Here is a 57,671-nt window from a genome sequence, read left to right as displayed (position 1 = left end):
ATTTACCAGAGTTATAAATTATTTGGATTTTTTCTTTAAAAGGACCATTTACAATTTGAGTTTTTCCATCAGCCCACCTCACAGAGATAGAGTCTACTATGCTTTTACCTAGACCGAAATGTAATCTGTGTGTGGTTGAAGACTGGAAGCCTCGTGTCGTTATTGCTTCTTTAACATCAACTTTGTTGTTGCTTTTAAATACGGTAACCCTGGAACCTTTTATTGCTTTTTTGTTTTTCAATTCTATTGTTAAACTTTTATTTTCTTTACTTGTTTTATTTTCAAGTATACTTGCAATGGAATTAATATTATTAACTATTAAATCTAGGTCACCATCATTGTCTAAATCACTGTAGGCAGATCCATTAGAATAAGAAGGATCTCCAAAAAAAGATTCTTTAATGTTTCCAAAATCAAGCATTCCTTTGTTTTTGAATAAAATATTTGGAATTTTAAGTTCTGGCATTTGATTAATTAGTTCTTCTTTCATCTCATTTTGTTTTGTTAAAACAAAACTGCTATAATTAGAAGTGCTCAAATAATTAATATAGTCTAAATCATTGGGTCTTTTGGCTATTCCATTAGAAATAAAAATATCATTATTACCGTCGTTATCATAGTCCTGTAAAAGAACTGACCAGCTCCAGTCAGTTGCATATGTTTTTGTTAAAAGACCAATTTCAGCGTAATCTCCATATGGTTTTTTTAAATGAAAATGATTTCGAGAATACTGTGGTTCAAATCCATAATCGCTCTTTATTTTTGTTAATTTATCAGTGTCTTCTCCTCCAGATTTTAATGCAATTTTTGAGTCAAAAGGCATCATATCGGTTGTAAAAATATCTAATTTACCATCTTCATTTAAATCAGCTACATCAACTCCCATTGTAAACCTTGAACTATGTTTAAAGTATTTCTTGAAAGATTCTGTGAAAGTTTTATCGCCATTATTGATGTATAAATAATCATTTTCATGAAAATCATTTCCAACATATATGTCTAACCAACCATCATCATTTATATCTGTTGTAGTTAGAGCTAACCCATACCCTAGTGGACTACTTAGTATACCAGATTTATCAGTAACCTCTATAAATTTATTTTTTCCTTCGTCCAGTAAGTTTTCATAAAATCTATCCCCTGAAATAGAATCCTTTTCCTTTCTTTTTTTAGTGGTTCCATAACTTCTTACTGAATGCGTAGCATGATTCATCAAATACATGTCTAAATCACCATCTCTATCATAATCAAAAAATGTTGATTGTGTCGAAAAACCTAAAAAATCAAGGCCATAGTCGCTTGATGATTCAGTAAATGTTAAGTCACCGTTATTTATATATAATAAATTATGGGTGCTTTGATTTTTAAAAAGACCTTCCATTGGAAGTTTGCTGACATAAATATCAATAAAACCATCATTATTAACATCATCCATAGTAACTCCATTAGACCAAGAAGGAAATAAATCTAACTTTGCTTGTTTAGTTATATCTCTAAATTGAAGATTTCCCATATTTAAATACAAACGGTCTATTTCCTGATTAGCTGTGAAAAAAATATCTTCTAATCCGTCATTATTAATATCTCCAACCGCAACTCCACCTCCATTATAATAATATAAATATTCAATAATATTTAAATATGGCTTATAAGTTAATTGATTTATAAAATCAATCCCGGAGTAATTACTGTCTAAACTTTCAAATAAAATATCATGTATCTGAGTTTTATTTGAATTTTTACAATTTATAAAAATCAGACAAAAAAATAATATTAGTATTTTCTTCATTATTTGTTTTTAAAGATAAAACGACTTAATGTATCTCTATTTCTTCCAACCCATAATTGATTCTTATCCACAACTAAAGACCTGATTTCACCTGTGATATTAAATCCTTTTCCATTAGGGTGAAAGACCAATCCTTCCGGAGTGTTTTCGATAAACAAACCATAACTAGCATCATAAGATCCTACTTCAGGTTTTACATTATATAGATTACCTCCCATCAAAATATCTAAATCTCCATCTTTATCAATATCAGAATGAGCAATTGAATACACGGGACTGAACTGAACTTGTTTTGGAAGCGGTATTTTAGTAAAACTAAAATTACCATTATTTTTTAATGCTATTGTCGAAAGTGTATTTATTGAGCAGACGTATGAGTCATTTAATAATTGCTTAGAGAAAATTGAAATTAAATCTGCATTTTTAAATGTAGCATAGTTAGGAAACTTCTTTTTCAGGCTTTTCATTTGATCAATCAGATTATGCCTTAATGCATAAGGATATTCTTTACCATTATTCGAAGTAAAAGCTAAAACTCCTTCACCGCGACCATTTCCATCAAAATCATTGTAATAGCATAAGATTGGATTGTTTTCCGATGCTTTGAATCGACTATTCGTACCATGATTTCCAATTATTATATCCTCTATACCATCTCCGTCTATATCAAAAATATCTATAGTGTTCCACCAGCCTGTTTTTTGCTTCCAAATATTTTCTGCAGGTTTAAAAAACCCCTCAATATTTTCAAAAAAATTAATTCCCATAAACTCACCAACAACTATAAGGTCTTGATCGCCGTCATTATCAAAGTCATAAAATGCTGCATCAGTAATCATGCCAATATTAATGAGTTTTGGTGCTAAGTTTTTTGTTTGATTTTGAAAATTTCCTGTTCCATCATTAACTAAAATATAACCGCTTCCAGGTAGTCCATATTTTCCAATTTTAGACCTTTCTCCAACAAAAAGATCTAAATCTCCATCAGAATCAATGTCAGCATAAGTAACGGATTCAGAACTGATTTTTGATTCATCATCAGGTAAGTTTTGAATACTTTTTGTAAATATTCCAGATCCATCATTTAAAAGTAGTATGTCAAAGAGAGAGGTGGAATATATTGAAGTTTCAACTCCTCCAGAAGTCATATATATATCCAAATCTCCATCGTTATCTACATCTAGTACTGCACTTTCAATATGCTCAGTCTCTTTGTTTTGTTCTAATAAATTTTTATTTTTTTCTTTATGAATCCATTCATCTTCATTTGCAAATAAAATTTGTGTTGGATATCCTTTGGCTCCAGGAAACACTATATCATTTTTTGAGTCTCCATTAAGGTCTGCAATACTAATTTTTGGCCCTTGCGTGCTTAACATATGGTAACTAAGTCTCTCTGAATCAAAATCTACATATAAATTCTCTTTATGAACCGGAAAATAATTCTGAATATTTTTTTCAAAAATCAAGTTATCCAACATAGGTGATTTAACCTCACTTATAGATGCATTTAATACGTCAAATTCATGTAAAGTATTTACATTTAAATTTTTTGCCATGGTTACTTTTCCCGATGGCCAAGTTATTTTTATATCTACAATTTTTGATTTACCTACACCAATTGTTGCTACTAAGTCCATACTAGACTGAAACCCTCTAACGGGCTGAACCTCTTGATATATATTAGTTAGCTGTGTCTTAACTTTAATTTTAGCGCCTAAAGAGTTTGGGTTGCGATCAGATCCAATAAGTTTTATTTTAATAAAATTATTATTTAAAGTTTCTGCTTTGTTTTTAAAAACAAAAGGCAACATATTTACATTGTTAACGACCAGGTCAAGGTCACCATCATTATCAAGATCACCATATGCTGATCCATTTGAAAAACTTGGAATATTTAATCCTGAATTTTCAAAGTTTTCAAAACCTAAATCGCCCGTATTTTTATATGAATGATTAGGAACTTTATTAGAAGGAATGATATCTACTAGCCTTTTATAATCAACTTGATTATTAGTAATAACAGATTTTATAACCTCTTCACTTGATACATATTGCAAATAATCTTGATCCGTTAAATCTTGATAAATCCCGTTAGCAATAAATAGATCTTTAAAACCATCATTATCCATATCAAAAAATAAAGCTCCCCAACTCCAATCAGAAGCTTCAACTCCAGTCCATCTTCCAATTTCACTAAATGTATTATTCCCATTATTTAAATGAAGCATATTTCTAGTAAACTGATGGTGATATCCATTTTTAACTACGTACTGATATTTATTCCAGCCTTCAAAAGTAGTTACAGTTTTTAATCGCTGATAATCAGATGGAAGCATTTCTGTAACAAATATGTCGTTTAAACCATCGTTATTTAGGTCTGCCATATCAGCCCCCATTGAAGCTCCACTTATTGATCTCATTTGATCTGTTAAAGACTCTTTAAATGTTCCATTTTTTTGATTAATGTATAAGTAATCCCGTTCAAAAAAATCATTTGAGACAAATATATCATCCCAATTATCTCCATTTACATCTCCTACACTCACTCCTAATCCAAAACCAATAACGCTTCCATATATTCCGGCTTTATCACTTACATCAAAAAAATGACCATTAATATTTTCCATTAATTTATCTCCTCCCAATGAGTCTCTTTTTGTACGTTCATTTCTTCTTAGATCAAAGCTTCCAATAGCTTGGTAGGAGTTATTTAAAATATAGGCATCTAAATCTCCATCCTTATCATAATCAAAAAAAGTGGCGTGTGTTGAAAATCCTCTGTCTGCTAGTCCATATTTTTTTGCACTTTCAGTAAAAGTAAGATCTCCATTATTGATAAATAACTCGTTTTGCTTATTGTCTCCTTTTACATCTCCTGAATTACAAACATAAATATCCATAAATCCATCAGAATTTAAATCTACCATTGTAACTCCTGTTGACCAAGCCTTATCTCCTTTAACTCCAGCAAGATCAGTAATGTCTTTAAAAGTAAAGTCACCTTGATTTAAAAATAGTTTGTTTGATTTTTGATTGGCTGTTAAGTACACATCTATTAATCCATCATTATTTATATCTCCTAATGAGACTCCACCACCATTATAATAGTTACGATACTTGTAAACATTAAAATCATTACTGAAGCCTAGATCATTGGAGAAATTAATCCCAATAGAGTTTAGGTCTTGAAGTTCAAAAAGTTTTGGTTTTTGATTGTTACAAGAATACAAAAAAGTGATAAAAATTAAATACAAAAAAAATCTATTTAATAGCCTCATCTTATTTTAACTTAATGTTTAAATCCTCAATAGTTAACTGAACAAATCTATTATCAAAAACATATGCAGTTATAAGTCTATTTCCATCTACTTTAGTCATGATTGGTGATCCATTAATTTCTTTATTTAACTTAAAAAAAGAATTTCCAGGATATATATGCTTCATCATTTTCAATCCTTCGGTTAATAAATGTTCATTTTGTAAATTCTTAATAGTTGGATCCCATCCCAAAAAAGAAATACGCATTTTCAAACCTGATAATATTTTATTTTCATCAAAAATCCCATAAAACAAAAGCTCCATGTTATTGTCAGGGTTATAAATTGGAGAAACAGAGTCAAGCACATGTCTTACAAATTTATTGCTGGGACCCTGATTAATTAGTTTTTTCTTGTTCAATTCCCAACAGTCAGTAAAAAACTTTTTTTGAGTTTGTCCTGTTTTTAAATCAAAGATCAGGTCTGTATAGTTTTTTCCTAAAGCAATTTCTTGCTTAACTACTCTATCATACTCAGACTGACATGAAATGAATAAAATAATTGTAACAGAATAAATAAAAAGTTTAGTGTGGTTCATGAAATTTAATTGATTCATTATTAATAGCAAAAACTATGTATTCTTTTTGACCGGATTGTAAAGCCCTAATTGCTCTAATTTGTCCTTTAATGCCAATACTCTTTGGTGGATCTTTAAAATAATTTTCTAAATCTGAATTTATGGGTAAAACCCAACCTCTAGAAGCGTCATAACTTCCAAATTGTGGTTTTACCAAGTATTGATTTCCTCCCAAATATAAAGAGTTTTTATTAGTGTTTGGATCAGTTTTTATTAATATACTGTAAATTGGGCTATACTGTATTTCCTCAGGTAAACCATATTGTTTAAATCCATTTTTTTTACTTACAAATAAACTTGTTTCTAGTATGTCTATTTTTAAAACTAGAGATTCTAAAACCTTAGATTTACCTACAATTTCCTCTATTGATTTTTTAGCGTAATCTTTATAAAAAACTATATTTTTTTTAAAAGCCGGCAACTGATTCATCAACTCATCTTTATCTAAAATTGGATAATACTTACCATCTCTTTTTAAACATATTATTTGCTCAAAACTTCCATTAACATCAAAATCATTTATATACATTTTCATTTTTTTTTCTAAAAATGAATTCGTTCCATGGTTTCCGGCAATAAAATCCATTTGACCATCATTATTAATATCAATTAATTCTATTGTATTCCATAAACCTGAAGTTTGGTCCAATTCGTATAGATCAGTTTCGTTTTCAAAAAATCCATTTTTATTTATTAAAATTGTAATTGGCATCCATTCTCCTACAATTATTAAATCAGGCCAATCATCATTGTTAAAATCATGAAATTTGGCATCAGTAATCATCCCTAAATCTGAAAATACTTTTTGATTACTTTGTTTGAAATTATTTTGACCATCATTGATCATGAGTACACCATTTCCTTTTTTTCCATATGTTGTAAGGTCATATCGTTCTCCAAAAAAAAGATCAATTAATCCATCTTTATTCACATCTGCTGATGCCAAAGCTTTAGTAGATATCTTTTTTTTAAAATCCAATGCATCTTCTTTCTTTTCAAAAGTGCCATCCCCTTCATTTATATAGTATCTGTCATTCAGCGATAAACTGTATTGAGAAAATGATTTACCTCCACTGGCCACAATCAAGTCTAAATCCCCATCATTATCTCCATCAAAAAACAGAGCATTCGTATCCTCTGACTCTGTATCTTTCAAAAAAGGTTCTGTTATGTGTTTATATCCATCCTGTTCATTTGAAATAAATAAAGATGAAGTTTGATTTTTCCCTCCCCCAACATAAACATCATCAATCCCATCATTATTAATGTCAGCAACCGCAAGAGCTGGTCCTTCATTATGTCTCATCTGAGTTAGAAGACGCTCTCTGTTAAATTCTATAAATTGATTTTCAACATGATTATACTCAAAAAGTTGAATATTTTTTTTAATATTTTTTATCTGTGTTTTTGTGTCAATTGTTTCACCTGATTTATACTTTATAATATTGATACTATTTGATTCTAAACCTTTGTAAATTTTTTTCACTCCATTAGGCCAAGTAACCTCAAGACTATCCACATTATTATCTGAGCCTATTCCAAAATGAATACGATGACTCACTGATGATTGAAATCCCCTTGATGGAAATAATTCAGCCATATATGTATTTACATTACTATATAAAATAAGTTTTGAACCTATTCCTTTTGAATTTTTTTTATTTCCAACTAGCTGAAATTGTATACTTCTTCTCTTAAGAGTATCTGTTTTGTTTTGGTAAACAAAAGCTTTCATATTGACATTATTAACAACTATATCTAAATCTCCATCATTGTCCAAATCAGCATATGAATTTCCATTACTAAAGCTAGGTTGATCTAGACCCCATTTTTCACCAACCTCTTCAAATAGAAAATTTCCTTTATTTCTATACGCAAAATTAGGAACAGCCTTAGAAGGCATAATATCAATTAGTTTTTTAATAACCTCCTCTTTTTTTCTCATTAGCATTCTGACTTGTTCATCATTTGCCATGTAAGCTAAATAGTCTCTATCCAGTAAATCTTTGTTAATTCCATTTGCAATAAATATATCTCTTAACCCATCATTATCCATGTCAAATAGAAGTGATGCCCAACTCCATTCTGTAGCAGCTACCCCACTTTTTCTTCCAATCTCTAAAAACCCATTATCACCCATATTTCTTTGTAAGACATTTCTTGGGTATTGCTTAGCATATCCCATAGACTCCATTAACTTAAACTTGTCCCAGGAATCATACATCGCTTTAGTTTTTTTTCTCTTTAGTGATGATGGAAGCATTTCAGTTACTAGAAGGTCTGAGTTTAAGTCATTATCTAAATCTGCAGTATCTGCACCCATAGACCCCATAGATAAGGCATCAAAATACATGTCTGAAGATTCAACAAAACTTCCGTTTTTTAAATTGATGTATAAATAATCTTTTTCAAAAAAATCATTAGATATAAATAGATCAGGCCAAGTGTCATTATTAAAATCACTAACGGTAATTCCTAGCCCAAATCCAATAGCGCTATTAAACATTCCAACTTTTTCAGTAACATCAATAAAATATCCATTTTTATTTTCAAGAAATTTATTTCCATTATTATTAGGGTCAGGAATATTCCGTTGATCCTTAATCAAGTCATATCCACCTACCGAACGAATTGAATTATTTAGAATGTATACATCTAAATCACCGTCTTTATCATAATCTAAAAAAGCAGCATGAACAGAAAGTCCTGTAATATCTAATCCATATTCTTTAGAACTTTCTTTAAAAGTTAAATCTCCTTGATTAATAAATAATTCATTATGTCGATTAACTCCTCCTGGTTTTCCAGATTTACAAACATATATATCCAATAAACCATCACCGTTAATATCAACAAAAGTTGATCCAGTAGACCAAATTTGAGAACAAGATACTCCGGCTGAATCAGTAATATCGTCAAACTTCCAGTTTCCTTTATTAAGAAATAATTTATTGTCAACTATATTTCCAGTAAAATAAATATCAATTAACCCATCATTATTTATATCACCAAGAGAAACTCCGGCACCATTATAAAAATTTCTATATGTATAAGGATTGAATTCTTCAGTATAAGATAAAGTGTTCTGAAATGTAATTCCAGTAGAATCATCCATCAATACAAATAATGAAGAACTACTACTATTTGAGCAACTCAACAACAGGAAAGATAACACAACGAAAAATAAATGTTTCATAACAGTGTAAAGATAAAAAGGCTGCTCAAAAATTGAACAGCCTTAAAATCTTATTTAAGAATATTAACTAAAAATTAATACCCTGCATTTTGACTAAGTCCAGTTGATGATTGAATTGCATCAAATGGAATTGGAAATAATGCTTTATGTGCTGGAGAAGCAGCTTTTTCCCACCATGTTCCAGAACTATATTTTCCAAATCTAATTAAGTCCGTGCGACGAGATGTTTCTTGGAACATCTCACGTCCTCTTTCATCTAAAAATGAATCAGCAGTCATCGAAGAGAAAGCAGAAACTCCTGCTCTGGCTCGAACAGCATTCACTAAAGCTAATGCTGGAGCATGACTCCAACTACCGGCAGCTCTCATTTGAGCCTCAGCAGACATTAGCATAATATCTCCTAATCTTACAATTGGAAAATCATTACTTTGATCAGGTCTTCCAAATTGTTGGAAACTAAACTTACCTAAACGAGCACCTGACTGACGAAGAGCGTTTGGCTCCAATTCATTAATAGCGGGAGTATAATCTAAGACAATTCCACCTGGATCATCAGCGGCAAAATCATTTAAAGCACTTCCACCGTAATCTTTTTGTGGGCCAACAATGAAGTTGTTTGCTTTACGAACATCACCATCATCATAAAGGTTATAAAACTCTTCCAAAGCAGCATAACCATTCCATGGTTGATCTTGAAAATTCCAAGTCAACTGACTAGAATAGTGTAAAGTCATTTTTGCAAAGTTCATCCCTCCTGCAGTAGCCTCATCATAATTTACTGAAAAAATATGCTCAACATTGTTCTCGTTGTTAGGAGCAAATACAGCAGCATATCCTTCTAAATTATCTGGATCCGTTGCAACAGCTGGACGTTTTGCAAGATTAGCTACAGTACATCCTGATGCGCACAATTGATAAGCATTAGAATCCATAATTATCTGGGAAGCAAGAGCTGCTTTTGTGTAAGTTGCTGTACTTTCAGTGCCAAGGTAAACCGCATGATTCAAGTAAAGTTTAGTTAAGAACCCTAGGGCTGCATAACGATTTACTCTATAAACGCTTCCTGAAGCAGGAAGACCTGTATCTGAGAACGTAGTGTTTGCGGTGATTTCTGTAGTACCCAAAGCAGCTAACAACTCAGACTCAACAAAAGCATATAATTCTGCACGTGTTGATTGAGGAGCATCACCTCCAGGGGTAGTTACAATTTTTACTCTTCCATAAAGGTCAAGCATTCTCCAATAGAAATAAGCTCTTAAAGCTCTCATTTGCATGATGTCTCCAGCAGATAGTCCTAGATTAGCAATTGCATCGTTAATAGCTCCAATTGCTCCATACTGACCACCCCATGTATTACCAATAATTCCATTGGTTGGATCAAATGTATGTCGGTGCATTTGAACTAATACTCCACCGTCATACCAGTCACCACCTTTGGCAGCAATTGCCATTTCATCAGAGGGTAGCCCCTGTATGCTAAAATAACTAAAGTGGTTGGCAGTACCTGACCACTGTAATTGTGCATATGCACCAGCAAGTGCATCGTTACCTCCTCCTGCAGCTCCTCCAATATTTGGAGCTGAAACTGTTACCGCTTTGGTAATATCTCCGATTAATTCTTCTTCTAAATCAGTACAAGAAAAAATCAAAGTTGAAACCGAAGTTGCAAGGAATAAATTTTTGAAAATATTTTTCATAATTTCTTTGTTTTTATATTAAAATTTGATGTTTAAACCTAAAGTCATAGACTGAGAGGCAAAATAGCTTCTACGACGATCAACCCCAGGGGATAATACATCATAATTACCACCTGCATCTTCTCCTATGTCAACCAATGAAGGCTCAGGATCTAGACCTGTATAATTTGTAAGAACAAAAGGATTTTGAGCATTCAATGAAATTTGCATTGAATCAATACCATTTAATGAACTTACATCCATGTCACGAGTTATTGTAAGGTTGTCTAATTTGAAAAAATCAGCTTTTTCAACATACAATGAACTAAAACGTGCTTGAGTTAATCCCTCAGGAGCCAACTCAGTATTCACAAAATTATATGAACTCTGCGTAGAAATTCTAGGCTCATAAAAAGCACGGAACGTGTTAACTAAACTGTGTCCGAATGCCCCTCTAAAGAATGCATTTACTGACCATGATCCAAAAGTTAATTGGTTTGTCCAACCTAATTCAAGATCTGGAGTACCATTACCTAGTACTGCAAAATCAACATCTTCATTTAATGCCTGGTCTTGACCAACATTTATTGTTCCATCTCCATTAACATCAGCAAATACGTTATTTCCTCCTGCAACACCTTCATGAATAGGGCCCCATATCGTACCAATTTCTTCTCCTACTTTAACTCGAATTACTGCTGTAGAGTTTTGTCCAGGCGCACCTAAATTAGCTCTCATCTCAGCATTGTTAACGTATTCTTCTAGCATTGTTTTATAGCTAGATAGTATTAAACCAGTATTATAGTTATCAGTTAATTGATAATTAAGAGCTACTTCAACACCTTTTGTGTTTAACTTACCAGCATTCTCATATCGATATCCTGTTGGATATATTGCCTGATCAACTTGACGGTTTAATATAAAGTCTGATATATCTCTAGTGTACACATCTATAGTAGCATCAAGCTTACCATTTCGATATTCCAATCCTAAGTTAGTTTCTGCTTTTTCTTCCCATTTTAAATCTGGATTAGCATCACGTAATGGTGAAGATGATCCACCTCCCGTTGCACTAGCATATGTAAATCCTCGAATTTGTCTAGATAAACCATTTGGACCTGGAAGCGCTCCAGTTATACCATAACCTAAACGAACTTTAAATTTGTCTACTCCAAGATTTAAGTAATTGTTTAAATCAACACCTAAACCAGCTGAAGGGAAAAGACCCCACTGATTATCTGCTCCAAGCTTAGTCGAACCTTCTCGACGAAGCGAAGCGTTAATAAAAATAACATCGTCTAAAGTGTAATTAACTCTACCAAAAAATGCAATGATTTTTTCGTCTGGAGAACCATTTGAATCAGCTCCTATAAAACCAGCTCCTAATAAATCCTGAGAATACTCAACAGCATTAATAAAGCTAATTCCAGCATCTGTTTCATTTGGAAAATCTCCAAGCGTAACAGAATGATCATTAAAATTTTGTTGTTGATATGAGTAACCAGCTGTCACAACAAGAGCATTTCCTAATAATTGAGTGTTATATCGAGCATAGAGCTCTGATAGCTTAAAACTATATGTTTGATCATAAAAAGTTGCACTACCCTTTCTAATAGGAGAAGCTGCATTTCCACCTCGAAGTAAAGTAGTAGGATTATAAAGTTGATTAGAATATTTGCTAACCTGACTTGCAGCATTTACATTAAGAGATAAGTTATCATTAAAACTATATTCAGCGTTAACACTGTAGTTTAATTCAGTTTTATCACCCTGATTAAGTTGTTGTTTAGCAATAGAAACAGGATTGTAACTATCAAATAAACCAAGAGTTTCAAAGTAACCTCCATACTGATCGCCATTAAACACACCCGTGTAGTTAGCGGCTAAAATTGGAGCAGTTGGATTATATAAAACCGCATACTTTAATGACTCCATGTCTCCATTATTTTGCTTTCTACTAGTAAAAGCAGTATTTACTGTTAAGCGTAACTTATCGTTTAAAGCTCTAGTAGTTAAATTTAGACGAGTGTTAAATTGATTAAAGTCTGAGCTTATCAAGATACCTTGTACATCTCTAAAGTTAGCAGCAATTCGATACGAAGTATCTCCTGATCCACCAGATGCAGATATATTATGAATTTTTGTGATTGCTTGACGTGTTACTGCACCAGTCCAGTCTGTATCAGCACCAAGATCAGTACCTCCAGCTGCAATGAATTCATCACGTCTCATGGTTTGAACTGTATTCATGGCAGTAGATACTCCAAGTTGCCCGGAGTAATTAAGTGAAATTTTTCCTTCTTTACCTGTTTTAGTTGTTACTAAAATAACACCTGAAGAACCTCTAGATCCATAAATTGCAGATGCAGAACCATCTTTTAAAACGTTAATAGTCTGAATGTCGGCAGGATCGACATTGGCTAAAGAAGCTCCTACAACACCATCTATAACAACCAATGGTTGCACGTTGGCTCCGACTGTAGAAATCCCTCTTAATCTAATTACTGCTGCTGCATTTGGGTCTCCACCACGGTTATAAACCTGTAGACCCGCAACTTTACCTTGTAATAGTTGAGATGCATCTGAAATATTTCCTTTATTGAAATCTTCAGCATCTACTTTTACAACGGCTGCAGTTACTTCTTTTGAACGTTGAGAACCATAACCAGTAACGACAACTTCCTCTAATTCACTATTTAGAGTAAGGTTTACATTGATTTGGTCTTGATTTCCAACGGTTACTTCTACGGTTGAAAATCCAACAAACGAAACGATTAATACATCACCAGATGATGCTTCGATAGAGTAATTACCATCAAAATCTGTACTCGTTCCATTGTCAGTACCTTTTACTTGAACCGTTGCTCCTGGCAGCGGACCATCTTCACTCGCAACAGTACCGTTGACTGTTTGAGCATACATACCCACACTTAATAAAAAAGTAAAAAGTGAAAGTATTGAAGTCTTGAAATTGTTTTTCATTCTTTCGTGTTTAAGTTAATTGTTTGATTTGATTAAATCCACTATAACAATAGTACATTAATTCTTTAACATTTATTTCACATTTCGATACATATAATTATATTTAAGACGAAATCGATTTCGAATTGTGAAATTAGCAGATTATTATTTGAAAATTTCAAGATTTCGAATTGTAAAAAGCAAGTATGCTATGAAATAAATAACCCTAAAGATATCAGAGTCAATCACCAAATTTTAATTATTTCCAATCTATCATTGGTGATTCATAAAAAACTATTGATAAATTTTTTAAAAGTTTTCCGTGATGAGCCAAACGCTCCCTGTAATCAATCCATTTTCTTTGTGAAGTTTGAGACCATCCAATTTCAGAATATCCTATAATTCTGGGAAAGGCTAAAAAAGTCAATTCTTCAAAATTTTCAGCAGTCTCAGTCCAAAGTGGTGCCTCAATCCCTAAAATTCGATTTTTATTTCTAGGAATTAAATTTTCTGGCAGCCAGTCATACGCCTTTTTTGTATTTATAATACCTGCCCATGTTAAACCAAGCTTAGTAGAGTCATTATATTTCATGTCCATATAAGATAAACTAGCAGGAGACATTACTATGTTGGCTCCTTTGTCTACGCCCATTAAAACTTCTTGAATTCCCTTTTTATTTCTTATTGAATCTTTGTCTGTCCTACTCCAATATTGAATTAAAGTACTTTTTGGAATCTGAGCTTTAGCTATATCAGCCCAGCCCATACCTGTTTTCCCATATTTTTTTACAATTTCCAAAGTTGATTTTATAAAAATCAAATAGTCTTGCTCAGATGTTGCATGAGTTTCATCACCTCCAATATGGAAATAAGGACCTGGTGTTAAATTCGTTATTTCACGAATTACATCATCTAAAAATTTAAATGTTTCTTCCCTCTCAAGACATAAACTGCTAAATCCAACCTCGGTACCAGTATATAGTTTTGTAGCTTTATTATTGCAATTAAGCTCTGAATATGAGGCTAAAGCCGAATTAGTATGACCTGGGATATCAATTTCCGGAACAATTGTAATGTAATTTTCTTCAGCATAATTTATAATCTCAACATATTCAGATTGAGTATAGAATCCTCCAGGCTTTCCTCCCACCTGTGTACTTCCTCCATATTCAGTCAGTTTTGGCCATGATTTAATTTCAATTCTCCATCCTTGGTCGTCAGATAAATGAAGGTGCAAATAATTGAACTTGTAGAGTGCTAATAAATCAATATAGTTTTTTACATCATCAACACTAAAAAAATGTCTCGCAACATCAAGCATTGATCCTCTATAACTATATTTTGGTTTATCAGAAATTTTACCAGTAGGAATTATAATTGGCTTATCAATTAATTTTATTGAGTGTTGTAATCTTAATAATTGTTCCAAAGTTTTAATACCTCTAAAAACAGCTTCAGCAGATGATCCGATTAGTTTAATGTTGTTTTTACTTATATCTAAAACATAAGCTTCTTTGTCTGTTAGTTTAGAGTTGTCTATTTCAATTAAAATCTCTGAACGAGTTTGATCTAATGATAAATCATAAGACGTAATAGACCTCCATACCTCTCTAAAGTTTTGTGAAATAAGCTTTAAATCCTTGTTAGATTTATCAAAACTCAACTTAGTTTTCTCTTTTATAACAAAAGATGTCCCTCTAGAAGTTGAACTATTTGGTATTGGAATTAAAGGGACTAAATCTAAATTGGTTTTTATCTTTGGAGAACAAGAAGTAAAAATAAAAAATAGAATAAATAAGATCCTTAAATTACTCATAGAGTTTTATCAATTTTTCGAAATAAAATGTAATGATTTATTGTTATTTTGAGTAACAAAAATTGAGTTTTTGTTATTTATTTTTATTAACTCAATAGTGCGTCCATAAAAAGGAACATCAAATCCACTAGTTTTTTTAGGTATAACTTTAAATTTAAAATCTTTATCAAAACTTATTACTACACCTTGAAAAGAATTTCTTGGACCAGTAAAAACTTCATGGGCATTATCATTCCCAACAAAATAGATTTCTTTAATTCCATCATCATTCATGTCGGCTACTTTAGAATCAAAAACAGGAGAAAACTGAACTTCTATTGGAAGTTCATGAGCAATAAAACTGCCATCTTTGTTTTCAAATATAGTAGAATTGTAATTAAAAATTTTTAAAGTTTTAGCAATTGATTGCTCCTCTTCACTAAGAATCTGACTCATTGACGCTTTTGAATACAACTCGTAGTTTTTGAAATCACTTTTCTTTTTTGGGATTTGATTTAAAAAATTATTTCTTAGGTGAATTGGGAAATAATCTCCTTCACAATAATGAAAAACTAATGGTTCAGGTCTTCCATTACCGTTAAAATCTCCATATTTCATTAATAAAGGTTTTTCATCTGAAATATTATATGGCGTATTTTTTCCATGATTTCCAGCTATTAAATCTAAATCACCATCCTTATCTAAATCATTTATTTCCAGGCTATTCCACAATCCATTATTGTTTTTAGGAAAATATGAATCGTCATACTTATAACTGTTTTGATTTTTAATCAAAACATCTATTCCCATCCATTCGCCGCTTAAAATTATATCTTTTTTTTGATCATTATTTAAATCAATAACTTCAGCATCGGTAATCATTCCCAAGCGCCCTTTTTCTGGCAAAAGACTTTCAGTTACATCATAAAATTTACCTTGTTTGTTTTCTAATAAATGTGTTATTGGTGATTCCGGATAATTATTAGGTATTACTCTAGCTGTAATTAACAAATCAATATCTTGATCATTATCAAAATCAAATGGAACAACTTTAGATGTAACCTCAAAAAATAATGGAAGCAAATTACTGGTCTTAAAATTTCCAGTTCCATCATTAATTGCAACTACATCCATTAGTGATAAAGAATCTGAAGTTCCATTATGTCCGTATCCTAAATAAAGGTCTAAATCTTGATCTTGATCAATATCAAATAAACCAAGAGCCGTTAACTCTTTATCTTTTGAGTCAATAGATAATTCTTTTCTAACAAATCCATCTATAGTTTGAAAAAATATTTCTCCTTTTTGTCCCATTGCTCCACCAACAATAATATCTTGAAGAGAATCTCCATTCAAATCCCCTACAATACTTGCTGGTCCTTCATTAGTATAAACCCGCTGTTGTAATTCATAATTGAAGAAATCATAACTTTTATTTTCTTTATGAATAAATTCAAGTAATGTATCCCTTGATAACTCTAAAAAAGCATTTTGCTTAACAAATAAACTAGATGTAGGTAGTTTTTTTAATGACGCATAATCTAAGTTTAATTCCTGATTTATTTCTACATTTTTAATAATAGAATATTCTTTAGAATCCCATTTAATAATCATTGAATCTATATTTTGAATCCCATTGAGACCAAAATGAATTTTAGGACTGATACTTGATAAATAACCTCTATGAGGATTAATTTTTCCCTTTTGGATAAGAGAATCATAGTGAATAGTTACTTCGGTATGTAAAGATTGAATGTTATTCTTTGGCCCTTTTATCAATATTGATAAATAAGATGGGGTTTCATTCAATTCATTCTTATAAAGAAATGCATTATCATTTAAATTATTTACAACTATGTCAAGATCTCCATCGTTATCAAGGTCTCCTGTTGCTTGCCCATATGAATATGATGGTATTTCCATACCCCACAATTCAGTAGTTTCTTTAAAGTCGTAATTTCCTGAATTTAAAAACATAACATTAGGAATCTTTACTCTAGGAATAAGATCAAGAAAGCCTTTAGTTGTTGCTAATATACTTTCATAACTTCCTCTATAATTAATGAAGTCCATATCAGTCAAGTCTCTAGGAAAACCATTTGTTACATAAAGGTCTTTTCTTCCATCGTTATCGAAATCTGCAAAAATAGGAGACCAGCTCCAGTCGGTATTATGTACTTTGCTTAGTTGACTAATTTCATTAAAATCACTAAAGTCATTTACATATAAACAATTTCTCATGTACTGAGGTTTTTCTTTATATAATTCTAATAAATCATAGAAAAGAAAATTGCTTTTGGAAAACATTTTCTTTGTTCTGCTAAGTGTTCTCGGAAGCATATCAAGAGTGATTAAATCGTCCGTTCCGTTATTATCAAAGTCTGCCACATCAACACCCATTGAGCTAAAACTTTGATGCTTAAAATAGGATATTATGTCTTCTTTAAAGGTGCCATCTTTCTGATTAATAAAAGCGGAGCTACTAGTTGCAAAGTCATTCGATACAAAAATATCTTGCCAACCATCATCATTTATATCAAAAATATTAGCTGAAAGTGAATATCCATCATTTAAAACTCCTGAAGAAACTGTCACGTCTTTGAAGAAATTCCCGTTAATATTCTCGTATAACACATTTATATTATCTGTGATCATATTTTTAGATGTGTTTCTTTTACTCAACACATCGCCTCTATTTGTGAAGAAATTGTTGATTAAATAAACATCATTATCTCCATCATGATCGTAATCAAAAAAATAACTATTAATAGTGTATCCTTCATAATCTAATCCATATTCACTCGCCTTATTTATAAAAACTGGAATACTATCATTATTTACTCCTTGATTAACTAAAAGTATGTTTTTTCTATTTTTCGCAGGTCCTTTACCAGAAACTGAAATGTACATATCGGGCCATTGATCATTATTAATATCAATAACAGAAACCCCCATACTCCAAGCACTTGAACAGTCAGCTTTTGAAATAGAGGATACATCTTTAAAAATAAAATTTCCTTGATTTAAATAAAGTTGATTTTTAACTACATTTCCTGTAAAATAAATGTCTTCCTTTCCATCCCTATTAAAATCTGCAATTGCAACCCCTCCACCATTATACATATATTCAAAGTTTAAAATATTTAAACTGTCGGATTCAATAACCTCGTTATTGAATAAAATATTAGAATGAGATTCAGAAATTAAAACCATTCCTGATTTTTTATGACAGGAAAAAATAAAAAACAATATTACAAGTATGTTTATTCTAGACATTAAAAAAATTTAATATAAAACAAGTGAAAGTAAAAAAATACTATATAAAAATAGTAAAAGCTCTTATATAAGAGCTTTTACTATTTTTAAGAATTTAAACTTAAATTAACCCGTATAAATTAGTGTCCTGGGTTTTGAACTAATTTGCCACCACTTAAATCAATTGCACTTAATGGAATTGGATAATATGTATGCTTATCTTGGAAACTTTGACCTTTGCCAAACGTTGTAATTGTTTCAGACTCGTTAGCTATATAAGCAGCCATATGAGAAGACATATTACCCCATCTTACTAGATCAAAGTAACGATGACCTTCCATTGCCAATTCTAATCTTCTTTCAAAACGAACTGCTTTACGAGCATCAGTCGCAGAAGACCAAGCAGCATTATACAATTCTATATCAGCATTTGTATCAGCTATCCAAGACATAGTTTTAGCTCTATTTCTAACTTGATTAACAAGAGTTCTACCTCTTTCAAGATTACCACTTTCAACAGCTGCTTCAGCTGCCATAAGAAGAACATCAGCATAACGCATTATGTGATAATTAATTCCAGACAGGTTTTGACCCCAACCTCCTTGCATAAAGTTATTTGCGTCACTTGCTTGAAAAATATTTTTCTTAGGAAGATATGGTCCAGAAATATCAGAAAAGTTAGCACGAATCCAAGACTTACCAGCGTGCAGTCCATAACCATTATAATCAACACCTCTTCTTCCGACTGTAAAGTCTAGACGAGGATCAACATTAGCAGATGGAACTGTAAAAGCAGCATCCGAGTCAATGTTATAATCATGATTCAAAGCACTACTTGCTTGAAAAGTATCTACCATAGGTAAACCATTTTCGGTCTGATATGCATCAACTAAATCTTGAGTTGGTTGATAAAAACCACAACACCATCCAAATGCAGCAGGATAATTTAATGCACCTGTAGCATTACCTTGAAAACCTTGGCCATCATCAGCTGAATATTGTATAGCAAACATAGCTTCTTGTCCATTTTCAGTCTCTGATCTAAAGTTGTCGACTATACTTGGGTGTAGACCATAGATACCTGTACTTATTACAGCTTCAAGATTAGCTGAAGCTTCACCCCACTTACTTTGAAATAACTGAGCTTTTCCTAAGAATGCCTGTGCTGTAGAAGAAAGAGGTCTTCCAGCTTGAGAATATGCTGCTGTTCTAACAGACGGGAGGTTACCCATTGCATGACTAAAATCAGCCTCAATATCTGCCCAAGTAAGAAGTGTTTCTCCTGCATTAGCCACGTTATAATCAAGGTTTTTAGCATTTTCTTCTGTTATATTAGGAACACTTCCAAAAAGCTTCTTCAATTCAAAATTATAATGACCTCTTAAAAATCTAGCTTGAGCATTTTCAACAACAAAAGCTGAAGGGTCTTCACTATTTGCGATTAGGTTAATAACTGCATTTGCACGATTAACTCCTGCATACAAAACTTCCCAGCGAGCCATAAAATAGCCATTACCAGTTTGCCAGTTAAATAACTCTAACTCGTATAGATCAGGTTGGTCACCATCAGTACTTCCTTTATGAGCATCATCAGAAGCAACATCTGCTACCCAGTTATCAGCACTACGGCCCCATCCATTTCCAATTCCACCATTTCTACCAGCATCTAAAACAGAATATGCTCCAGTCAATAATAAATCAATACCTGTTGGGTTTGCCAACTGAGTATCACTCAAAGATCCAATTGGATCAACATCAGTAAACTCTTCCGAGCAACTAATCATTATACCTATTAAGGCTATTAAAATTAAATATATTTTTTTCATTTTTTAAAAATTTAAATTAAGTCCAATTGAAACAATTCTTGCGGCGGGATAAGTCCCACCATCAACACCAAGAGTTAATGCGTCTGAGGCTGCAATCTCAGGATCCATACCAGTATAATCTGTTATGGTAAATAAATTGGTTGCAGAAACATAAACTCTCATACTATCGACCGAGCCAAGTCCTCTAGAGGATAAATCCGCCGAAGAGAAATTGTATCCCAATTGTAAAGATTTTAGCCTAATAAATGACCCGTCTTCAACAAAAAATGAGTTAGGAGCAGTTTCTCCGTTTTTAACCCCCATTGATAATGCAGGTTGACCAGTATTTGTGTTTTGAGGTGTCCAAGAATTAAGAACTGCATCAGTTCTTCCTCCATGAACAAATGTTGGAAATTCACTAAATATCTTAGCCCAATTGTAAACGTCATTACCTTGAGAACCATTAAAGAATACTGACATGTCCCAATTACCATAAGCCAAATTAGTATTAAAACCAAAAGTAAAATCTGGATGAGGATTACCAATGATAGTTCTGTCAGAGTCATTAACAATACCATCTCCATTTGAATCAGTAAAGTTAAGTCGTCCATTACTATCTAAACCATCGTGAGGTTTTCCATAAAAGTGAGAGATTGGATAGCCAACAGCTGTTCTTGTCATAGCACCTTCTCTATAGTTAGATCCAAAAGCAGGTGTGTCATTAACTAACGAGACTACCTCATTTTTGTATGAACTAACGTTAAAGTCAAAATTATATTTTAACCCAGAACTAGTTTCACTACCATAATTTAATTGAAGATCTACTCCAGTATTTTCTACTTCACCTTTATTTACAAAAGGAGCACCTGCATCAATTGCGGTAGTACTAATTACAGAGTTATCTCTAACGATTAGATCCGTAGTAGAGTTTTTGAATAAATCTATACTACCTGCTAATTTAGAATCCATCATAGAGAAATCTAAACCTATATTTCTTGAAACAGCTGTTTCCCATGTTAAATTAGGATTTCCTACACTAGTAAGAGCAGCACCAGTAGTAACATTACCTCTTTCACCTGTAAATGAATAAAACGCTGAACCTTCACTTAAAGCAGAAATATTAACATCAGGATTAGCAGCAGGTAAACTTTGGTTACCTATTTCACCATAAGACACTCTTAATTTTAAAGAGTTTATCAAACTACTGTTAAAAAAACTTTCTTTGTCAATAACCCATCCTAAACTTGCTGATGGAAATAAGTCATCTTGTTGATCTTTTGAAAATCTAGAAGTTTTATCAGTCCGTACACTCCCAGTAAATAGGTATTTACGCTTGTAAGAATAACTAGCATTAACGAAAGAACCTACTAAAGTGTTCCAGTTTTCATAAGCATAATCAACGTTAGGAGTTCCTGTTCCAGTAGATAAAAGAACAAAAGAAGTAGTGTCAAATAAGAATTGATTTCTAGTCATTTGATGACCCTTACCATAATTTTTTACAGCCTCATATCCTAATAATGCATCAACGGCATGATCTCCAATTGTTTTATTCCAGTTAACCGTAGTCGACCAGTTCCATTCATATTGATTAAACACCTGTTCATGTAAGGCTCCTCCTGAATTAGTTTCACCTTCTGGAGTATAATCATCAAAAACTCTATTCATGAATGTTCTTGTTGAACCATTAATTGAAGTTCTAGCACTTAAATTATCAGTAATATCTATTTCAGCATAAACGCTCCCAATAATTCTAGTTGATTTACCATAATCGTCAGCTGCTCTATTATGAGTAGCAAATGGGCTTGTTGCATTACCTAAATTGTTAGATGTTACATAAATTCCTCCATATGTACCATCAGTTGCAGTTAAAGGAATTAATGGAGACATTCTCATTGCTTCTTGAGTATACGAACCATGACTTCTTTCTTTTTCAGTACTAACATTTAATGTCTGACCTATTCTTAGGTTATCAGTAACATTGAAATCAGAATTAAGTCTAATTCCAAATCTTTCAAATCCAGACTCTATTATAATACCATCTCTCTTTAAATGATTAATTGAAAAGTAGACATTTCCATCTTCAGAACCGTTTGATAAAGATACATTAATATTTGAAACGGGTGCTGGATCAAAAATCGCATCAAACCAATCTGTTCCGTTAGGATTAACATTCAAAGTTTTACCTTTAGTGTTTCCTTGAATAGTGTTAGGAACAACTGGTGTCGAACCACTTCCATACTGAATATGACTTGGAGGTGTCCCGTCATTAGCATAACTTTGCCAAAGCATGTCTCCATGCTGTTGAGCGGTTAATAAAGTAGGAAGATTAGCTGCTGACTGGATACCATAAGATAAATCAACAGAAAGTTTAGTTCCTTTAGTGCCTTTTCCAGTTTTAGTGGATATAAGAATTACACCATTTGATGCTCTAGCTCCGTATATTGCAGCAGCTCCATCTTTAAGGACACTAATGTCCTTAATGTCGTTTGGATTTATACTGTTTAAAACAAATGCATCAGTAGTTTGTACACCATCTATAACAAATAAAGGGTCATTATTGTTTGGAGTACCATAACCTCTAATACGCACAATTGGCGCACCTCCTGGTTGACCGTTATTAACAACAGTGACACCAGCTACTCTTCCTTGGAGTATCTCAGCGGCGTTTGTAACAGGTACTTTTATTGCATCAGCAACTTCAACCGTTGCGACAGAACCGGTTATACTTCCTCTCGCTTGAGATCGGTAACCTGTTACAATAATTTCCTCTAGCTCTGAGTCCATCTCTAAAGTAACGTTAATTTGGTCTTGATTTCCAACGGTTACTTCTACTGTTGCAAATCCAACAAACGAAACGATTAATACATCACCAGATGATGCTTCGATAGAGTAATTACCATCAAAATCTGTACTCGTTCCATTGTCAGTACCTTTTACTTGAACCGTTGCTCCTGGCAGCGGACCATCTTCACTCGCAACAGTACCGTTGACTGTTTGAGCATACATACCCACACTTAATAAAAAAGTAAAAAGTGAAAGTATTGAAGTCTTGAAATTGTTTTTCATTCTTTCGTGTTTAAGTTAATTGGTTTGATTTTGTTAAGTTGTTAAAGCTTATGAATATAATTGTAAAAAACAAGTTAATCTAGTTTAATTAATTTTTAAGCAATATTTTATAGATTATAAACAACAATTTAAAAATCGACTACAACAATATTACATTAATTCTTTAACATTTATTTCACATTTCAATACATATAATTATATTTGTAACGAAATCGATTTCGAATTGTGAATTTAATAAATTATTGTTTAAAAATTTGAGATATTGTAAAAGTTTAAGTGTGTTATGAAAAAAATAACTCTAAAATATATTGCTAAAGAATTAAATATTGCTCCATCTACAGTCTCTAAAGCTTTAAATGGATATTCTGATGTTAGTGCAAATACTAAAAAAAAAGTGGTAGATCTTGCTAAATCTTTAAATTTTAGTCCAAATACTCAAGCAGCATTTCTTAGAACTAGAGAATCTAAAATTATTGGAGTTGTTATACCTCATATTAGTCATCCTTTTTTTGTTAATGTTGTAAAAGGAATTCTAGATTCTGCTGAAAAAAAAGGCTACCTGATCATTGTTTTAAAATCAAATGAATCCTATGATCTTGAAAAAAAATTAATAGAAAAATTATTAAAACAAAATGTTGATGGAGTTTTTATTTCGTTAGCTCAAGACACCTACGACCTAAAACATCTTGAAGCTGTTAAAAAAGCTGGAGTAGTCTTAATCCAATATGATAAAATTTCTAAAATCCTTGAATCATCAAAAGTGGTAGTAGATGATAGGAATTCAGGGTATTTAGCTACTGAACATTTAATTAAAAATGGATGTAGAAATATAGTCCATTTTAGAGGTCCATTACTTCCTCAAGTTTCTATTGATAGATTTTTGGGCTATAAAAACGCATTGGAGGATTACAACCTTATTTTTGATCCAAAAAAAGTTATAACATCTAATAAAATGACCGACAAGGAGGGGTTTAGATTAATGAATGATTTTATTTCAAAAAAAATTGATTTTGATGGTATATTTTCAATGTCTGATTATACAGCAATAGGAGCCCTTGAAAGCCTCAAAAAACATAATTTACTTGTACCTGACGATATTAAAGTTGTTGGCTTTAGCAACTGGCTCTTAACCGACAAGCTAACCCCCTCTTTATCTACTGTAAATCAGCCTGGAGTTTTAATGGGCAACAAGTGTTTTGAATTATTTTTAAAAGAAGTTAATTCAAAAAAGAAAAAAATTAAATTTAAATATGAAAAAAAAATATTTAAAACAAATCTAATAATTAGAGAATCCTCTTCACTAAAATAATCCTTCTTGATTATTTTTAATTCTTCCCAAATGCCTGTAAGCCTTTTCTGTAACTTCTCTTCCCCTAGGAGTTCTTATTATGAATCCTTGTTGAATTAAAAAGGGTTCGTAAACTTCTTCTATAGTTTCACCATTTTCAGCTACTGCAGTTGCCAAAGTTGAAATTCCTACTGGACCTCCCTTAAAGTTATCTATTAGTGTAGTTAAAATTTTATTGTCCATTTGGTCTAGACCATAATCATCAACATTAAGAGACTTCAAAGCAAATTTCGTGATCTTAATATCAATGTTTCCATCTCCTTTTATTTGAGCAAAATCTCTGACTCTTCTTAGCAGACCGTTTGCTATTCTTGGGGTACCTCTACTGCGTCCAGCAATTTCAATAGCAGCTTTTTGATCAATTTCAACTTTTAAAATTTCAGCACTTCTTTCAATAATTGTAGAAATAAGCTCTGTTGAATAATATTCAAGTCTGCTACTAATACCAAATCGTGCCCTCATTGGAGAAGTTAAAAGACCTGAACGAGTCGTGGCACCAACCAAAGTAAATGGATTTAAATTAATTTGAACAGTCCTTGCATTTGGACCAGATTCAATCATAATGTCAATTTTATAATCCTCCATTGCTGAGTACAAGTACTCCTCTACAACAGAACTTAAGCGATGTATTTCATCAATAAAAAGTATGTCTCTTGGCTGAAGGTTTGTTAGAAGTCCTGCTAAATCACCCGGCTTATCTAATACTGGCCCAGAAGTTGTTTTTACACCTGCATTTAGTTCATTAGCTAATATATACGCCAGTGTGGTTTTACCTAGACCAGGTGGGCCGTGAAACAATGTGTGATCTAAAGCATCACCTCTTTCATTTGAAGCCGCAACAAATATTCTAAGGTTTTTTAAAATAGATTCTTGTCCGACAAAATCATCAAAACTTAACGGCCTTAATGCTCTATCGAAATCTTGTTCTTCGGGGTTAAATTGTTCATTTGTCGGGTCTAAACTTTCATTCATTAAACAAAGATATCAATTTTCACTAGCCAAGTACAATCTGAACAACAAGCAAAAAAAAATTAATGCTGAAGTTCTTCTTCTCCTTCTTTTAATGGTATGTTTTGGGGAATAAAATCTTCATCGTGGCCAGGTTTAGAATAATCATATGCCCATCTGTGAACATGTGGAATTTTTCCATGCCAATTACCATGAAAATGTTCTATTGGAGCAGTCCACTCTAAAGTATTTGATTGCCATGGGTTTTGTTCTGTTTCTTTACCATAAAACATACTATGAATAAAATTATAAAGAAAAACAATTTGTGCGGCTCCAGCAATAAGAGCAAAAACAGTTATAACAACATTTATATTTGCTAAATCATCAAAATATGGAAAATTCGTATTAGTGTAATACCTCCTAGGAAGTCCTGCCATTCCGATAAAATGCATTGGAAAAAAGACACCATAAGCACAAATAGCAGTAACCCAAAAATGAATATATCCTAAATTTTTATTCATCATACGCCCAAACATTTTTGGGAACCAATGATAAACTCCCGCAAAAAGACCATAAAGAGCCGAAATACCCATTACTAAATGAAAGTGAGCTACTACAAAATAAGTGTCATGAACATTTATATCTAATGTGCTATCTCCAAGTATTATACCAGTCAATCCACCTGAAATAAAAGTAGATACTAATCCAATTGAAAAAAGCATAGCTGGGTTTAATTGTAAATTTCCTTTCCAAAGTGTTGTTATATAATTAAATGCTTTAACAGCTGAAGGTATGGCTATTAAAAGTGTTGTAAATGTAAATACAGACCCTAAAAATGGATTCATTCCAGAAATGAACATATGATGACCCCATACTATTGTAGACAAAAATGCAATTGCGAGAATAGAGGCAATCATAGCTCTATAACCAAAGATTGGCTTACGAGCATTTGTAGCTAAAACTTCAGAAGTTATTCCAAGCGCTGGTAATAGAACTATGTAAACTTCAGGGTGCCCTAAAAACCAAAAAAGGTGCTCATATAAAACTGGTGAACCTCCCTGATAGTGAAGTACTTCGCCTTGAATAAATATATCTGAAAGAAAAAAAGATGTACCAAAACTTCTATCCATAATTAAAAGAAGTGCTGCTGAAAGTAATACTGGAAATGAAACTATCCCTATTATAGCAGTAACAAAAAAGGCCCATATCGTTAATGGTAAACGAGTCATAGTCATTCCTTTAGTTCTAAGATTAATAACGGTTACAACATAGTTTAAAGATCCTAGAAGGGAAGATGCAATAAAAATAGCCATTGACACTAACCATAGTGTCATTCCAGTTCCAGAACCCGGCTGAGCTTGAGGTAGGGCAGATAAAGGTGGATAAACAGTCCAACCTGCTGCTGCAGGACCTGCTTCAACAAATAAAGAAGAAAGCATCAAGGTGCAAGAGACAAAAAATAACCAAAATGATACCATATTTAAAAATCCCGAAGCCATATCTCTTGCTCCTATTTGAAGAGGTATAAGAAGGTTAGAAAAGGTTCCACTTAGGCCTGCTGTCAAAACAAAAAATACCATTATTGTTCCATGAATCGTAACCAATGCTAGATAAACGTTTGGATCCATTACGCCATCCGGAGCCCATTTACCTAGTAAAATTTCAAAAATTCCAAAAGGTTTTTCAGGCCAAGCCAATTGAAGACGGAATAATAAAGACATTGCTATTCCAATAAAACCCATAAACAAACCTGTTATTAAATATTGCTTAGCAATCATTTTATGATCCTGGCTGAAAACGTACTTAGTGATAAAGGTTTCTTTATGGTGATGAGCGTGTTCTTCTTCTTTAGCGTTTATTGATCCTGTTGACATTTCTATATAAATTTATTGTACAAATTGAGCAAAAGTCTGTTGATTTTTTATCCATTTATTAAATTCTTGTTCTGTTTCCACTATAATTTTCATCTGCATATTATAGTGTGAAGCTCCACATACTTTATTACAAAGTAAAAGATAATCAAAGATATATGGCTCCAAAGCTTCCTCTCCATTTGCAATTAATTCTACACTATTAACTTTTCTAATTTCATTTATTTTTCTAACCTTAGAGATAATGTCAGGATCCATTCTCATTTGCTCAGTTGTCCTTATTGGAGTAAAAGCAAATTCAGTAATCATTCCAGGAACACAATTCATTTGTGCCCTAAAATGTGGCATATATGCTGAGTGAAGAACATCCTGTGATCGCATTTTAAATATTATTTCTTTACCTACTGGCAAATGTAACTCTTGAACAATTATATCATCAAGCCCATTTGGATCTGTAGCATCAATTCCTACGAGATTTTTTCCGTCAAAATCTTGAAGAAATCTCACATTAGCATCACCCAACACATTGTCTTCCCCTCCATACCTGGCCTTCCAGTTAAATTGTTGGGCGTAAAGCTCAACCATTAGGGCGTCTTCATTTTCTTCAACAAACATAACATCATTCCAAGTATATAATCCAAACAATATCAATACAGCTAAAACAATTGTGGGTATGATAGTCCATATTGCTTCAAGCACATCATTGTCGGCATAAAAAAATGCTTTTCTACTTTTTTCTCCTCTATACTTATAGCTGAAATAATGAAGTAAAGCCTGAGTTATAGTTTGGACAAAAAAGATTACAGAAAAAGTTGCCCACATTAAATTATCATACTCTGATCCGTGTTCAGAAGCAGCATTTGGCAGGAGAACATCTCCCCACATCCAAAAAGAAAATATAGTTAAACCATATACAAAAATTAAAAAAGCAAACATTAATTTTCCTTGAGTTTGGTTGTCACTGTCGTCTGCAATTTGACTAGACTGAACTTTTGGCTGAGAAAGTTCCAAAATTTTTGTCACCTGCCAAATTGATACAGTAACAAGTATAAGTAGTATTAATGTTAAAAATATAGTCATCCTATCTATTACTTATTTAATAATGAAAATGTTTGCTCTCGCCTAAAAATGGGTCTCCTGAAGCAAGCAAAGGTGCTTTTTCTAATGATTTAAAGGTGAATAGTATAAACAGTCCCATGAAGAACATAAAACCACCAATCTCTGGAATACCAAAATACCACTGATCTCCAACTGCTGAGGGCATAATCATATTATAAACATCAATATAATGCCCTAGCACAATAATAATTCCTGCCATTACAATCAAAAAATTATTTCTTTTATAGTCCCTATTCATCAAAACTAAAAATGGAAAGACAAGGTTCATTGCTAACATGCCGAAAAATGGCAAATTATAGTCTTCTATTCTTGTTATAAAATAGGTAACCTCTTCTGGAATATTTGAATACCAAATCAACATAAATTGAGAGAACCATAAATAGGCCCAAAATACTGAGCCTCCAAACATGAATAATCCCAGATTATGAATATGGCTAGCATTAACAAAATCTAGATGTCCTTCAGCTTTAAGATAAATAGTTACCAATGCAATTACGGTTATGCCAGTTACAAACATGCTTGCAAAAACATACCAGCCAAATAATGTACTAAACCAATGAGGGTCTATAGACATGATCCAATCCCATGACATCATAGATTCTGAATAAATATAAAAAACTAAAAAACCTGCAGCTAAACGAAAATTTTTCTTGTGATTTTTAAGGTAATCTCCTTTGTCTTGAGATATAGAAATTTTACGAGAAATATATCTATAAATATTCCATCCAAACATGTAAAATAAAGCTCTGACTAAGAACCATGTGGTGTTAAGATATGCTGATTTTCCTTGAATTAATTCGTCATGGGCAACAACTTCAGGGTCCATCCATATAAACAAATGATTTAAATGCATAACTGAAAGGACTAATATTATAAAAATAGTAATACTCCCAGGTAATAAGTACCCTGTAATACCTTCCATAACTCTGAATAAAACAATTGACCACCCTGCTTGAGCTGCTCTATTTATAGCATAAAATGCTAAAACTCCCAAGGGAATCATAAAAAAGAATAAAGCCGCCACATATAAAGCAGCCCATGGTCTATTTTGAAGTTGATGAAGTAAGTGCTCGCCATGATCAACCTCGTGTTCTTGTGAGTCAACTTTATCATTATGTTGGGAAGTTAGTGAGGTGGTATCCTCCTGATGAATTTCTGTACTACCCTCACTGTTGTGCCCAGAAGTTTTTATAGCGTGATCATCCTGATGAGTTTCTATAACATCTTGGTCATGATCGTCAGAAGAAGGTGATTCATGGCCTTCTTTGTGGTCTGAAACTGAAACCATGTCTTGAGCCTCGGAAACTGATGAAGGAGTGGATAAAAAACCGTAAGCAAGACCTAAAGCCCCAATTATAATTAGGGTTAATGAAGTATTTCTAATATTTTTTGTAAAAATATAATTCACTTTTTCTATTATTTTTTAATCAAATTTGATCTTAACATCATAACATGTTGAGCTATTTGCCATCTTTCTTTTGCATTTACCTGTCCTGCATGAGAGCCCATTGCGTTTTTACCATACATTAAAACATGATAAATACTTCCAGGTGTAATTTCACGATCTTTATAGCTTGGTATTCCCAAAAACTTTTCACGAGTCATTAAAATTCCTTGACCATCCCCCTTTTTTCCGTGACATACCGCACAATATATACCATATAATTCTTTTCCATTAAATAAATTTTCTTCATCTATTTCGATTGGAGATTTTAAATTAATCTTTGCCATTTCATAACCCTCATTTGTGTTAGGGAAATCATATGGGTCCCATCCTCTAGCGATAGTGTTTTTAACAGGGACCTGAGCTTCTATACCATTAAAAAAAGCTTCACTTTCAGCGTAAGTTTCATAACCAATAGGCTCATACATATTAGGGAAATACTGGTAGTTTGGTTTAGAAGGATGTGAACATGATTCTAAAAAAATCATGATTCCAAAAATCAAAACAAGAAATATTTTTTTCATGCTATGCTTTTTTTTGAATTACTTTAACTTCAATTGCACCAGTTGTTTTAACAAAATTAATAAGATCTTTCTTATTATTATCGATCAATATCTCAATTAAAAATTTATCATCAGTAGTCAGTGGATTTGGATTTTCTGCTTTTTTAAATGGCCATAATTTACTCCTCATATAAAAGGTAACAACCATTAAATGCGCCGCAAAGTAAACCGTTAACTCAAACATAATTGGAACAAAGGCTGGCATATTTTGTAAATAAGAAAAACTCGGCTTACCTCCAATATCCTGCGGCCAATCTTGAATCATAATATAATTCATCATAACTATTGAAACAATAAGGCCTATAAATCCATATATAAATGCAGTTATTGCAAGCTTAGTTCCTTCAAGACCTAATGCTTTATCAAGTCCATGAACAGGAAAAGGAGTATATACTTCTTCTATATGATGTTTTTTTTCACGAATATCCTTAACTGCTTTCATTAGCACGTCATCATCGTCATATAAAACATGTAAAACCTCGTTACCCATTAGCTTCTCTTATTTTTTTATAATTTTCACCAGATGATTTTAAAATTGATTTCACCTCTGCTTGAGCAATTACTGGAAAAGTTCTTGCATACAATAGAAATAAAACAAAGAAAAAACCAATTGTTCCTATAAATATTCCAATATCTACAAAAGTTGGAGAAAACATTGTCCATGAGGATGGTAAATAGTCTCTATGTAAAGATGTTACAATGATCACAAATCTCTCAAACCACATTCCAATATTAACCACAATTGATATAATAAACGAAAACATTATACTTGTTCTTAATTTTTTAAACCACATGAACTGAGGTGAAAAAACATTACAGGTCATCATAGACCAATATGCCCACCAGTATGGGCCAGTAGCTCTATTTAAAAATGCATACTGCTCATATTCAACCCCTGAATACCATGCTATAAATAATTCAGTTATATAAGCAACACCAACAATTGAACCAGTAATCATTATTACAATATTCATTAATTCAATATGCTGAATGGTAATATAATCTTCAAGGTTAGAAACTTTCCTCATTATTATTAATAAAGTATTAACCATAGCAAATCCTGAAAATACAGCTCCTGCTACAAAATAAGGTGGAAAAATTGTTGTGTGCCAACCCGGAATGACCGAAGTAGCAAAGTCAAAAGAAACTATCGTATGAACGGATAAAACAAGTGGAGTTGCTAGACCTGCTAATACAAGAGAGACTTCTTCAAATCGCTGCCAATCTTTAGCTCTGCCTGACCAACCAAAACTTAATAATGAATATATTTTTTTCTGAAATGGGCGCGTAGCTCTATCACGAATCATAGCAAAATCAGGTAAAAGACCTGTCCACCAAAAAACTAAAGAAACTGATAAGTATGTTGAGATTGCAAAAACATCCCATAATAATGGTGAATTAAAATTTACCCAAAGTGATCCAAACTGATTAGGAATAGGTAATGTCCAATAGGCTAACCATGGTCTGCCCATATGAATTATTGGAAATAATCCTGCTTGAATTACAGAAAAAATAGTCATTGCTTCAGCTGAGCGATTTATGGCCATTCTCCATTTTTGTCTAAACAATAGTAGAACTGCTGAAATCAAAGTTCCTGCATGGCCTATTCCAACCCACCAAACAAAATTTGTAATATCCCATGCCCAGCCAACAGTTTTATTAAGTCCCCAAACACCTATTCCAGTTGAAATAGTATAAATTATACAACCAACTCCCCATGCAAGTGCTGATAATGAAATACCAAAAACAATCCACCACAATCTATTAGCCTTACCTTCAACAGTAGAGGCAATATCTATGGTAACATCATGATAAGACTTATCTCCAAGTACTAGAGGTTTTCTTATTGGCGCTTCATAATGAGATGACATATATTTTTTCTTTTTTCTAAAATTATGTTTTATCTATATTTCTTACTTTAGTTTGGTACATAACGTTTGGCTTAGTACCCACACTCTCAAGCAAGTGATACATTCTTTCATTTTCTTTTAATTTGGAAATTTCACTTTCTTTATCATTTATGTCTCCAAAAACCATTGATCCATTTCCGCAGGCTTTTGAACATGCTGTTTGAAATTCTCCGTCTTTAACTTCACGCCCTTCCAATTTGGCATCTAAAATTGTTTTTTGAGTTTTTTGAATACAGAAAGAGCATTTTTCCATAACCCCTCTTGATCTAACAACAACATCAGGATTTAAAACCATACGACCTAAATCATTATTCATATGATAATCAAACTCATCATTTTTATTATATAAAAACCAATTAAACCTTCTCACCTTATACGGGCAATTATTTGCGCAGTATCTTGTCCCTATGCATCTATTGTAAGCCATGTGGTTTTGGCCTTGCCTCCCGTGAGATGTAGCTGCAACAGGGCACACTGTTTCACAAGGGGCATGATTACAATGCTGACACATAACCGGTTGAAAAACTACCTGAGGGTTTTCAGAGGCATTTTCCATTCCTTTAAAAGTTGATAACGCGCCTAGTCCAGAAATATTTTCTTTGGTATCATTATCAGAATCAAACGATTCTTCCGAGGAATAATATCGATCTATTCTTAGCCAGTGCATATCTCGAGATCTTCTGACTTCAACTTTTCCTACAACTGGTACATTATTCTCAGCATGACATGCAATAACGCATGCTCCACAACCTGTACATGAATTTAAATCTATTGATAAGTTGAAATGGTGGCCTATAGACCTATCAAAACCTTGCCACATGTCAACTTCAGGAGATGTAATTTTAGTTTCAATATGATTTTTGGAAACTCTAGGTACAGGGTTCCAATATTCTTTGTCTTTAGTATTAAAAATCTCAAGAGTAGTTTCTTTAACAATATCTCCTCTGCCCATTAGAGTGTTGTGTAGCTGAACACATGCAAACTCATGGTATCCTTCTGCTGGAGAAATTGAAACCTGCTGAACTTTATTTTGATTTTGGTAAAGCAGATAAGCATTAACACCACTTTGCATTTCATTTTTGAGGCCTATTTTTTTCCCATAGCCAAATGCTAAACCAACAGTTCCTTTAGCTTGTCCTGGCTGGACTAACACAGGAGTAGTAAGTTTTGTGTCTCCCATAGTAATAGTTGCATAACTTCCATTAAGAGCTCCGTTTGCAACATTAATGTTCTTGAGTCCAATTAATTCTGCATCTGATTTTGATACAGTTAAATAATTGTCCCAAGAAACTCTAGTAATTGGGTCAGGAAATTCTTGAAGCCAAGGATTATTGGCTTGCTGCCCGTCACCCATTCCTGTTTTAGAATACAAAATTAATGACATCCCCTTTTCTTTGTCGACACATAAAAAATTTGCCTTATTAATCATGTCTTGAAAGTTAACCATCTCTGCACTTTTAGTTGAACGGGATTTTGTAAAATATCCGTCATGTAGAGTTTTACTGAATGAAGTACCCGATAAAATATTGTCTGTCCAATACTTTTTTATAAAGGAATAGTAGTCCTCTTCTAAATCTAATATATCGATTAAAACACTTTGAAATTGTCGAGTATCAAATAATGGATGAATCGTTGGTTGAGCCAAAAGAAATTGATCTGTTTTAAACTCATAATCACCCCATGATTCAAGATAGTGTGGTAATGCTCCTACGAATTGAGAAACTGATGCTGTTTCGTCCATTTTTAAAGAAAAAACAGCTGAAAAATCTAATTTTTTTATTGCCTCTCCTAATTTGACTCCCTCAGATAAGTTGTATACAGGATTAACACCAACAGTAATTAAGCCCGAAATATCACCTTTGATCAAGTCTTTTACTAGCTGATTAACCTCACTTGAATTTCCTTGACGAATAAGTTTTGGGTGAGTGATGTCAAATGCGTCACTTTTAATTAAAGAGTTGATTGCCAAAACTAATTCTTGAGCATTAGTTTCTTGAATACCAGAAACTAATACTGCTTTATGCCCGGACTTCTTAATTTTTTTAATAGCTAATAATGCAGCTTTTTTATCATTTGGCTCTAATTTGCAATTAACTGGTTGATTGCTTAGTTTACCATAAATAAAAGCTAGAATATTTTTAAGACTTACAGGAGTAACAGGAATTCTCTTATCTGCATTTGCCCCAGAAAGACTCATGTTAGATTCAAACTGCATATGGTATGACATTTTAAACTTACCATTATTCTTTTTTGGAATTCTTCCATTTGAATATTCAACATCATAACCACCTCCCTGCCAATCTCCAAGAATATCTGCATCTATAGAAATAATTGTATCTGCTTTTGAAAAATCATAATCCGCAAGGCCTCTTGTTCCATAAATATTTTCATAAGCATCCAATGCGTAAGATTCAGATATGGTGTCATAAACTACATGCTTAATGTTTGAATACTTAGCTATTAATTTGTTTATTAGCTCCTGAGTTGTTGGACTAGCAAAAGTTTGGGTTAACAAAACTAAAGGTTTTTTACTGCTATTAAATAATCTTAACTTTTCTTTAAACTGAAGCATAAAACTGCCCCACTTAATGTCAGATTGATTAAATTTTGGACTCTTAAGACGAAGGGAATCATACATCGATAAAACTGAAGCATGAACTCTTGCATTTGCACTACCTAAAATTGGTGAATCTGGGTTGCTTTCAATTTTAATTGGTCTTCCTTCTCTTGTCTTAACTAATACTGAAGCAAAATCATATCCATCGGCTATTGCTGTTGCGTAAAAATTAGCAACTCCCGGTATAATTTGCTCAGGCTGAACAACGTATGGCACAGATTTTATGACTGGACCTTCACAAGCAGCAACAGTAGCAGCTGCAGTTGAAAATCCGATATATTTTAAGAAATCACGTCTTGAAGATGAACTATCCTCAATTTTTGAGTCATCCTTTTTAAAATCTTGAGGAAGTTTTTCAGGAAATTCATTTTGCTCAAGTTTTGCAACTATTGAATTATCTTGATCAAGTTGATCAATGCTTTTCCAATAAGTTTTATTTGTAGCCATAAGCTGAATTTATATTTCTTTGTTTAATAATGACATTTTCCACATTCTAAACCTCCCATTTGAGCAACAGTGAGTTTTTCAACTCCATATTTTTTTGATAATTCTTCATGAATTTTTGTGTAATACTCATTATTCTCAACTTTAACATTTGTTTTTCTGTGACAATTTATACACCACCCCATTGTCAATGGTGAATATTGATACATTATTTCCATTTCTTCGACAGGACCATGACATGTTTGACATTTCACCTCACCTACCATGACATGCTGTGCATGATTGAAGTATACGAAGTCTGGTAAATTATGAATTCTAACCCATTTTACTGGCTCAGTGTTTCCTGTATAAACTTGATTTTCTTCATCCCAACCTACAGCTGCATAAAGTTTTTTAATTTCTTTTGTGTAGAACTCTTTTGTATATCCATTATCAAGATCTTCTTCTCCATTATATTCAGCAATATTTTGATGGCAATTCATACAAACATTTAATGATGGAATACCAGAATGTTTGGATACTCTAGCGGATGAGTGACAGTATTTACATTCAATTTGATTAACTCCTGCGTGGATTTTATGAGAATAATGAATTGGCTGAACTGGCATATATCCCTGATCAACTCCGACTTGCATTAAAAACCCATAAGCATAATAAGCACTACTCAATAAAAGCAGAATCACGCTTACAAAAACAATAAATTGATTTTGCGCAAATGCTTTCCAAATTGGAACTCGTTTGGGTTTAGATGGAGGGGTTATATCAACACCACTAGCTATAGCTATTCTTAGTAAAGTTCGACGAACTGAGATTAGCATAAATATTAACATTATAAAAACAAAACCTAAAGCTCCAAGAATGATTTCATTTGCTATGCCCGAACTTAAATTTGAATTTGTAGTTTGATTCGAATCGCTTGCAACTACTGCTGGTGCGGGAGGGATGTAATCAGTATATGCAATTATATTATCTATGTCATCTGTGCTAAGCTGAGGAAATGCAGTCATTGCACTTTTATTATATTCTTCCCAGATTGCTACAGCCTGATCATCACCAGATTTTATCATAGCTGAACTATTTTTAATCCAACTATAGAGCCACTCTTTTTCATATTTTGTGGAAGCACCTCTTAAAGCAGGCCCAACTGCCTTTTTGTTTACTTTATGACAGGCAGCACAATTGGAGTTAAAAAGTTTTTTTCCTAAAACAGGATCGGGTTCCTGAGCAAATAGAAACTGCGAAAACATCGCAAAAACAAGTATAGAAGCTTTTAGAGGTAAAGCCAAGGTAATTAGGCTTAACTTTGACACAAAGAATGTATGATACGTTTTTTGCAAAATATAGTTCAAAATCTTGTGCAAAAGTAAGGCAGTTAGACCTTTTGCTAAAAGGTTTTTGGAGGTTTATAATACCAAATATATAATTTATATTGATTCTAAATTATATAGATGATTTATATATTTTTCTTGCGATGAAAATCATTTTTTCGTTCATTTGCTAAACACTCAAAAAAAATGAAATCTTTATTATTAACAGTTTTATTATCAATGACTTACTTTTTTTCTTGGTCTCAAGAAAGTTTTTTTAAAGTTGAACAAGATAGCTTGATTTCAAAATTGATATCATTAAAAACAAAAATAAATAAAGATATTTACGCTACTCAGTTTTACAATATTCAACTATTTAATGGAGAATATGAAAAATCATTGGAAATTAAAAAAAGTATACTTTTAAAATTTCCAGAGGAAATGACAAATCTTTCTTTTGAGACTCCAAACTATAAAGTTCAAATGGGCCCCTTTAGAGACTATAGGAAAGCCATCGATCTTTTGAAGTTGATAAAAAAAGTATATCCTGCAGCTTTCCTAATCGAACCAAAAAAACCTTTATAGTTTCTTTTTAACTGCTACTTCTTGGTAGAACTCAATCACATCTTCTGTTTTAATGTCATTATAGCCTTTTATTTGAAGTCCACAATCATATCCTTTTGCAACTTCTTTGACATCCTCTTTAAATCTTTTTAGTGAAGTTAACTCTCCAACATGAACAACAACTCCCTCTCTTATTATACGAACTCCAGATTTTTTAAGAATTTTTCCAGAGGTAACCATGCAGCCTGCAATTGTTCCAATTTTTGATATTTTAAAGGTTTCTCTAACCTCAGCATTTCCTAAAATTTCTTCTCTCATTTCAGGAGACAGCATCCCTTCCATCGCATCCTTAACATCGTTTATCGCGTCATAGATGATAGAATATGAACGAATATCAATCTCTTCTTTATCTGCAATCACTCTAGCGTTACCCATGGGTCTAACATTAAACCCTATAACGATAGCGTCAGAAGCAGAAGCAAGCAAAACATCCGACTCAGTAATAGCTCCAACTCCTTTGTGTATAATATTAACCTGTATTTCTTCAGTAGATAATTTTTGTAAAGAATCCGTTAAAGCTTCAACTGAACCATCAACATCTCCCTTCAAAATCATATTCAACTCTTTGAAATCTCCAAGAGCTATACGTCGTCCAATTTCATCAAGAGTTATATGTCTTTGGGTACGAACGTTTTGCTCTCTTAACAATTGAGTTCTTTTGGCAGCAATTTGTTTTGCTTCCCGCTCATCTTCTAAGACAGTAAAACTGTCTCCTGCTTGAGGAGCTCCATCAAGACCTAAAATTGAAACAGGGGTTGAAGGCAAGGCGCTAGTTAAATCATTCCCTCTTTCATTGAACATAGCTTTAACTTTACCACTTTGTTTACCCGCTAGAATATAATCTCCTATATTTAAAGTTCCATTTTGTACAAGAACAGTAGAAACATACCCTCTTCCTTTATCTAAAAAAGCTTCAACAACCGCTCCTTTAGAGCGACGATTCTTATTTGCTTTGAGCTCAAGTAATTCAGCCTCAAGAAGAACCTTTTCTAACAATTCAGAAACTCCTGTTCCTTTTAAAGCAGACACATCTTGTGATTGAACTTTTCCTCCCCAATCTTCGACCATCAAATTCATTCCAGCTAACGCTTCTTTAATTTTATCTGGATTTGAATTTTCTTTATCAATTTTATTAATAGCAAAAACTATAGGAACAGATGCTGCTTGAGCGTGACTTATTGCCTCCTTGGTCTGAGGCATAATGTCGTCGTCTGCAGCAATTACTATTACAGCAATGTCAGTTATCTGAGCTCCCCTGGCTCGCATAGCAGTAAAAGCTTCGTGACCTGGTGTGTCTAAAAAAGTGATTTTTTGACCATCCTTGAGCTCAACTGAATAAGCTCCAATGTGTTGAGTTATTCCTCCAGATTCTCCAGCTATGACGTTTTCTTCACGTATATAGTCTAATAAAGATGTTTTTCCATGATCAACATGCCCCATAACAGTTACAATAGGAGCTCTTGGTGAAAGATTCTCTTCTAACTCTTCTTCTTCTTCTTCAAGATTTTCTTCTAAATCTGTTTTAACAAATTCTACTTTATATCCGAATTCATCAGCAACTATACTTAAAGTTTCCGCATCTAATCTTTGATTCATAGTCACCATTATTCCTAGAGACATACAGGCAGAAATAATATCAGTTGAACTGAGCTCCATCAATGTAGCAACGTCTCCAACTGTTATAAATTCAGTAACCTTAATTGTTTTACTTTCAGCTTCAAGCTGAGCTATTTCATCTTCAGATTTTTCACGATGCTGAGAACGTTTATCTCTTCTATATTTTGCTCCCTTAGATTTATTTGATCTTCCTTGGAGCTTAGCAAGAGTTTCTCTAATCTGTTTTTGAACTTCTTCTTCTGTTGGCTCAACTTTAGCAACTTGAGGCTGACGATTGTTTTTTTGAAATCTTTTACCTGAGTTGGAAGTTTGATTTTTATTTGTTGGAGATGGAGATTCTTTACTTATTCTTTTTCGCTTCTTTTTTCTAGCATCCTCAACATTTTTTTCTTTTTGATTTACTTTATCTAAATTAATGGTTTGACCTGTTTTTTTGGGACCACTTAATTTTCGGTATTGAGTTTCTATTTTTTTATTGAGCTGAGCCTCTTCTGTTACAACATCCTGATCCTTTTTTTTGTCATTATTAATGTCAGGAATTGGTTTAACTGATTTTAAAACCTCTTCTTTGATTTTAGATTCTTTATTTTTATCTAACCCTGAAACATTATTTATTTTGGGTTGTGAAATTGATGGTTTATTAATTTTAGTTTTGTCTTTAGACTGTAAACCTGGATTTAAAGATTTTTTAACTTTTTGATCTTTCAAGTCAATTTTACCAACTGTTTTAGGTTTTTCTAGCTCAACTTTTTTTGCTTTGATTATCTCTTGATTTTTTATTTCAAGCTCTAACCTTTCTTTTTCTTTTCTTTCTTGAACTAATCTTTGCTGCTCTTTTTCTTTTCTTTTTTCTTCAGTAATTTCAGCCGAAGCGTCTTTTTTAGATTTATCAGTCTCAAACTCATCCAATAGACTTTGATAAGTCTCATTAGAAATTTTAGTTGTTGGACGTGCTTCAATCTGAATATCTTTAGAAGATAAATGTTCAACAGCTCTGTCTAGGGAAATGTTTAGCTCCCTCAGAACTTTATTTAATCGAATGCTTGCTTTTTCAGCCATAGATTTATTTGCTTGTCAAAGTTAAAAAAAAATAATAGCGTTTATTATCTAATATTATTCTTCAAATTCTTCTTTTAAAATTTTAAGTACTTCATTAATAGTCTCCTCTTCTAAATCGGTTCTTTTTAATAAATCTACTTGAGATAATTCAAGGATACTTTTAGCAGTATCCAGACCTGCTTTTTTAAATTCTTCAATCACCCAGCTTTCTATCTCATCAGTAAATTCTTTTAGCTCTACGTCTTCCTCCATACCTTCTCTATATACATCTATTTCATATCCAGTGAGTTTTCCAGCTAATCTAATATTAAACCCTCCTTTACCAATGGCTTTTGAAACTTCTTCAGGGTTTAAAAAAACTTGAACTCGTTTAGATTCTTCATCTATTTTTAAAGAGTTTATCTTGGCTGGACTTAATGAACGAGTTATGAAAAGTTGCAAATTATTCGTGTAATTAATAACGTCTATATTTTCATTACCAAGTTCTCTAACAATACCATGAATTCTTGAACCTTTCATGCCAACACATGCTCCAACAGGATCTATTCTGTCATCATAAGAATCTACAGCTACTTTAGCTTTTTCACCTGGAATACGAACAGCTTTTTTGATTGTAATCAAGCCATCGAAAACTTCAGGTATTTCTTGTTCAAATAATTTTTCTAAAAACATAGGAGACGTTCGAGAAAGAATTATTCTTGGCTTATTACCTCGAAGCTCAACAGAATCTATTACCCCTCTTATATTATCTCCTTTTCTGAAAAAATCATTTGGAATTTGACGGTCTTTTGGAAGGATAATTTCATTTCCATCATCATCCAGAAGAATAACTTCACGACTTCTAACATGATGAACTTCAGCTGTATAAAGATCCCCAACCCTGTCTTTAAAGTGATTAAAAACATTTGTACTGTCATGTTCAAATATTTTAGAAATTAAGTTTTGTCGCAAAGTTTGAATTGTTCTTCTTCCCAAATTAATAAGCTTAACTTCTTCAGAAACATCTTCTCCAACCTCAAAATCAATTTCAATTTTTTGAGCTTCAGTAAGTTCAATTTCTTGATTTGAATCTTCTACCTCTCCATCTTTAACAACAACTCTATTTCTCCATATTTCTAAATCTCCTTTATCAGGATTAATTATTATATCAAAGTTTTCATCTGATCCATATTTTCTCTTCAAAGTATTGCGAAATACTTCTTCAAGAATAACCATAAGGGTTACTCTGTCAATTAATTTTTCATCTTTAAAATCTGAAAACGAGTCTATTAATGCTAAATTTTCCATTCTGTTTACTTTAAAATTTTAAAATCACATTTGATTGAGCTATCTCTGAAAAACTCAAAGTTTTATCTTTTACTACTGTTTCTTTTCCTTTACCAATTTTTTTTGGTTGACGTTCTTTCCATTCAATCAAAATCTCACTTTCATTGACAGATTTCAAAATACCTTCGTGTTTCGTGTCTGTGACATCTTTTATAGATAGTTTTCTGCCAATGTTTTTCAAATACTGTCTTCTCTTTATTAATGGTTCATTGGCAGCAACTGAGCTTACTTCAAGCCCAAAGTCTATAACATCTCTATCTAGATTGTGCTCTATAGCCCTACTGACTTTAATACAATCTTTGAGTGAAACCGAATCATCACCATCTAATACTATTTTAATTTTATTATCATTAGTGAAGTTTAGTTCAATAAGAAAAAGCCTTGGGTTTTCTTCCAAAGACTTACTTAATAAATTTTCAACTTGAACCTTAAATTTCATTTAAAAAAAAAGGGGACCATTAGGTCGCCTTTCAGAAAATTCCGTTTTGCACTGCAAATATAGGTTTTTTTAATAAAAATGCAATTCTGTTAAATAGTATTCTTTTTATACCTTTGTTTTTCTTAATTCAAGACTAGTTTAATGAGCTCCAAATTGCTTAATTCAGGAATAATTTTTTCAAAATACAAACTCAAAAATCAATCACCATTTGAAAAGCTATTCGATATTTTTAAAGAATTAATCACTCATACCTCTGGAGATTTTGATGAAGCAATTGATTGGTTGCGAGAGTTAGATAAAGAATATAAATTAACTGATGAAAATTACACTATAGATGATTTCATTGACGATCTTTTGAAAAAAGGTTTTGTAAAAGAAGAAGTAAATCCAAAAAAAGGAACTGGAGGAAGAAGTTTAACTGCTAAAACAGAAAAACTACTAAGAGAGCATGCTTTAAAACAAATTTTTGGCAAACTAAAAAAGTCTAGTCAAGGAAATCATAAGTCTAAAAAAAGTGGTCAGGGAGAAGAAACAACTGGTGAGTTAAAAGCCTATCAATTTGGAGATTCAGTTGAGAGAATTTCTATTACTGAAAGTCTAAAAAATGCTCAAATTCATTCAGTGCTTGGGGATATTGAATTGACTCAAAATGATCTGGTTATAGAAGATACTCAACATAAAACTCAAATGAGCACAGTCTTAATGATTGACATAAGTCATAGTATGATACTGTATGGAGAAGACAGGATTACTCCTGCTAAAAAAGTAGCAATGGCTCTTTCTGAATTAATAACTACAAGGTACCCAAAAGACACTTTAGATATAATTGTTTTTGGAAATGATGCATGGACTATCCAACTTAAGGACTTGCCGTATCTAAAAGTGGGACCCTATCACACCAACACAGTAGCTGGACTTGAATTAGCAATGGATTTACTTAGAAGAAGAAAAAATACAAATAAGCAAATATTTATGATAACTGATGGTAAACCAAGCTGTATAAAATTATCTAATGGAGATTATTATAAAAACAGTGCTGGACTTGACGAAAAAATTCTAGAATTATGTTATAATATGGCTAGACACGCAAGAAAAGTTCACATACCCATTACAACTTTTATGATCGCAAGCGACTCTTACCTTCAAAGATTTGTGAAAAAATTTACTGAAATAAACTTAGGCAAAGCATTTTATACTGGTTTAAATAATTTGGGAGAAATGATATTTGAAGATTATGAAAAAAATAGAAAAAAAAAGTTACGATAAATAAATATGAAAGAAATTATCACTTTAGAAGGGTTAAAGAAATCAGGCTATAAGCCTAAAACCATTAGAGAAGAGTTAGCTGATAACCTGAAAGTAAATTTAAAGGCTAATAAAAAAAGTTTTAGTGGCCTTATAGGTTATGATAACACTGTCATTCCTGATGTCGAAAGAGCCATACTCTCTAACCATAATATAAATTTATTAGGACTTAGAGGACAAGCAAAAACAAGGTTGGCAAGAAAAATGATTGATTTGTTAGATGAATGGGTGCCTGTTGTTAAAGGGTCAGAATTGAATGATGATCCTTTAGATCCTATATCAGGTTTTGCAAAAGAAATTATAAAAAAAATGGGGGGTAAAACCCCTGTAGAATGGATGCATAGAAGTGAACGTTTTTTTGAAAAACTTGCTACACCTGATGTAACTGTTGCTGATTTAATAGGAGATGTTGATCCTATAAAAGCTGCAACTTTAAAACTATCATATGCAGATGAAAAGGTTATACATTTTGGGATGATTCCAAGAGCACATAGATGTATTTTTGTTTTAAATGAATTACCTGACCTTCAGGCTCGAATTCAAGTTGCCTTGTTTTCTATTCTCCAAGAAAAAGAAATTCAAATTAGAGGATTTAAATTAAGACTCCCTATAGAAACTCAATTTATCTTTACTGCTAATCCTGAAGATTACACTAATAGAGGAAGTATAGTTTCTCCTCTTAAGGATAGAATTGGATCACAAATTTTGACTCACTATCCTCATAATCGCTCCATAGCAAAAAAAATAACTAAGCAAGAATCAAAAAAAGCAATTTTAAAATCTAACAATATTCATATTCCAGAACTGGCATTTGATATTTTGGAGCAAATTGGATTTGAAGCAAGAAAAAGTGATTATATAGATTCTAAAAGCGGAGTTAGTGCCAGAATGAGCATAACATCATTTGAAAATTTAGTTAGTTGTGCTGAACGAAGAGCATTAATTAATAACGATGATAAGACTTTCATTAGACTAACTGACTTTTCAGGTGTTATTTCATCCATAAATGGGAAAGTAGAATTAGTATACGAAGGCGAACAAGAAGGTGCGGAACAAATTTCATATTACCTTATTTCTCAAGCAATAAAAACTATTTTTCCTGAATTATTTCCAAAAATTAGAAAATTAGAAAAACCTGATTCAAAAGCTCCTTATGATAAATTATTAGCTTGGTTCTTTAATGACAACCAGCTATATATAGATGACTGTTTTAACGATGAAGAATATAAGAGTACGTTAGATGGTATAAAGCCACTAAGTGATCTTATAAAAAAATATCAACCAGACATTAAAGAAGAAGATAAATATTTTGTAATGGAATTTTTACTTTGGGGGCTTGAAGCTAATAAAAAATTAAATAAATATAGAAGTCTAGAAGGATTTGAATTTAAAGATAGCCTGGGGAGCTACATAAGTGGTTTATAATGTTAGAATCTTTCTTTAATTTCAATTATAACCCCTATTAACAAACATACAAATACAGTTGCTATAACAATTCCACCTACACCCATTATTAATAATTAAATTTTTTTGTTGGCCTACTAGGGCTCGAACCTAGACTCTTCTGGACCAAAACCAGACGTGTTACCAGTTACACCATAGGCCATTTGGATTGCAAATTTAACCGAAACATTCCATCTTCCAAATAAATCATCCGATTTATGATTTATTTTTTGATTTTTATCAATACTTATATCTTTTTAAATTATGGTATTTGTTATTAATACGTATTTTCGTGATCCAAGAATTAATTAATGAAAAATAAACCTTTTGCTTTTTGGAATAAGATTTTTGGGTTATTAGTGTTTTTAATTGCACTCATAACATACAGTCTCACTGTGGAGCCTACTGCAAGTTTTTGGGACGCAGGCGAATACATCTCAACTGCTGCGAAATTGCAGATAGGACACCCTCCTGGAGCCCCGCTTTTTCAAATGATTGGAGCCTTCTTTGCTTTATTTGCTCCAAATCCTGAAAAAGTTGCCCTTATGGTGAACTTGATGTCTGTATTATCCAGTGCATTTACAATTTTATTTTTGTTTTTAACAATAACACTGTTATTTGATAAAATCTTTAAGTTTGAGACTTATAAAACTTTAATAGATAAGTTTACTTTTTTTGGTAGTGCTACTATTGGAGCTCTTGCACTTTGTTTTTCGGATAGCTTTTGGTTCAATGCTGTAGAGGCAGAAGTCTATGCAATGGCAACATTAATTTTATCAATTTTATTTTATTTAGCGTTGAAGTGGGAAAAAGAAATGAATACACCAAGAGGAGACAAATGGCTTCTTCTAATTGCTTTCTTAATAGGGCTGTCTTTTGGTGTTCATTTTATGGGACTATTAACCATCCCTGCAATTGGTATGCTTTACTATTTTAAAAACTATAAAGAAATAACATTAAAGGGTTTTATAGCCGCAAATATTATATCAGTAACCATTCTGCTTTTTATTTTTAAGCTTCTTCTTCCTTTAACTCTATCTTTCTTTGGGAATACTGAAGTTTATGTAGTAAATGAAATTGGTCTTCCTTTTAATAGCGGAACTATTATTGCAGCATTTATTATTATAAGTTTCTTCTATTTTTCTCTAAAATATACTGAAACAAAAAAATGGGTTAATACTAACACAGGACTACTTTGTATTCTTTTTATTTTGTTAGGGTTTTCTTCATGGGTAATGATTCCAATTAGAGCTAATGCCAATACAGTTATAAATGAAAATTCACCATCAGACGCAAGGTTACTTTTAGCATATTATAACCTAGAACAATATCCAGAAACTAAACTATTCTATGGCCCTTTTTTTTCCGACATGTATGTTGGTCAAGATGATGACAAACCATACAAAGATGATAAGCCCAAATATGAACGCGATGAAAAAATCAATAAGTACATTATTGTAAACAATTGGGAAAATGCAAGAATAAACTCAAATTCAAAGCAAAGTGGGCTTTTACCAAGACTATGGAGTACTGAACATGCCGGTAATTATATGAATTTTACAAAGCCTCTTGATTTTAAACTTGATAATCAATATCGTTCAAACGAGGTGCTAGTTAAAAAAGTAAATGATTTCAAATATGATGCAGAGGACGGAAAGTTTTCTGGAGAGGATTATCATGATTTTTTTAAGAAATTTGGTCGTTATTTAATAATTGAGAAGCCCTCTTTTTTAAGCAACCTACAATTTCTTTTCGAATATCAAATTGGCTATATGTATTGGCGATACCTTATGTGGAATTTTACTGGAAGACAAAATGATGTTGCTGGAACTTATACTCCTCTTGATGGAAATTGGATTAGTGGAATTCCTTTTATTGACTCTATAAGGCTTGGAAATCAAAATGAATTAAATAACGATGCGCTTAATAATAAAGCAAGAAACACATATTTCTTTTTCCCTTTTATATTAGGGTTTATTGGTTTATTTTATTTGTACAGGAAAGATCCCAAAAAGTTTTGGGTTCTTTTGTTGTTTTTTCTTTTTACTGGACTGGCCTTAAAAATATATTTAAATGAGCGCCCATTTGAACCAAGGGAAAGGGATTATGCTTTAGTTGGATCGTTTTATGTCTTTTCAATTTGGATTGGTATTGGTGCTTTATCATTAGTGAATAATCTCAAAAAATACAACGGATCAAAGTTTTTAAAACCCATAATTACACTTTTATCTTTTATTTGTGTTCCATTTTTAATGGCATACCAGAACTGGGATGACCATGATAGATCAAACAGGTATACTGCCCAATCAATAGCAAAATCTTATCTGTCATCAATTCAAGAAAATATTGGGGCTATTATTTTTACAATTGGAGATAATGATACTTTTGCTCTTTGGTATGCTCAAGAAATTGAAGGATATAGAACTGATGTTCGCACAATTAACACAAGTCTTTTGGCCACTGACTGGTATATAGACCAGACCAAGAGAAAAACATATAAAAGTAATCCTATAAAGTCTCAACTTAAACATAAGCTATATGCTTATGGTGTAAGGGATTATATAAAATACGAATCTCTAACTGATTCATTAAGATGGGATATTAAAGATTTTATTAATTGGGTAGCTAGTGATGATGATAGAACAAAATTCAAAAGTTTAATTACTCAATCTGGGGGAAGTCCAAGTGATTATCCAAAAAATACGCAAGAGATGGTTTTTTATCCAACAAACAAAATACGCGTCTCGGTAAATAAAGAAAATGTTTTAAAAAGTGGAATTGTTTCATTGAAAGATTCTGATATGATTGTTTCACATATTGACATTGATCTACCTATAACAGGCATTACTAAAAATCAATTATTAATGCTTGACATACTAGCTAATAATGACTGGACACGACCTATATATTTTACCGGAGGCAGCTATGAAGCTTCTGAATACATCTGGATGAAAGAATACCTTCAATTGGACGGGTTAGTTTACAAGTTAGTCCCCATAAAAACTCCTTTAAGTCTTAATAATCCATATTTAATGGGCAGAATTGATAGTGATTTAATGTATGACATCGTAAAACAATGGAGCTGGGGGAACTCAAACGATCCAGGAATTTATCATGATCCTGAAACCAGAAAAAACAGTATAAGCTTTAGAAGCAATATGGCTCGGTTAGCTGAACAATTGATCTATGAAGGGAAACCTGAAAAAGCTAAAGAAATAATTGATCTTGCCCAAGAAAAGATGCCACTAGATAAATTTGGATATTATAGTCTTTTGGTTCCTTTTATTGATAATTATTATAAAATTTCAGAATTTAAATCAGCACAAAAATTAGTTAAGCAAATTTCTAATAAATATTCTGATCGTTTAAATTACTTCTCCTCTTTGAAAACAGATTTTCAATATGGAATGGGAGAGGAAATTGTTACAGAAATTGAAAGATATCGAACTTTAATAGAGGCAATACTGGTAAATGAAGATCTGGAAATTTTACAACCAGAAATTGATAAATTTATACTATCTACTCAACCATTTATTTTTCTATATGGAGAATATGACTATTACACTGCTTTATATGATTTAGTTGACGGCTATTATATTGCAAAGGCAGATGAAAAAGCACAAAAAATAGCATTAAAAATATTAAGTGTTTATAAAAAAAGATTGAATGTTTTTATTAGTCTCTCTAATGAAAATAAAATCAGGTATACAGATCAAATTAAAAATGAAATTTTAGATTTCCGCTATTTTACTGAAATGATTCTTTTAAGTGATAAAAGTGAGTTCTCTAAAAACATAGAAGCAGAATATAACTCTATTGTTGATGAATTTAAAAAATAAAATTTAAATGTGATCTTTAATTAGTCCTATTAATGTGTTAGCGTCTTGTTCACCTGATTGTCTCCAAAGCATTTCTCCTTCTTTATAAATCATTAAAGTAGGTAAAACCTTAACTCTAAGAGCTTGAGCAAGTTTCTCGTTTTTATCTGAATTTATCTTAATTACTTTAGCGCTATCTCCCATTGCAGCAGCAACATCTTTTAAAATTGGGTGCATTGCAGATGACAAATTGTCAACCTCATTGTAAAACACCAATAGCAAAGGATGGTTGTCATCTATTAATTCGCCAAATTTAGACATCTTAGTTAATGTTTAAGACTTTAAGGCAAAAATAGTTTTTTTTTAGTTAAACATCAATTTTTCTCTTTTTTAGAGTAATGACGGTTATTTCCGGCCACATTCCAACTCTTCCTGGATATGCAAGATATCCAAAGCCTCTATTAACATATAGATACTGTTTAGCTTTTTGATAAAGTCCTGCAAATTCTGGATAACGCCATTTAATTGGACTCCATTTTATCCAGCCTGGAATATCAATTCCGAATTGCATACCATGAGTGTGTCCACTAAGAGTTAATGGAAAAATAAAATTATGTGGAACAACTTGATTATTCCAATGAGAAGGATCATGGCTTAATAAAATTTTAAAATCTGCATTAGAAACACCTTCAATAGCTTTATTTAAATCTCCAGATTTTTTAAATCCTCCTGCCCCCCAATTCTCAACACCAATTACAGCTAGCTTTTCTCCATTTTTAATTATAAAATCATTTTCATTTAGTAATAATTTGAACCCCATTTCATTTTGAATTTTTTTAAGGTTATCGAGATTATTAATTTTGTCTTGATCATTATCCCAATTCATATAATCTCCATAATCATGATTTCCTAAAATTGAATATACTCCATGTTCAGCTTTAAGGGAAGAAAATAAATCTTTCCAGGGGTTCAACTCCTTAGATACATTATTTACTAAATCTCCAGTGAACATTATAACATCTGACTCTTGTTTATTAATTAAGTCTATACCATACTTTACTTTTTCGGGGTTATCAAAACTACCACAATGAATATCAGAAATATGAGTAAGCTTAAACCCGTCAAATGAAACAGGAAGATCATCAAATTCCAACTCATAACTGGATACCTTATAATTATATTTTCCTCTATACATTCCATATAAAAGAGCTCCAAATGGTATAGAGGCTATAGTAAGTGTTATTTGAGAAATAAACTTTCTTCTTTGGGGAAAAAAATCTTGTCCAGTTATGCCTTGATTAAAAAATGAATATAGGGCCTGGGGAAATCTTATAATGTCTTCAAAAATCAAACCAATAATGATGATAAATTGAAAAACGAATAGTGAGATAAAAAACCCAAGAGAATAACTAATCATATGAGTGAAGCCCTCAGATCTGTCATAGTTTATTATTTGAAATATAAAATTTACAATAATTAAAAGAGATACATTTATATATAAAATCCTTAAATATTTATTTTGTGAAAATGTTTTAATGCATTGAAAGGAATACCATTGAGTTAAACCTATAATAAGAATAAAAAAAATCCATCTGTAAAACATAAATAGAGTAAGGTTAAATTAAAAAACTAGAATTAACTAATTTGTTGAGATAGCTTATGCGCTTTACCGTCAGACAAACTAGCTATAAAACATGTTGAATTTAGTAAGGTTTCATATAAATCTTGACCTACAATAGGAACTCCGTCTGGCACCAATCTTAAAATTAACTTATCATAACTACTCATTTGATTGTTAAAGCTATTTACAGCAGCTGTTACAAAAGCTTTTAATAGTGAGGAAATAACTTTATACCCTACCACCTCTTTATTAGTTACCTCTTGAGACTTATATATTTTTTCAACACTTAAACCAATAATGTCCTCTATCTGAGCTTTATATTTACTCTTTTCCATAAGAGCATAAATAAAAGTACCATTTAAAATTTTAGATTCATTTTCGTTAAATATTCTAACAGCGTCTTGAATAAGTGTATTAATTGATAGGGCTCTTAAATAGCTTAATCGCTGAGATCGATTTGTAAGACTATTGTATTTTTTTGTATCAATAGTTTCTCTAACAAGATTAATTAAATACTCTAATGCATAATCCTCTGAGATAAGGCCTAAATTTATTCCATCTTCAAAATCGATAATAGTATAACAAATATCATCTGCAGCTTCAACTAAAAATGCTAATGGGTGTCTATGGTAATGTTTGTTATTATCAAGTCCTAATTCCTCCGCTATTGACTTAAAAAATAATTCTTCTGACTTAAAATAACCATATTTTTTGTGAGCTACATGACCTGAATTAATCTCCGGAAAACTTCCTTTTGGGTATTTAGTATAAGCTCCAAGAGTAGCATAACTAAGTCTTAATCCTCCTGGAATTCCTTCCATTGATTTAGAAGCAATTCTAAAACCATTTGCATTACCTTCAAAATAAATGAGATCATTTTTTTCTTGGCGAGAGAGTTTATCAATATATTTTTTACCATAACCGTGTTCAAAAAAATAACCGATAGCTTTTTCACCACTGTGGCCAAAAGGCGGATTACCTATGTCATGAGTCAATGATGCAGCAGCTACAATTGCACCAATATCATTTGGCTGGTATCCAAAAGTTTGATTTAATTGAGGGTATTTATTCAAAATATGTTTTCCGGCTAACCTTCCAATACTTCTTCCAACCACAGAAACCTCAAGGCTGTGGGTTAATCTTGTGTGAACAAAATCCGTCTTTGAAAATGGTATTACCTGAGTTTTGTCTTGAAGACTTCTAAAAGAGGAGGAGAAAACAATTCTATCATAATCAACTTCAAAGCCAAGACGAGTTTCATCTTGTTCAATTCTTAATCTTTTATAGTTATCCCCAAAACGCTTTAGTGATAGTAACTGTTCCCAATTCATTAAAATCTTTTTTTAAAAGTATGAATAATGAAAGAGAATTTCATCATTAATTAAATGCTAAGTGAAGTAATTTTTGTTAACAATAAATTAATAAACAAGATGTGATTGATAACAATTAAGTAAAGTCTAACCTAATTGTTCTAAATAAGTTTGTGGAGTTAATTAAAATTTTAAAAATGAAAAAAAACATTCTATCTTATATAACTTTAATATCATTAATTATAAGTTCATGTGATAAAGACACTGAGCTTTTAACAATTCCAGAAGAAATTATAACTGAAATTGCAAATACAGCTGCAAATGCTGCTGCCAATGCAGTTCAATCACAAATAGAATCTGCTTTAGCCTCTAATACTGCTAATGAGCCAATAGTTAACTCTGTTCCTGAAACCATAGAGCACTCTGGATTGATAACTTCAAATGAAACTTGGCTAAATTCTTCAATACATATTTTAGTTGATAAAGTAGTTGTAACTGATGGAGCTATTTTAGATATTCAAGAAGGTACTGTAATCAAAGGTCGAGCCTCAAACACTCCTGAAGACGCATCAGCGCTTGTTATTGCAAGGGGAGGAAAAATTTATGCACAAGGAACAGAATCTTCTCCAATTATTTTTACTGCTGAGTCTGATAATATAAATGTTAATCAAATAGGAGGAGAAAATCTTACCTCAAATGACTTTGGACTTTGGGGAGGATTGATAATTTTGGGTAAAGCTAGAATTTCTGTTGATGGAGATGCAATTGAATCTCAAATTGAAGGAATTCCAGCTGAAGATACTTTTGGTCTTTATGGAGGAGTGGATGACACTGACAACTCCGGTGTATTAAAGTATGTTTCTATAAGACACGGTGGGGCAAATATTGGGGAAGGAAATGAAATTAATGGACTTACATGTGGAGGGGTAGGAACTGGAACCTCAATATCTAATATTGAAGTTTATGCTAACCAAGATGATGGAATCGAAATGTTTGGAGGTAAAACTAATATTACCAATGCTATTGTTTGGCATGTAGGCGATGATGGTTTCGATACAGATCAGGGCTACTCTGGTACATTAAACAATTTAGTGTATATAAGAAATAATGACTCCTCAGCTACCGAAAGTGGAGATCATGTTATGGAATTAGATGGAGCTGAAGGATCTTATCAAGCTTCTAATCCAACTTTTATGACTTTATCAAATATTACATATAAAGCAGGAGCAGATGAAATAGCTGACTTACGTGATGGTGTTCGAGCTAAAATATCTAACCTGTATGTTTTTAATATAAATACAGGAGCAGATATTGAAATTGATGAGACTAAGGGTTCTGCTAATTATGATTCTGGATTAATACTTTTTGAAGATTTCGAATTTAATATTGGGACAACTCGTCTAACTCTAGATGATATAGTTTTGGATAAATCAGGTTCTTCAGATATTCCAATAATACAATCCGATTTCTCAATAGTTACTAATCAATCAAATGGACAAGGAGCTGATACATCAGTGTTTACATGGACACTTGCTAAACAAACCTCAAATCTTGACTTCTAAAAAAACATTGGAACGGATCCTTTTTTACTATAGCTGGTTTTTAAGGGTCCCAAACCACCTTGGTTTTACCAAGGTGGTTTTATTTTATTTAAACATGAAAAAAATATTTATTTTCTTAGTTCTTCTTTCAAATTTAATAATTGGTCAAACTTCTGAAATCTATGGAACAATAAAAGATAAAGACTTTCAAGATGTACTTCCTTTTGCAAATATTTTAGTAAGAGAAACTATGGAGGGTACAACCTCAGATTTTGATGGCTTATATCGTTTAGAACTTGCTCCAGGATCATACACTGTTGAATTTAGTTTTATTGGTTATGAAACTATCGTAGTTACAGACGTTATTTTAGAAGAAGATCAATCAGTTGAGGTTTCAACCTCTCTTAGTATTGCTTCTCAACAAATGAATGAAGTGATTGTGTCCTCCAGTGTCTTAAAAAATACCGAACAAAATATTCTTAGTGTTCAAAAACGATCTGCTAATTTATTAGATGGTATTTCTTCTCAAAATTTTAGAAAAATTGGCGCTAGTGACCTAGCAAAAGCTGTTAAGAATGTTCCAGGTGTTTCTGTTCAAGGAGGAAAGTATGTTTATGTTAGAGGGCTAGGTGACAGATATACTAAATCAATAATTAATGGTGTTGATATCCCGGGACTAGATCCAGACAGAAATACTATTCAATTTGATATTTTTCCAACAAGCGCTATTGATCAAGTTATTGTTTTAAAGTCATCTTCAGCAGAACTTCCAGCTGATTTTACTGGTGGAATTGTTGATATTATAACAAAGGATATTCCCTCTGAAAAGATTTTGTCTTTATCAGTTTCTACTGAGTTTAATCCAAATATGCATTTTAATAATTCATTTTTGGAAGCCCAAAAATCTAATTCTGATTGGTTAGGTTTTGACGGTGGGCTTAGAGATATTCCTTTTGACATAAATCGAAGAATTCCGCTAGCTGTTGAAAACAACTCCAAACTGTATAATATTTCTAGCAGCTTTAATCCAATTTTAAAAGCTAAACAATCAAAAAGTTTAATTGATTATAATGTTAATTTATCTTTTGGAAATCAATTTAATTTATTTGGAAAGTCTATTGGTTATATAACAGCTTTTTCTTATTCCAAGGACTTCAGGCATTATGATGATTTTATTTCTAATTATTATTTGAAAAACTCGGATAAGTCCATAAACAAGTTAAGGTTAAGCGAAAGTTTAAATGGAGTTTTAAGTCAGGAAAATGTTTTATTAAGCGGTTTGGCTGGGATAAGTTTGAAGGGAGAAAAATCTAAATATAAATTTCAAATATTACATCTTCAAAATGGAGTTACTGCATCAGGTTTATACAACACAGGAAGTTATATTTATTCAAGTAATACTCAAATTAAAGATGTTCTCGACTATAATGAAAAATCAGTAACAAATATTTTAATATCTGGTAAACATTACTTTTTTGATGGAACCTTAACTGCCGACTGGAAGATTTCTCCAACAAAAAATAGTAATCAAGATAAAGATATTAGATATACACCCTTTAGGCTTGAAGAAGGTGAATATTCAATTGAACCATCTGAGACTGGAGATCCAGCAAGAATTTGGAGAAATTTAGAAGAAAGAAGCTGGGTGAATAAACTTGATTTTATTTTTGATTATTCGTTGATGAAGCGTAAAGCAAAAATGAAATTTGGAGGCTTCTATTCATATAAGGATAGGGGCTTTGGTATCAATACATTTTTTATCAAATTTAGAGGAAGAGTAGATGATATAGCTACTGGAAACGCTAATCTAATTTTAGCCCCATATAATCTTTGGAATACGGATGATTTTCTTGGTAGTTATATTTTAAATGGCTCTGGTCCCGCATCAATATACAGCAGTGATCAAGAAGTCTCAGCTTTTTATTTTTCAAATGAGTTTAACATGTCAAAATCTCTTAGGCTAGTTCTAGGTATTCGCTATGAAAACTATATTCAAGAATTTACAGGTATTGATCAAAATGATATTTCTCTTCGTGATGAAGCCATAATAGACACAAGCGATTTATATCCATCCCTCAACCTTATTTATAGTATAAATGAGAATACTAATATTAGGGGTTCTTATTCGAAAACTATTGCTAGACCTTCATTTAAAGAAGCATCAAATGCAACGATTTTTGATCCAATAAATAACATTGTTTTTCTTGGAAATTTAAATTTAAAGCCATCTTATATTCAAAATTTTGATATTAGATATGAAAAATTTGGGGGACCAGGAGAGTTATTTGCCGTAAGTGCTTTTTATAAAAAATTTAAAGACCCTATTGAAATTGTAACTTATAGTGTGTCTGCTAATGACAACTTTCAACCTAGAAATGTTGGCAGTGCTCAAGTTTATGGATTAGAATTTGAGTTTAGAAAAAAAATATCTGAAGTTTTTAATCTTAGATTTAACTCAAGTTTAATTGAAGCTCGTCAAAAATTGGATAAGTCATCAGGAGGTGAGTTTGAATCAAGACAAACTAATCTTAGGGAAGGAGAGACTATGAATGACTACAGGGACCTCCAAGGACAATCTCCATATTTAATTAATTTTGGATTAGATTATACTAAAGATGACATAAGTTCAGGTATATATTTCAACACTCAAGGAAAAACTCTTCAAGTGGTTGGGATTGGATTCTCTCCTGACATATATACCATGCCTTTCAATAGTCTAAATTTTACTTTTGAAAAAAAGATAGGCTCCTCTAAAAATCAAACTTTTAGAATTAGAGTGAAAAACATTTTAAATAATACTCAGAGAAGTGAATTCATTTCTTATCAGGCTGGTTCAAATTATTTTCAAAATAAATTATCTATTGGAAGATCACTTTCTATCGGATATGGAATAAATCTTTAATAAAGAAATGAAAAGTTAACATTAAGGAAACATTAGAAAAATAATTAATCATGATTTTTGTCTTAAAACCAGCTATAAATGATTATAAGACAAAAACACGTGTTTTTTTGTGTAGTATTGGCTACATCTATAAGTCTTAAAGCACAACAGATATCTGCACCAAAATTTGGAAAAGGGCTAATGAATATTTCAGGAAAAGATAGTACGTGGAGTATGAACTTTTCTGCAAGAGTTCAATATCTGACATCTACGACATGGCAAGAAGAAGATGGTTCTTATGCAGGGCCAGAGTCTAATTCTTTAATTAGGAGGTCACGTCTTAAATTTAAAGGTTTCGCATATCACCCAAGTCTTACTTACAAAATTGAATTGGCATTGTCAAATAGAGATATTGCAGGCGGCTCAAGTTTTACCTCAGATGCTCCTAGAATTATTTTAGATGCAAGTGTTAAATGGAACTTTTACAAAAACTGGAGTATTCAGTTTGGGCAAGCAAAGCTTCCGGGTAATATTGAAAGAGTTATTTCCTCTTCAAAACTAGCTTTAGTTGATAGATCACTTCTTAATAGTAAATTTAATATCGACAGAGATTTTGGATTACAGTTAAAACATAAGTTTAATTTAAATGAAAAATTTATTGTAAAAGAAACGTTTGCTATTTCTCAAGGAGAAGGAAGAAATGTTTCCAAAGGAAATATTGGTGGACATCAATATACTGCAAGACTTGATTTGCTCCCTTTTGGAAACTTTAAAAGTGATGGTGATTATGAAGGGGATGATATTCGAAGAGAAAAAAAACCTAAATTGCTTATAGGAGTAGCATATGATTATAATAATAATGCTGTTAAAACAAGAAGTAATATGGGTTCATACATGACAACGGATTATGGTATGTTTGAGACAGATATCAAAACATTTTTTATAAATTCTCATTTTAAATATAACGGCTTTTCGTTCATGGGGGAATATGCTGATAGAAATACAAATGATGCTTTTTCAAAAAATAGTGATGGTAGTCTAACAGGAGATCTTGTTAGTGTTGGATCAGCCATTAGCTTACAGTCTGGATATGTTTTACCTTCAAATATTGCAATTACGGGTAGATATACAAATATCAACTTTGACAAAATCGTAACAAATAATAATGATATCACTCAATACACCCTAGGCCTCTCAAAATATTTTGAGAAACATAAATTAAAAATTCAATCAGATATGACATATGAAGATTCAATGTTTTCTGATGATAAAATATTTTACCGCTTACAATTTGAAATTCATTTTTAAAAAAACACTATGGAAAACTTATACTTAATATTAGTAATTGTCTTAGCAGTTTTGGCTTGCGGAGACTTAGTAGTAGGGGTTAGTAATGATGCTGTTAATTTTCTAAGTTCAGCTGTAGGCTCTAAAGCTATTTCATTCAAATCTATAATGATTTTAGCAGGGCTAGGTGTAGCATTTGGAGCCTTGTTTTCTAGTGGTTTAATGGAAGTTGCCAGAAAAGGAATTTTTAATCCTGGTGAATTTTATTTTGATGAAATTATGCTAATTTTTACTGCAGTAATGTTAACCGATATATTATTGCTAGATTTCTTTAATACAATTGGAATGCCTACTTCAACAACAGTGTCGATTGTATTTGAGTTATTAGG

34 protein-coding genes and 1 tRNA gene (1 of these 35 running past the window's edge) are annotated in these 57,671 nt (G+C 32.0%); 9 read left to right on the top strand and 26 right to left on the bottom strand.

From position 1 onward, the window contains the following. The 10 genes from AC34EU_RS02465 to AC34EU_RS02420 form a co-directional block, all read right to left on the bottom strand. Positions 1-1,789, bottom strand: the 5' portion of a protein-coding gene (locus AC34EU_RS02465) for a VCBS repeat-containing protein (protein WP_487533465.1). The gene continues 1,442 nt to the left of window position 1, outside the view; 1,789 of the gene's 3,231 nt are visible here — the first part of the coding sequence; its start codon is at positions 1,787-1,789; its stop codon lies beyond the left edge, outside the window. Further along, positions 1,789-5,046 (bottom strand): VCBS repeat-containing protein, encoded by a 3,258-nt coding sequence (locus AC34EU_RS02460; RefSeq protein ID WP_487533463.1) that lies wholly within the window; start codon positions 5,044-5,046, stop codon positions 1,789-1,791. The genes AC34EU_RS02465 and AC34EU_RS02460 overlap by 1 nt, the downstream gene beginning before the upstream one ends. 25 nt (positions 5,047-5,071) lie before the next feature. Then, complete coding sequence (locus AC34EU_RS02455; RefSeq protein ID WP_487533461.1) at positions 5,072-5,647, bottom strand: hypothetical protein; 576 nt, start codon at positions 5,645-5,647, stop codon at positions 5,072-5,074. Continuing rightward, a complete protein-coding gene (locus AC34EU_RS02450) occupies positions 5,634-8,882 on the bottom strand; it encodes a VCBS repeat-containing protein (protein ID WP_487533460.1) in 3,249 nt (1,082 codons plus the stop codon). The genes AC34EU_RS02455 and AC34EU_RS02450 overlap by 14 nt, the downstream gene beginning before the upstream one ends. 74 nt (positions 8,883-8,956) lie before the next feature. Continuing rightward, on the bottom strand, positions 8,957-10,579 hold the full coding sequence (locus AC34EU_RS02445; RefSeq protein WP_487533458.1) for a RagB/SusD family nutrient uptake outer membrane protein: 1,623 nt from the start codon (positions 10,577-10,579) through the stop codon (positions 8,957-8,959). An 18-nt stretch (positions 10,580-10,597) separates the two neighbouring features. Then, positions 10,598-13,540, bottom strand: a complete 2,943-nt coding sequence (locus AC34EU_RS02440; RefSeq protein WP_487533456.1) for a SusC/RagA family TonB-linked outer membrane protein — start codon at positions 13,538-13,540, stop codon at positions 10,598-10,600. A 238-nt stretch (positions 13,541-13,778) separates the two neighbouring features. Next, the gene (locus tag AC34EU_RS02435; protein WP_487533455.1) at positions 13,779-15,335 is read right to left on the bottom strand and encodes a family 20 glycosylhydrolase; all 1,557 of its coding nucleotides are present in this window, start codon (positions 15,333-15,335) and stop codon (positions 13,779-13,781) included. 9 nt (positions 15,336-15,344) lie between these two features. After that, positions 15,345-18,590 (bottom strand): VCBS repeat-containing protein, encoded by a 3,246-nt coding sequence (locus AC34EU_RS02430; protein WP_487533453.1) that lies wholly within the window; start codon positions 18,588-18,590, stop codon positions 15,345-15,347. 119 nt (positions 18,591-18,709) lie between these two features. Next, positions 18,710-20,395, bottom strand: coding sequence for a RagB/SusD family nutrient uptake outer membrane protein (locus AC34EU_RS02425; RefSeq protein WP_487533452.1), 1,686 nt, complete (start codon positions 20,393-20,395; stop codon positions 18,710-18,712). Between the two features lie 3 nt (positions 20,396-20,398). Further along, on the bottom strand, positions 20,399-23,440 hold the full coding sequence (locus AC34EU_RS02420; RefSeq protein ID WP_487533451.1) for a SusC/RagA family TonB-linked outer membrane protein: 3,042 nt from the start codon (positions 23,438-23,440) through the stop codon (positions 20,399-20,401). Positions 23,441-23,723: 283 nt separating this feature from the next. On the opposite strand from AC34EU_RS02420, the gene AC34EU_RS02415 reads away from it, so the two are divergent. After that, the gene (locus AC34EU_RS02415; RefSeq protein WP_487533450.1) at positions 23,724-24,749 is read left to right on the top strand and encodes a LacI family DNA-binding transcriptional regulator; all 1,026 of its coding nucleotides are present in this window, start codon (positions 23,724-23,726) and stop codon (positions 24,747-24,749) included. On the opposite strand, the gene ruvB is transcribed toward AC34EU_RS02415, so the two are convergent. Genes ruvB through AC34EU_RS02370 form a run of 9 tightly spaced genes read right to left on the bottom strand, consistent with a single transcriptional unit; the run spans position 24,741 to position 37,041 of the window. After that, complete coding sequence (ruvB, locus tag AC34EU_RS02410) at positions 24,741-25,760, bottom strand: Holliday junction branch migration DNA helicase RuvB (RefSeq protein WP_487533449.1); 1,020 nt, start codon at positions 25,758-25,760, stop codon at positions 24,741-24,743. The two genes, AC34EU_RS02415 and ruvB, sit on opposite strands and share 9 nt — an antisense overlap. Positions 25,761-25,819: 59 nt before the next feature. Beyond that, on the bottom strand, positions 25,820-27,610 hold the full coding sequence (locus AC34EU_RS02405) for a cytochrome c oxidase subunit I (protein ID WP_487533448.1): 1,791 nt from the start codon (positions 27,608-27,610) through the stop codon (positions 25,820-25,822). A 12-nt stretch (positions 27,611-27,622) separates the two neighbouring features. Next, entirely contained in the window at positions 27,623-28,687 is a 1,065-nt protein-coding gene (locus tag AC34EU_RS02400; protein WP_489696021.1) for a cytochrome c oxidase subunit II, read from the bottom strand. Between the two features lie 16 nt (positions 28,688-28,703). Next, a complete protein-coding gene (locus tag AC34EU_RS02395) occupies positions 28,704-30,134 on the bottom strand; it encodes a quinol:cytochrome C oxidoreductase (protein WP_487533446.1) in 1,431 nt (476 codons plus the stop codon). Between the two features lie 8 nt (positions 30,135-30,142). Further along, complete coding sequence (locus AC34EU_RS02390) at positions 30,143-30,694, bottom strand: c-type cytochrome (protein WP_487533445.1); 552 nt, start codon at positions 30,692-30,694, stop codon at positions 30,143-30,145. 1 nt (position 30,695) lies between these two features. Beyond that, positions 30,696-31,223, bottom strand: a complete 528-nt coding sequence (locus AC34EU_RS02385) for a DUF3341 domain-containing protein (RefSeq protein WP_487533443.1) — start codon at positions 31,221-31,223, stop codon at positions 30,696-30,698. Further along, the gene (gene nrfD, locus AC34EU_RS02380) at positions 31,216-32,604 is read right to left on the bottom strand and encodes an NrfD/PsrC family molybdoenzyme membrane anchor subunit (protein WP_487533441.1); all 1,389 of its coding nucleotides are present in this window, start codon (positions 32,602-32,604) and stop codon (positions 31,216-31,218) included. The genes AC34EU_RS02385 and nrfD overlap by 8 nt, the downstream gene beginning before the upstream one ends. 22 nt (positions 32,605-32,626) lie before the next feature. Next, on the bottom strand, positions 32,627-35,707 hold the full coding sequence (locus AC34EU_RS02375; protein ID WP_487533440.1) for a TAT-variant-translocated molybdopterin oxidoreductase: 3,081 nt from the start codon (positions 35,705-35,707) through the stop codon (positions 32,627-32,629). A 23-nt stretch (positions 35,708-35,730) separates the two neighbouring features. Then, a complete protein-coding gene (locus AC34EU_RS02370; protein ID WP_487533439.1) occupies positions 35,731-37,041 on the bottom strand; it encodes a c-type cytochrome in 1,311 nt (436 codons plus the stop codon). A 177-nt stretch (positions 37,042-37,218) separates the two neighbouring features. On the opposite strand from AC34EU_RS02370, the gene AC34EU_RS02365 reads away from it, so the two are divergent. After that, positions 37,219-37,596, top strand: coding sequence for an SPOR domain-containing protein (locus AC34EU_RS02365; protein WP_487533437.1), 378 nt, complete (start codon positions 37,219-37,221; stop codon positions 37,594-37,596). On the opposite strand, the gene infB is transcribed toward AC34EU_RS02365, so the two are convergent. Genes infB through rimP form a run of 3 tightly spaced genes read right to left on the bottom strand, consistent with a single transcriptional unit; the run spans position 37,591 to position 42,076 of the window. Next, complete coding sequence (gene infB / locus AC34EU_RS02360; protein ID WP_489666630.1) at positions 37,591-40,311, bottom strand: translation initiation factor IF-2; 2,721 nt, start codon at positions 40,309-40,311, stop codon at positions 37,591-37,593. The two genes, AC34EU_RS02365 and infB, sit on opposite strands and share 6 nt — an antisense overlap. 54 nt (positions 40,312-40,365) lie before the next feature. After that, positions 40,366-41,598 (bottom strand): transcription termination factor NusA, encoded by a 1,233-nt coding sequence (gene nusA, locus AC34EU_RS02355; protein ID WP_487533434.1) that lies wholly within the window; start codon positions 41,596-41,598, stop codon positions 40,366-40,368. A 10-nt stretch (positions 41,599-41,608) separates the two neighbouring features. Next, on the bottom strand, positions 41,609-42,076 hold the full coding sequence (gene rimP / locus AC34EU_RS02350) for a ribosome assembly cofactor RimP (RefSeq protein WP_487533433.1): 468 nt from the start codon (positions 42,074-42,076) through the stop codon (positions 41,609-41,611). A 141-nt stretch (positions 42,077-42,217) separates the two neighbouring features. On the opposite strand from rimP, the gene AC34EU_RS02345 reads away from it, so the two are divergent. Then, positions 42,218-43,342 (top strand): vWA domain-containing protein, encoded by a 1,125-nt coding sequence (locus AC34EU_RS02345; protein WP_487533432.1) that lies wholly within the window; start codon positions 42,218-42,220, stop codon positions 43,340-43,342. After that, the gene (locus AC34EU_RS02340) at positions 43,343-44,806 is read left to right on the top strand and encodes an AAA family ATPase (RefSeq protein WP_489696029.1); all 1,464 of its coding nucleotides are present in this window, start codon (positions 43,343-43,345) and stop codon (positions 44,804-44,806) included. A 108-nt stretch (positions 44,807-44,914) separates the two neighbouring features. Here the strand turns inward: AC34EU_RS02340 and AC34EU_RS02335 are convergent. Next, positions 44,915-44,987, bottom strand: a tRNA-Gln gene (locus tag AC34EU_RS02335). 148 nt (positions 44,988-45,135) lie between these two features. On the opposite strand from AC34EU_RS02335, the gene AC34EU_RS02330 reads away from it, so the two are divergent. Further along, positions 45,136-48,663: a protein O-mannosyl-transferase family gene (locus AC34EU_RS02330; protein ID WP_489696020.1), complete on the top strand. Its 3,528-nt coding sequence runs from the start codon at positions 45,136-45,138 to the stop codon at positions 48,661-48,663. 3 nt (positions 48,664-48,666) lie between these two features. On the opposite strand, the gene AC34EU_RS02325 is transcribed toward AC34EU_RS02330, so the two are convergent. The 3 genes from AC34EU_RS02325 to dgt are packed head-to-tail and all read right to left on the bottom strand — an operon-like array spanning position 48,667 to position 51,594. Beyond that, the gene (locus tag AC34EU_RS02325; protein WP_487533429.1) at positions 48,667-48,963 is read right to left on the bottom strand and encodes a thioredoxin family protein; all 297 of its coding nucleotides are present in this window, start codon (positions 48,961-48,963) and stop codon (positions 48,667-48,669) included. Between the two features lie 46 nt (positions 48,964-49,009). Then, entirely contained in the window at positions 49,010-50,245 is a 1,236-nt protein-coding gene (locus AC34EU_RS02320; RefSeq protein WP_487533428.1) for a metallophosphoesterase, read from the bottom strand. Between the two features lie 32 nt (positions 50,246-50,277). Beyond that, positions 50,278-51,594, bottom strand: coding sequence for a dGTP triphosphohydrolase (gene dgt, locus AC34EU_RS02315; protein ID WP_487533427.1), 1,317 nt, complete (start codon positions 51,592-51,594; stop codon positions 50,278-50,280). A 176-nt stretch (positions 51,595-51,770) separates the two neighbouring features. Between dgt and AC34EU_RS02310 the strand changes: the two genes are divergently transcribed. The 4 genes from AC34EU_RS02310 to AC34EU_RS02295 form a co-directional block, all read left to right on the top strand. Continuing rightward, positions 51,771-53,135: a hypothetical protein gene (locus AC34EU_RS02310; RefSeq protein WP_487533426.1), complete on the top strand. Its 1,365-nt coding sequence runs from the start codon at positions 51,771-51,773 to the stop codon at positions 53,133-53,135. Between the two features lie 94 nt (positions 53,136-53,229). After that, positions 53,230-56,016, top strand: coding sequence for a TonB-dependent receptor (locus tag AC34EU_RS02305; RefSeq protein ID WP_487533425.1), 2,787 nt, complete (start codon positions 53,230-53,232; stop codon positions 56,014-56,016). A gap of 78 nt (positions 56,017-56,094) precedes the next feature. Then, on the top strand, positions 56,095-57,303 hold the full coding sequence (locus tag AC34EU_RS02300; RefSeq protein WP_487533424.1) for a porin: 1,209 nt from the start codon (positions 56,095-56,097) through the stop codon (positions 57,301-57,303). A gap of 9 nt (positions 57,304-57,312) precedes the next feature. Further along, positions 57,313-57,671 (top strand): inorganic phosphate transporter (locus tag AC34EU_RS02295; protein ID WP_487533423.1); only part of this gene is annotated, 359 nt, incomplete at its 3' end.

This window comes from Candidatus Marivariicella framensis (assembly GCF_982709265.1).
This window is presented reverse-complemented; position numbering and strand designations above follow the sequence as displayed.

Bases quoted from the DNA above. Each gene is read 5' to 3' on its own strand.
- AC34EU_RS02455 (WP_487533461.1), bottom strand. From the start codon at position 5,647: ATGAACCACACTAAACTTTTTATTTATTCTGTTACAATTATTTTATTC.
- AC34EU_RS02450 (WP_487533460.1), bottom strand. From the start codon at position 8,882: ATGAAACATTTATTTTTCGTTGTGTTATCTTTCCTGTTGTTGAGTTGC.
- AC34EU_RS02445 (WP_487533458.1), bottom strand. From the start codon at position 10,579: ATGAAAAATATTTTCAAAAATTTATTCCTTGCAACTTCGGTTTCAACT.
- AC34EU_RS02440 (WP_487533456.1), bottom strand. From the start codon at position 13,540: ATGAAAAACAATTTCAAGACTTCAATACTTTCACTTTTTACTTTTTTA.
- AC34EU_RS02435 (WP_487533455.1), bottom strand. From the start codon at position 15,335: ATGAGTAATTTAAGGATCTTATTTATTCTATTTTTTATTTTTACTTCT.
- AC34EU_RS02430 (WP_487533453.1), bottom strand. From the start codon at position 18,590: ATGTCTAGAATAAACATACTTGTAATATTGTTTTTTATTTTTTCCTGT.
- AC34EU_RS02425 (WP_487533452.1), bottom strand. From the start codon at position 20,395: ATGAAAAAAATATATTTAATTTTAATAGCCTTAATAGGTATAATGATT.
- AC34EU_RS02420 (WP_487533451.1), bottom strand. From the start codon at position 23,440: ATGAAAAACAATTTCAAGACTTCAATACTTTCACTTTTTACTTTTTTA.
- AC34EU_RS02415 (WP_487533450.1), top strand. From the start codon at position 23,724: ATGAAAAAAATAACTCTAAAATATATTGCTAAAGAATTAAATATTGCT.
- ruvB (WP_487533449.1), bottom strand. From the start codon at position 25,760: ATGAATGAAAGTTTAGACCCGACAAATGAACAATTTAACCCCGAAGAA.
- AC34EU_RS02405 (WP_487533448.1), bottom strand. From the start codon at position 27,610: ATGTCAACAGGATCAATAAACGCTAAAGAAGAAGAACACGCTCATCAC.
- AC34EU_RS02400 (WP_489696021.1), bottom strand. From the start codon at position 28,687: ATGACTATATTTTTAACATTAATACTACTTATACTTGTTACTGTATCA.
- AC34EU_RS02390 (WP_487533445.1), bottom strand. From the start codon at position 30,694: ATGAAAAAAATATTTCTTGTTTTGATTTTTGGAATCATGATTTTTTTA.
- AC34EU_RS02385 (WP_487533443.1), bottom strand. From the start codon at position 31,223: ATGGGTAACGAGGTTTTACATGTTTTATATGACGATGATGACGTGCTA.
- nrfD (WP_487533441.1), bottom strand. From the start codon at position 32,604: ATGTCATCTCATTATGAAGCGCCAATAAGAAAACCTCTAGTACTTGGA.
- AC34EU_RS02375 (WP_487533440.1), bottom strand. From the start codon at position 35,707: ATGGCTACAAATAAAACTTATTGGAAAAGCATTGATCAACTTGATCAA.
- AC34EU_RS02365 (WP_487533437.1), top strand. From the start codon at position 37,219: ATGAAATCTTTATTATTAACAGTTTTATTATCAATGACTTACTTTTTT.
- infB (WP_489666630.1), bottom strand. From the start codon at position 40,311: ATGGCTGAAAAAGCAAGCATTCGATTAAATAAAGTTCTGAGGGAGCTA.
- nusA (WP_487533434.1), bottom strand. From the start codon at position 41,598: ATGGAAAATTTAGCATTAATAGACTCGTTTTCAGATTTTAAAGATGAA.
- rimP (WP_487533433.1), bottom strand. From the start codon at position 42,076: ATGAAATTTAAGGTTCAAGTTGAAAATTTATTAAGTAAGTCTTTGGAA.
- AC34EU_RS02345 (WP_487533432.1), top strand. From the start codon at position 42,218: ATGAGCTCCAAATTGCTTAATTCAGGAATAATTTTTTCAAAATACAAA.
- AC34EU_RS02330 (WP_489696020.1), top strand. From the start codon at position 45,136: ATGAAAAATAAACCTTTTGCTTTTTGGAATAAGATTTTTGGGTTATTA.
- AC34EU_RS02325 (WP_487533429.1), bottom strand. From the start codon at position 48,963: ATGTCTAAATTTGGCGAATTAATAGATGACAACCATCCTTTGCTATTG.
- AC34EU_RS02320 (WP_487533428.1), bottom strand. From the start codon at position 50,245: ATGTTTTACAGATGGATTTTTTTTATTCTTATTATAGGTTTAACTCAA.
- dgt (WP_487533427.1), bottom strand. From the start codon at position 51,594: ATGAATTGGGAACAGTTACTATCACTAAAGCGTTTTGGGGATAACTAT.
- AC34EU_RS02310 (WP_487533426.1), top strand. From the start codon at position 51,771: ATGAAAAAAAACATTCTATCTTATATAACTTTAATATCATTAATTATA.
- AC34EU_RS02305 (WP_487533425.1), top strand. From the start codon at position 53,230: ATGAAAAAAATATTTATTTTCTTAGTTCTTCTTTCAAATTTAATAATT.
- AC34EU_RS02300 (WP_487533424.1), top strand. From the start codon at position 56,095: ATGATTATAAGACAAAAACACGTGTTTTTTTGTGTAGTATTGGCTACA.